General features: G+C 66.7%; 44 protein-coding genes and 3 pseudogenes. 35 read left to right on the plus strand and 12 right to left on the minus strand.

Annotated elements, in window-relative coordinates:
* Positions 1-323: 323 nt before the first annotated feature.
* From FL583_RS21990 to FL583_RS40245, 7 genes and pseudogenes are all read left to right on the plus strand, one after another.
* A complete protein-coding gene (locus FL583_RS21990; RefSeq protein WP_142706608.1) occupies positions 324-1,037 on the plus strand; it encodes a hypothetical protein in 714 nt (237 codons plus the stop codon).
* A gap of 520 nt (positions 1,038-1,557) precedes the next feature.
* Positions 1,558-1,917 (plus strand): annotated as a pseudogene (locus FL583_RS43335) (DUF4192 family protein); the annotation flags it as partial.
* Positions 1,918-1,946: 29 nt separating this feature from the next.
* Positions 1,947-2,726 (plus strand): DUF4192 domain-containing protein, encoded by a 780-nt coding sequence (locus FL583_RS41815; protein ID WP_142706610.1) that lies wholly within the window; start codon positions 1,947-1,949, stop codon positions 2,724-2,726.
* 184 nt (positions 2,727-2,910) lie between these two features.
* Entirely contained in the window at positions 2,911-4,026 is a 1,116-nt protein-coding gene (locus FL583_RS22005; protein WP_142706611.1) for a hypothetical protein, read from the plus strand.
* The gene (locus tag FL583_RS22010) at positions 3,998-4,852 is read left to right on the plus strand and encodes a hypothetical protein (protein WP_142706612.1); all 855 of its coding nucleotides are present in this window, start codon (positions 3,998-4,000) and stop codon (positions 4,850-4,852) included. The genes FL583_RS22005 and FL583_RS22010 overlap by 29 nt, the downstream gene beginning before the upstream one ends.
* Positions 4,852-5,835, plus strand: a complete 984-nt coding sequence (locus FL583_RS22015) for a hypothetical protein (protein WP_142706613.1) — start codon at positions 4,852-4,854, stop codon at positions 5,833-5,835. The genes FL583_RS22010 and FL583_RS22015 overlap by 1 nt, the downstream gene beginning before the upstream one ends.
* 142 nt (positions 5,836-5,977) lie before the next feature.
* Positions 5,978-7,168, plus strand: coding sequence for a hypothetical protein (locus FL583_RS40245; protein WP_170323797.1), 1,191 nt, complete (start codon positions 5,978-5,980; stop codon positions 7,166-7,168).
* 569 nt (positions 7,169-7,737) lie between these two features.
* Here FL583_RS40245 and FL583_RS22025 read toward each other — a convergent pair.
* The 3 genes from FL583_RS22025 to FL583_RS22035 form a co-directional block, all read right to left on the minus strand.
* Positions 7,738-10,953 carry an NACHT and WD40 repeat domain-containing protein gene (locus FL583_RS22025; RefSeq protein ID WP_170323798.1) on the minus strand — a complete coding sequence of 1,072 codons (3,216 nt, stop codon included), beginning with the start codon at positions 10,951-10,953 and terminating at the stop codon, positions 7,738-7,740.
* A gap of 675 nt (positions 10,954-11,628) precedes the next feature.
* Positions 11,629-11,907, minus strand: coding sequence for a hypothetical protein (locus FL583_RS22030; protein ID WP_420843180.1), 279 nt, complete (start codon positions 11,905-11,907; stop codon positions 11,629-11,631).
* A gap of 221 nt (positions 11,908-12,128) precedes the next feature.
* Positions 12,129-12,776 carry a flavoprotein gene (locus FL583_RS22035; RefSeq protein ID WP_142706617.1) on the minus strand — a complete coding sequence of 216 codons (648 nt, stop codon included), beginning with the start codon at positions 12,774-12,776 and terminating at the stop codon, positions 12,129-12,131.
* Between the two features lie 3 nt (positions 12,777-12,779).
* Here FL583_RS22035 and FL583_RS22040 point away from each other — a divergent pair, with 3 nt between their 5' ends.
* From FL583_RS22040 to FL583_RS22075, 8 genes are all read left to right on the plus strand, one after another.
* The gene (locus tag FL583_RS22040) at positions 12,780-13,982 is read left to right on the plus strand and encodes a helix-turn-helix domain-containing protein (protein WP_142706618.1); all 1,203 of its coding nucleotides are present in this window, start codon (positions 12,780-12,782) and stop codon (positions 13,980-13,982) included.
* Between the two features lie 344 nt (positions 13,983-14,326).
* The gene (locus tag FL583_RS22045; protein ID WP_240746759.1) at positions 14,327-15,166 is read left to right on the plus strand and encodes a GPP34 family phosphoprotein; all 840 of its coding nucleotides are present in this window, start codon (positions 14,327-14,329) and stop codon (positions 15,164-15,166) included.
* A 224-nt stretch (positions 15,167-15,390) separates the two neighbouring features.
* A complete protein-coding gene (locus tag FL583_RS22050) occupies positions 15,391-16,866 on the plus strand; it encodes an APC family permease (RefSeq protein WP_170323800.1) in 1,476 nt (491 codons plus the stop codon).
* Complete coding sequence (locus FL583_RS22055) at positions 16,863-17,708, plus strand: GNAT family N-acetyltransferase (protein WP_142706621.1); 846 nt, start codon at positions 16,863-16,865, stop codon at positions 17,706-17,708. Before FL583_RS22050 ends, FL583_RS22055 begins: the two co-directional genes overlap by 4 nt.
* The gene (locus tag FL583_RS22060; RefSeq protein ID WP_142706622.1) at positions 17,705-18,019 is read left to right on the plus strand and encodes a FadR/GntR family transcriptional regulator; all 315 of its coding nucleotides are present in this window, start codon (positions 17,705-17,707) and stop codon (positions 18,017-18,019) included. The genes FL583_RS22055 and FL583_RS22060 overlap by 4 nt, the downstream gene beginning before the upstream one ends.
* A gap of 236 nt (positions 18,020-18,255) precedes the next feature.
* Positions 18,256-19,590 carry a B12-binding domain-containing radical SAM protein gene (locus tag FL583_RS22065; protein ID WP_170323801.1) on the plus strand — a complete coding sequence of 445 codons (1,335 nt, stop codon included), beginning with the start codon at positions 18,256-18,258 and terminating at the stop codon, positions 19,588-19,590.
* Positions 19,591-19,640: 50 nt separating this feature from the next.
* A complete protein-coding gene (locus FL583_RS22070; RefSeq protein WP_170323802.1) occupies positions 19,641-20,792 on the plus strand; it encodes a DNA glycosylase AlkZ-like family protein in 1,152 nt (383 codons plus the stop codon).
* Between the two features lie 70 nt (positions 20,793-20,862).
* Positions 20,863-21,342: an NUDIX hydrolase gene (locus tag FL583_RS22075; protein WP_142706625.1), complete on the plus strand. Its 480-nt coding sequence runs from the start codon at positions 20,863-20,865 to the stop codon at positions 21,340-21,342.
* A 48-nt stretch (positions 21,343-21,390) separates the two neighbouring features.
* Here the strand turns inward: FL583_RS22075 and FL583_RS22080 are convergent, their stop codons facing one another.
* Positions 21,391-22,245, minus strand: a complete 855-nt coding sequence (locus FL583_RS22080; protein ID WP_170323803.1) for an SUKH-3 domain-containing protein — start codon at positions 22,243-22,245, stop codon at positions 21,391-21,393.
* Positions 22,246-22,570: 325 nt separating this feature from the next.
* Positions 22,571-22,789, minus strand: a complete 219-nt coding sequence (locus FL583_RS22085; protein WP_142706627.1) for a hypothetical protein — start codon at positions 22,787-22,789, stop codon at positions 22,571-22,573.
* Positions 22,790-23,629: 840 nt separating this feature from the next.
* On the opposite strand from FL583_RS22085, the gene FL583_RS22090 reads away from it, so the two are divergent.
* The 14 genes and pseudogenes from FL583_RS22090 to FL583_RS43015 form a co-directional block, all read left to right on the plus strand.
* Entirely contained in the window at positions 23,630-23,995 is a 366-nt protein-coding gene (locus FL583_RS22090; protein ID WP_142706628.1) for a hypothetical protein, read from the plus strand.
* Positions 23,996-24,423: 428 nt separating this feature from the next.
* Positions 24,424-24,741, plus strand: coding sequence for a hypothetical protein (locus FL583_RS22095; RefSeq protein WP_142706629.1), 318 nt, complete (start codon positions 24,424-24,426; stop codon positions 24,739-24,741).
* A gap of 45 nt (positions 24,742-24,786) precedes the next feature.
* Positions 24,787-25,455, plus strand: a complete 669-nt coding sequence (locus FL583_RS22100) for an SAF domain-containing protein (protein WP_142706630.1) — start codon at positions 24,787-24,789, stop codon at positions 25,453-25,455.
* Positions 25,455-26,360: a MinD/ParA family ATP-binding protein gene (locus FL583_RS22105; protein WP_142706631.1), complete on the plus strand. Its 906-nt coding sequence runs from the start codon at positions 25,455-25,457 to the stop codon at positions 26,358-26,360. The genes FL583_RS22100 and FL583_RS22105 overlap by 1 nt, the downstream gene beginning before the upstream one ends.
* A complete protein-coding gene (locus FL583_RS22110; RefSeq protein ID WP_142706632.1) occupies positions 26,357-27,754 on the plus strand; it encodes a TadA family conjugal transfer-associated ATPase in 1,398 nt (465 codons plus the stop codon). The genes FL583_RS22105 and FL583_RS22110 overlap by 4 nt, the downstream gene beginning before the upstream one ends.
* Positions 27,751-28,614 (plus strand): type II secretion system F family protein, encoded by an 864-nt coding sequence (locus tag FL583_RS22115; protein ID WP_142706633.1) that lies wholly within the window; start codon positions 27,751-27,753, stop codon positions 28,612-28,614. The genes FL583_RS22110 and FL583_RS22115 overlap by 4 nt, the downstream gene beginning before the upstream one ends.
* A complete protein-coding gene (locus FL583_RS22120; RefSeq protein WP_142706634.1) occupies positions 28,611-29,504 on the plus strand; it encodes a type II secretion system F family protein in 894 nt (297 codons plus the stop codon). Before FL583_RS22115 ends, FL583_RS22120 begins: the two co-directional genes overlap by 4 nt.
* 58 nt (positions 29,505-29,562) lie before the next feature.
* Complete coding sequence (locus FL583_RS40250; protein WP_170323804.1) at positions 29,563-29,709, plus strand: hypothetical protein; 147 nt, start codon at positions 29,563-29,565, stop codon at positions 29,707-29,709.
* A gap of 6 nt (positions 29,710-29,715) precedes the next feature.
* On the plus strand, positions 29,716-30,129 hold the full coding sequence (locus FL583_RS22125) for a TadE/TadG family type IV pilus assembly protein (RefSeq protein WP_142706635.1): 414 nt from the start codon (positions 29,716-29,718) through the stop codon (positions 30,127-30,129).
* Entirely contained in the window at positions 30,126-30,554 is a 429-nt protein-coding gene (locus FL583_RS22130; RefSeq protein WP_142706636.1) for a TadE/TadG family type IV pilus assembly protein, read from the plus strand. Before FL583_RS22125 ends, FL583_RS22130 begins: the two co-directional genes overlap by 4 nt.
* The gene (locus FL583_RS22135; RefSeq protein WP_142706637.1) at positions 30,551-30,979 is read left to right on the plus strand and encodes a pilus assembly protein TadG-related protein; all 429 of its coding nucleotides are present in this window, start codon (positions 30,551-30,553) and stop codon (positions 30,977-30,979) included. The genes FL583_RS22130 and FL583_RS22135 overlap by 4 nt, the downstream gene beginning before the upstream one ends.
* A gap of 70 nt (positions 30,980-31,049) precedes the next feature.
* Positions 31,050-33,761 carry a BTAD domain-containing putative transcriptional regulator gene (locus FL583_RS22140; RefSeq protein WP_170323805.1) on the plus strand — a complete coding sequence of 904 codons (2,712 nt, stop codon included), beginning with the start codon at positions 31,050-31,052 and terminating at the stop codon, positions 33,759-33,761.
* 89 nt (positions 33,762-33,850) lie between these two features.
* Positions 33,851-34,252: a hypothetical protein gene (locus FL583_RS40255; protein WP_170323795.1), complete on the plus strand. Its 402-nt coding sequence runs from the start codon at positions 33,851-33,853 to the stop codon at positions 34,250-34,252.
* 13 nt (positions 34,253-34,265) lie between these two features.
* Positions 34,266-34,455 (plus strand): annotated as a pseudogene (locus tag FL583_RS43015) (3-oxoacyl-ACP reductase); the annotation flags it as partial.
* A 925-nt stretch (positions 34,456-35,380) separates the two neighbouring features.
* On the opposite strand, the gene FL583_RS22150 reads toward FL583_RS43015, so the two are convergent.
* From FL583_RS22150 to FL583_RS22165, 4 genes and pseudogenes are all read right to left on the minus strand, one after another.
* Positions 35,381-39,283 carry an NACHT domain-containing protein gene (locus FL583_RS22150; protein ID WP_142706639.1) on the minus strand — a complete coding sequence of 1,301 codons (3,903 nt, stop codon included), beginning with the start codon at positions 39,281-39,283 and terminating at the stop codon, positions 35,381-35,383.
* Positions 39,284-39,290: 7 nt separating this feature from the next.
* Positions 39,291-39,702 (minus strand): annotated as a pseudogene (locus FL583_RS22155) (DUF6375 family protein).
* Positions 39,699-40,583, minus strand: coding sequence for a radical SAM protein (locus tag FL583_RS22160; protein ID WP_142706641.1), 885 nt, complete (start codon positions 40,581-40,583; stop codon positions 39,699-39,701). Before FL583_RS22160 ends, FL583_RS22155 begins: the two are co-directional and overlap by 4 nt.
* Positions 40,584-41,241: 658 nt before the next feature.
* Positions 41,242-41,931 carry a hypothetical protein gene (locus FL583_RS22165; RefSeq protein WP_142706642.1) on the minus strand — a complete coding sequence of 230 codons (690 nt, stop codon included), beginning with the start codon at positions 41,929-41,931 and terminating at the stop codon, positions 41,242-41,244.
* Between the two features lie 547 nt (positions 41,932-42,478).
* Here FL583_RS22165 and FL583_RS22170 point away from each other — a divergent pair.
* Positions 42,479-43,369: an IS110 family RNA-guided transposase gene (locus FL583_RS22170; RefSeq protein ID WP_240746769.1), complete on the plus strand. Its 891-nt coding sequence runs from the start codon at positions 42,479-42,481 to the stop codon at positions 43,367-43,369.
* Between the two features lie 259 nt (positions 43,370-43,628).
* Entirely contained in the window at positions 43,629-44,672 is a 1,044-nt protein-coding gene (locus FL583_RS22175) for a hypothetical protein (RefSeq protein ID WP_142706643.1), read from the plus strand.
* A gap of 471 nt (positions 44,673-45,143) precedes the next feature.
* Here FL583_RS22175 and FL583_RS22180 read toward each other — a convergent pair whose 3' ends face one another.
* Positions 45,144-46,040: a toll/interleukin-1 receptor domain-containing protein gene (locus FL583_RS22180; RefSeq protein WP_170323806.1), complete on the minus strand. Its 897-nt coding sequence runs from the start codon at positions 46,038-46,040 to the stop codon at positions 45,144-45,146.
* 479 nt (positions 46,041-46,519) lie between these two features.
* Here FL583_RS22180 and FL583_RS22185 point away from each other — a divergent pair, with 479 nt between their 5' ends.
* The 3 genes from FL583_RS22185 (at position 46,520) to FL583_RS40260 (ending at position 49,884) form a co-directional block, all read left to right on the plus strand.
* Positions 46,520-47,674, plus strand: a complete 1,155-nt coding sequence (locus FL583_RS22185; RefSeq protein ID WP_142706645.1) for an IS110 family RNA-guided transposase — start codon at positions 46,520-46,522, stop codon at positions 47,672-47,674.
* 133 nt (positions 47,675-47,807) lie between these two features.
* Positions 47,808-49,235, plus strand: a complete 1,428-nt coding sequence (locus tag FL583_RS22190; RefSeq protein ID WP_142706646.1) for a tyrosine-type recombinase/integrase — start codon at positions 47,808-47,810, stop codon at positions 49,233-49,235.
* A gap of 502 nt (positions 49,236-49,737) precedes the next feature.
* Entirely contained in the window at positions 49,738-49,884 is a 147-nt protein-coding gene (locus FL583_RS40260) for a hypothetical protein (protein WP_170323807.1), read from the plus strand.
* An 81-nt stretch (positions 49,885-49,965) separates the two neighbouring features.
* On the opposite strand, the gene FL583_RS43020 is transcribed toward FL583_RS40260, so the two are convergent.
* A complete protein-coding gene (locus tag FL583_RS43020; RefSeq protein ID WP_420843170.1) occupies positions 49,966-50,376 on the minus strand; it encodes a DUF6980 family protein in 411 nt (136 codons plus the stop codon).
* A complete protein-coding gene (locus FL583_RS42485; RefSeq protein WP_142706647.1) occupies positions 50,276-56,548 on the minus strand; it encodes an RHS repeat-associated core domain-containing protein in 6,273 nt (2,090 codons plus the stop codon). The genes FL583_RS43020 and FL583_RS42485 overlap by 101 nt, the downstream gene beginning before the upstream one ends.
* A gap of 341 nt (positions 56,549-56,889) precedes the next feature.
* Here FL583_RS42485 and FL583_RS22200 point away from each other — a divergent pair, with 341 nt between their 5' ends.
* Positions 56,890-57,540, plus strand: a complete 651-nt coding sequence (locus FL583_RS22200) for a response regulator transcription factor (protein WP_142706648.1) — start codon at positions 56,890-56,892, stop codon at positions 57,538-57,540.
* Positions 57,541-57,671: the final 131 nt, after the last annotated feature.

Consider the following 57,671-nt stretch of genomic DNA (forward strand, 5'->3'; position numbering starts at 1 on the left):
GGTCGTGCTCACCCGATTTCCCGACGGCGCGACAACCACCCTCGTCGCCCACCAGATCAAAGGTGAATGGATCACCACGGGACCAGAGATCGGCCCATTGACCTCCTGACCTGCCGGACGCCGCTCGAAAACCAACGACGCGGTCCGCCCAGCACCACGGGCGTGAGCCGGCGCCAGACGCCGACCGCGGCCCACGCCGCCGTCGTCAGACCGACGCGAGCACGAAGCGCCTCATCTATCCATCCGGACTGCATCCGTCCGGTCGGCGAGGCGCGACGAGCCTTCGCGCGCCCGCCGGCCGGTCACACCGGCAAGGAGACACCATGTCGGGCTATTCGCCCTGCAATAAGGTCAACGACCTACCGAGCAGCCGCTGCACCGACAGCGGACTTGTCCTGCTCCCCCACACCTGGATCTACGTACCGTGCGGCCCGAGGCCGCGCGTCACCAGCTTCCGAGAAACTGCAACGTCGACTTCCTACGGATACACCGCGGCGATCAGCGTCAACGAACAGGCCGTTGGCCTCATTCACGGACACGGCCGTGACGAAGTCTTCTATTCGAGCGGCAACCCGGGCTTCGGTCAGGAAGAAATGGCGAGGTTCGCGGCTGCCTCCCGCAGCCACAGCGGCGAAGCCCTCACCGCCGAGTGGGTGCTTGGGCAACTGGTCATCTCGCACCTACTCACCAGACTTACGCCTGTTCCGCCGCCGCCCGGCAGCCGGCTCGCCCGGCCGGTGGAGATCGTCTCGTCGATTCCCACCCCTCGTCCGGAACGACCCTCCTTAGACGACGAGCACGACCGGGTGGGCAACATCGTCGCGTTGGCAGGAATGGTGGTCCTCGTCGGAGGCGCCGATGGCACGAAGCCCGCACTGGTCGCAGCGCAACTCGCCTCGTACAGGGCACCTGGCGACCATTTGTGGTGGCAGCTCTGGAACCCCGAAGTCGGAGGCAGCGCGGGCTACTGGCGAGATCTGACGGCCCGCCCCGCGAGTGTGCCCGAAGGCGACCCGGCCGAGGACTACCCGTGGTAGGCCAACGGGCTGCACTCTTCGCAAAGGCAGCAGTCGAGTCACGTCCCATGGTGCAGCGGCTTCGGCGAGGACAGATCGTGCATGTCAACCTCGGCTGCCTCTGGCTCCCAGCCATCATCACGATCCTGAGAGCGGATCGCGTTGACGTGAGGTTTCCGTCCCGTCCAGAACTCGGCTACCGCCGGTCAGGGGGCGTCCGCTCATCGCTGATCCGTTCCGCCGACGGCGTCGACCTCGTCGCTATCCACTGCCTGACGTCGGGAGCAGACGTCCTCACCTTCGACGGAACTCGGCTGCAGGTCGCTGCCTGCCGCCTCCGTCGCGACCGACGGTGGGTCATCGACTTCGCCGACGGTTCCGAATCGACGCTTCCCCCGCACGCGATCCTCCGCGTCGCCGATACGACCCCCCAGGTCACTGTCGGCGGGCGACCGCTGGCCGAGCGGCCTCACGACGGCTCTCAAGCACCTGGCTGGAGCGTCCCGACCACCAGCCTCAAGCCCTGGGAAAGGCACGAACGATGAGCAACGCAGAAGGCTGTCCCAACGACCCCCACAGCGTGGGCCCCACCAAGCCCGACGACGCCCGATCGGCTCCCGCCGGCGACCTGGCCGAGGAGACCTCGGCGCTCCAACGCAACCTGGTCGTCGCCAGCGACGACGACCTCGTCGAATTGGTCCCCTACCTCATCGGCTTCCACCCCACCGACAGCATCGTCACCGTTGGTTACCGGGACGGGAAGGTCGCCGTCACTGTACGGGCCGACCTCCCAGCCGCGGGAGAAAGTACAAATTCATCGCGGTCGCCGGCCTCGCCGGCATACAACGCAAGGGCGATCTCTGACGTGGCGTCACAGGCAACCGTGATCGGCTACGGGTCGCTCGATCGCGTCTTCGAAGCCGCACGGGTATTCGTGGATGCGCTGGCGAAGAGCAGGTCGAGGTGTACACGGTGCTGCGAGTCGACGGTGACCGCTTCTTCTACGTCAGCGAGGACGGCATCGACGTCCCATCCGAGGGGCATGCTTACGACCCGACCCACGGCCGGATAGCGGTCGAAGCTGTCGCCCACGGGATGGTGGCACTTCCCGGACGGGAAGCGCTCCAGGACATCGTCGCACCGGTCACTGGCGACGAACGCATCACGATGTATGAGGCCACCCGCACCGCGGCCGAACGACTTCTCGCGACTCTTCGCCGGTTCGACGAAGAACCCGAGTCGGCCGGTCGCGCCGATTCCTCGCGAACGCCCGACGAGCGGGCCAAGGCGCAGGCCGTCTACTCGAAGAAGGTCGTCGCGTTAGGCGACGAGGCGTTGCAGCGCGCCTATGCCGCATCGGAAGCCGGGCTACGCCTCTCCGACGATCACGCCGGCTGGCTGTGCGCGCTCCTTGTGCTCGCCGACGTTCAAGAGCGTGCTTGGTTGACGTCGCAGGCCACCCCGGCTCAACGGGATCTGTGGGCAGACCTCACCCGCCGCGCCACGCCTGCGTTAGTAGCCGGCCCAGCCACCATGCTCGCCCTGACTGCTTACCTCGGCGATGACGGCGCGATGGCCAACGCAGCCCTCAGCCGAGTGGCCGACGCCGATCCGAACTACCCCATAGCCCGTCTGCTCGCCGCGATGATCCTGGGCGGTGCCACGCCTGACCAGCTGCGTCAGGCGATCGCAGAGGGCCTTCCATGCTGACCCGCACTGACCGTCCGATCCTCGGTGGGTCACTGGCCGACATGGCCCAACCAATAGTCCTCCGACTCTGATGCCGTTCCGCTGACGCGGACGGCGGCCTCACCTCTCGCCTACGGGCAGGCTGGGGCCGCCACGGTCCCAGCCTGTCCGCCGCCGCAAGGCGGGGAACAGGAGAAGCGCACCCATGCCGGACACCAATGGCCCGTCCACCCACGGGGCTCTGCTCGAGAAACTGCAAGCTGACTTCGAGGAACGCCTCACCCGGCTAGCCGCCGAGCCCAAGCGGTGGATCGAGTTCCTCGATCAGGCCGCGATCTTCGGCGCCCACTACAGCGCCCGCAGCCAGCTACTGCTGATCGCGCAGGCCGAAGAACGCGGCATCATCCCACGCTACTTTCTGCCGTTCGGCAACCGCGCCGGCACCAGCGGCTGGAAAGCCCACGGCCGCCGCGTCCAGCACGGACAGACCGCGTTCAAGATCTGGGCACCGATCCGACGCCGACCCACCGAGGAACAAGCCGCCGAGTGGGAAGCCAGCGGACGAGTCGTCGTCCGTGAAGAATCCGGGCGGCCCGCGATCCAGCTCGTCGGATTCAAGCTCGAGAACACCTTCGAGCTGTCCCAAACCACCGGTGACCCGTTCGAGCCGCCGACCGTTCTACGACGCCGCAAAGTCCTCACCCGCGACGGCGACGGTCCGCAACTGCTAACCGGCGAGGACCCGACCGGGGTCTTCGACGACCTGGTCCGGCTCATCACCGCTGACGGCTACACCTACGAGCGCGTTCCCCCACGCACGGGATGGCTGGGCGACGCCAACGGTGTCACCGTCCTCCGGCCGCCGCTGCGCACGGTCCAGGTTCGCGACGACGTCGCTCCGGCGCAAACCACCAAGACCACCGCGCACGAACTCGCGCACATCCGCGGCGGCCACCTGGAGCCAGCCCACCAGGCGACCAGTCCACACCGCGGCCGCTACGAGACCGAAGCCGAGAGCGTCGCGCACATCGTCCTGGCCGCGCCCGGCCTGGATACTTCCGCCTACAGCGACGCTTACGCCTTCGACTGGGCCAGTGGCGACCTGGACCTGATCCGCGGCTGCGCCGACGCGGTCCTCCGGACCGCCCGCGGAATACTGCGCGACCTCACCCCTGGGCCGACTGATTCCGAGGCCGAGGCACGCGCCCTCGACGACCCGGGCGCTGACGACTCGACGCGCTCGCAGGCGGCCGAGAACGAGCCGCGACGCCCGATGAACGCGTCAGCAGCCCGTGCTGGTGCAGCGCGGACCGCTGCGTGAACAGCAGCCGCCACCCCTCGCAAGTCCCACACGAGGAGATGCCCCCGTGGCCAAAAACCCCAACCACCGCGCGCAGTTCCAACCGAACTCCATGTGCTTTCCCGGCGGCCTTACCCCGGTCGAGGTCCAATCAGCCACGGACGAGCAGCTGTACCAGGATGCCGAAGACCGCGTCGCCGACGGGCGCAGAGACCGCACGTCCCACGCCTACGTTCTCGGCCAGCTCAATGACGACGGCAGCGGCACCGGGACCGGCCTGGTGATCGCCCTCGACGACGAGCACGCCGCTCAGCTGGCGATCCGCCGCGGCGCCGTGCTGCTCAAAGACCCGTGGGCCCGGCGGTACCTGCACCGCGTCGCGGCTGACCAGCTCGGCGACTACGACCCGACGGCAGACTTCGACGCCACTATCGCGGGCCAGCGTCGCGTCGCCATCAGCGAGGAAATCTACGACTACGTCTCCCGGCGTCTCGCGGTCCAGCTTCCGCCCGGCCAGCCGGTTGCGGCCGCGGTGTTCGATGCCGCGGACGGCCCGGACGGTTACTCCTTCAGCGGCGTGAGCACCACGGTCTACTTCACCGACGGAACCCGCATCCGCTACGCCATCTCGCCTGGCCGGACTCCTGCCGAGCGTCGCTACGACGTCGACCTCGACGCGCTGTTCGCTGCCTTCGTCCCCGGTCCGGTCCAGCCGACCGGCGCCATCGCAATCGATCTGATCACCGGAGTGGTCGACGTCGAACCGGTGCACGGCCGCCGGCTGCACTCCCGCTACCGCGCCACCGCGACTGACGATCACCGTCGCCCGGACGAGGCCGGCTGCTGATGCCTACCGTCACTCTGACCGTGGCCGCGCGACTGATGCGACAGCTCATCAGCGCGACCACAGCCCGGCTCCGCGGCATCGACCTCGACCGGGACGCCCGCCAGAACCCCACCGCCGCGATTCCGGCCCCGAACTGGCCGGCCGAGTACAACCAAGCGCTCGCCGCCCGCGTTAACGGCCAAGCCACCGGTAGCTCGCCGTTCTACGTGGTGTTTTCCGACGACTTCCCGGTGTGCTGGCTCAACCACGACGGCCACCTCGTCCACCCCGACGTCGTCCTCGACCGGTTACGGACGAGACACCGTGCGCTGGCGTCAGAGGCCCTCACCGACCTGGCCCGACCGGCTCTGGCCTATGTCGCTGACCTGCGCGACGTGCGCGACGGGAGACCGCAGGACGTCGAGGACCGCACTCATCGGCCCGGGCTCGCTCGCGTCGCCCACCCGGACCTACCGGCTCGAGCATGGTGGATTTCGGTCGGGCACGACATCACCGGCGCCCGTGAACGGTCCCGAGCGGTGGCAGGTACCGAAGATCCGCTCATCATCTCGGCACACGGTTTCGGGCGCTACGGGCGCCAGACACATCGACTAGACCTCGGCCGTCTGTGCGCCATCAATGCCACCGCCACCAAGCACGGCGCCGGCTTATCCACGCTCGCCAGAGGTCACGACGGCGAGCGCTCCCCGGAGATCGACGCCAACGTCGTCGGGAGTTGGCTGGCCGAGGAGTACAAGCTCGATGCGGCGCCGGATGCCGAGCTGATCGAGCCGCTTTTCACCGCCGCGCTGATCGGATCCTTCAGCAGCGACTACGCATATGCCGACTACCGGCTCAAACAGACGGGTTGGGAGACGACGCTGCGACAGATGAACGCACAGGAATTCTTCGACATGCGGCACTACGTCTACTGCCTCTTCCGGCGCGACGTCCGTGCGATCTCGGCCCCCGGCGGCATCGTCGTGCTCCGTCGGCACCACTAATCCGCGCCAGCCGTACTTGACCATCCGCCTCTCTCGTCAGCCGCCGGTCGGTGCGGCGGTGACGGCTGGGACGCCACGCCCTCAGGGCCCAGCGTCCCGAGCGTGGGACGCTGGGCTCTGGGCCCATCCGCAGGAGAACCCAATGCTCCGCCGATCCCTCCACGCCCAGACCGTTCTCGACAACGAATCGGACACCTACGTCCCCGGCCGCCCAGCCGAACCCGAGTCGCCAACCGGTCGGGCAGCGCAGGAGGCCGCGTGGATCTTCTACGCCATCGCCGCGCTCGGCTCCGCCGTCGGACAGGTCTGGGTCGGCATCGAAGCCGCGCCGTGGCCGACCGGTCTCCCCTGGTGGTGGCGCGCCCTGCTGGTAGCCCCATTCGCCGGTGTCATCGACCTGGGCGGCGTCGTCGCCTCCGCCTTCGCCGACTTCCGTCAGCGCCTTGGTGAAGCCGCCTACGGTTGGCGCGCACTCTCCGCCGTCTCCGTGACCGCCGCGGTCGCCATCAACGTCATCGGGCATCGCGACGTCCTCTACCTCTCCGTCGTCTTCGGCGGCCTCGGGGCATTCGCCTACACCGTCTGGCTGCTGCACGCCGCCGCCCGCCGCCGCGACTCGCAGCGCGCGGCCGGCAATCGATCCGGCATCGCACCCGCGTATGGACTGCGCCAATGGTTGCGGGAGCCGCTCGTCACCCACCGGGCCCGCGTTCTCGCCACCGACCACGGCTACACCCGACAGAAATCACTGGATCTCGCCCGCCAGCAGCTGCGAGACGAACAGCGCCGCCGAGCACTCACCACCTACATCAAGACGCTCATCCACGCCGAGAACCCCGACCCGCTCAGGGCCGACATCACCATCACCACCCTCGACATCGACGCCGTCGCCGTTGCACTGATCGCCAGGGCCGACATCGAAGGCTGGGCTGATCTCATCGGCGCCGCCACCCTCCCGCCACCCGACATCGCCGGCCGCCGTGACGACGCTGCGCAGGCGCGCGAAGTCGTGTCGCCTGGTCGCGGGCCGCGACCACCTGCAGACGTCTTGCGTCGGGTGCCCCAAGACCCCGCCGGCTATGAACGGTGGCGTCGACTCTGGGCGGAGCTGAGCACGGACCTCGCCGTCACCAACGCGGAGTTCGCCGAACGTCACGGCATGTCCATCCGCCAAGTGCAGTGGATCCGCGCCGTCGGCCGCAGTGGCTTCCTGGAGTCCCCCATCCCCCTCATCGACCGCATCGCCGAACTCGGCGCGCGCCCACCAGCGAACGGACTCTCGGCTTCGCCGCCAGCGGATCCCGAGCCGACTGACCGGTCCGTCGCGCGCTGATTCGCGCCCCAATCGTGGCCCGCCGGCGATCCGCCTCGCCAGCGGGCCGCTTCTCGCTGAGACGATCGCCATGCCGCCCCGCTCGCGGCAGAATGCCCCGAATTTCCTGTGACCAGCTGCGTATCCGTCCTCGTCGCCGCCACAGCCGGCGCGGCCCCCCCTTTTTGTTGCGTTGCGGGATCTCCGTCGTCACGGGTACGCACATCGTCTGCTGCAACCCAAATGCGAGCCTGCCCACCTGCGATGCGGCCTGCGACGCTGTGCAACGCCGGGAGCATCGTGGCCGGGCAACCGCGCCCAAGCGGGGTCGGGTCGGAACGTTCAGGAACTCGTCCGGGCAGGACCTGGACTTCGAGACCCCGGGTCGACGGCGAGGCTCTCGACTCGATCCCGTCCATAACTGCCCAGGGCGCCTCGCTTGAGACGGGAGGTGATGCACGCTCATGCCGAATTGAGTATGTTTGGTAGTTCTCCCAAACAGGGAGCGCCCGAGCAGATACCCTCGCTTCTTCCTCGGTCCGGGGAACGAGGTCGAGAAATTTCGGTGCGGAGAGTAAAGGTCGAGCCATTTAAAGTCCCGTCGTGGGCCAAATCTGCACCTCGTGGTCGTTGCCGACGGCAATGCTTCGGCCGTCCGGGCTGAAGGCAAGCGTGCGGAATGTATCGATACGGGGTACGGGGCTAGTCATTTCGTGGCCGTCCTTGACATTCCAGAGGTGGACATCACCCGCGAGTGCGTGACCAGTATTATCGGCAGTACTACGAATCTCGGCGAGGACCGTGCCGTCCGGGCTCAGCGCAAGCGCACTTATGTAATCCCAGGAAGGCTGCCCGAGTGCAACTAATGGCTGCGTGCTGCCAGGATGCCATACTGTGACTCGATTGGACTCGGCCAGCGCGATCACCGGCGAACCTTTGGAGGGGAAGGCAGCGACCGGCCTGAGTGAGACGTCATTTTTGAATGAAAACTTTTTACTGGGTTCTAGTTTACCGGCGGCATTTTGCGACCACACGACTGCCTCGTGGTTCGACGACGGCATCGCCGCTATTAATAGGCGGCCGTCGCCGCTCAGACCGACACCTCGAATTCCGTCGACGCCACGTAGGGCGGGCGATGGCATCGAAATATTCTCGCCTGTCGATGTCCGCCACCGCAGGATCGTTCCGTTCCCCTTTGCCGCGATCAGCGTGTCTCCGTCCGCCGAAAAGGCTAGTGCGATGGGAAAGTCCTGCCAAGGGGGTATGGCCTCGGGAGAGTCCATCGGAAAGGTTAGTGGGTCGGGAGCGTCCGCCGCCGCGAAACGGGCGTAGACAATGCGGCCGGTGTCGAGGTTCCGGATAGCAATCCTGCGGTGGTCATCGGCAGATATGGTCGCGAGTTCGTGGCCGCCTGGTCCTAACGCCATGAACCAGACAGATCCGGTGCCATCTATAATGCGGAATCTGTGTTCGGTATGGAGGTAAACGAGGGATACCATGCTGGTCAGCGCGGCCAGCGACAAGATGAACGCACTTGCCAGGAGCCGGACACTTCGCCGGGACGGCTGCGCCCGCGCCGGCTGGAAATGGGCGACTGTGTCGACGAGGTGAAGCGGCTCGTGTCCCGCTAGTTGGTCCTGCAGCAAAGCATGAGTGAACTGATAGGCAGGGCCGATCTGGCGCAGCACCCTCCGCTCGCGTGCGTCAAACAAGAATGATGTTAAACGCCACGGCAATTTGCCCCGCACCGCCAGCCACCCACGCGCTATCGAATAGGTCAGCCATGCGCTGCCCGAACCGAACAGCACAAAGATTCCGCTGATCGCGCCGAGGCCCGGTAGCAGAACAGCCATAGGGGCGGCGGTCACCGCGGTAGAGATCAGCAGCGTGCGCCGGTCACCTGCCAGCACAGACTTTGGCTCATTGCTTGCCTGTGCGTCGATGGGCGCGGCCAGCCAGCTACCGAGCCCGACGGTGACACCGAACAACACGGCGATGTAAACGCTGGACGCGAGCCAGGTCTCGGCACCGGCCACCTTGCCCTGGTGCCCGACGATACCAAAGGTGATCGCGGGTGACGTCACCACGATGCCGGCCGCCAGACCGATACCCAGACTGCGAAAGAGTCGCCCGATCCGGGGAAGGCCACGACGCGGCGTGCCGCCATACCGCGCCGCCAACAGACTGGGGATGGCGATCGCGGTGATTAACAGGTCGGCGGGCAATAAGAGATGCGAGATGTAATTGGAGCCGTCCGGCATCTGACGGATCCAGTCCACTATGTAGTAGCTGAGCTCGATCGCGACCGAGCGGTCGACTAGGTACACTGTTGCCAGCAGGGCCGCGCCGCCGAGAGATACGGCGCCGACCACCGCAATCAGATCGCCGGCGACGCCGCGCACCACCGACCGTGGACGGTCCGCTGTCTGTCCGGCACGCCGACCGAGCACGGTCGCGACGGCGATTCCCACGGCTCCGACAGACGCGAATGCGGGTGGACTGTCGCGGACGTAGAGCATCGCTATCGTCGCAACGATCAGGATCGGAGCCGCGACCGTGACGCTGATCAGCCAGCGTGGAACGGCCTCGGCGATCCGCCACCACTCCAGTTCCCGCACGCCGCGACGATGCAGACTTCTTGCGAGAAAGGACAGCCAGCGTCGCGCTTGTTCAGCCTGGTATCGGCCGCGTGGCGACCGGCGGTAGGCGGCCGTCACGAAGGCCCCGAGCAGGTGCTGCTCGATCGCGGTGTGATCAGCGAACCGCTCACCATCGAGCATCTCGGCTGGGTTAGATTTCCGATCGGCGTAGACCGCGATCATCAGATCGATCATCAGTGGCGTCGTGAGCGCCTCGGCAAGCTGACCATCCGGATTCGACTGCAGGTAAGTGCCGAGCTGCCGCCAGCGTGGGTCATCAGGCAGGTACCGGAGGATGTCGACCTTAGCGGGCGGTTCGACTTCCACGACCGCCGCGTACGACAGCGGCACGGGTCCACCAGTGACCGCGCCCTCGTACTCCTGGCTGCGGCAGGTCAGCACCACCGGACGAACACCCAGCTTAGCGCCGAGCGCGTCCAGAGCGGTGCGCTGCCAGGTTTTTTGCATTTCATCGAGACCGTCGAGAACGGGGATTACTCGTTTGGTCTTCAGCAGCTCACATGGTGCCTCCTCGCCGTACTTGGAACTGTCTTCGAGTCCTGGGTAACTGTCGGCCAGTTGCGCGGCCATCCATTCGTAAGGCTTGTCGCGGTTTGGATTCCATGTCGACATCGCGAACAGGACCGGTACAGGATCTCCAGGCTGGCGATTGTGGAGAAGATCGAGCAGTAGTCGGGTGGCGAGCACGGTCTTGCCGGCGCCGGGCGCCCCCAGGATTACCAATTGATGTCTAGGTAGCTGACGGTACGTGGCCGCGATATCTTTGAATTCGCCGTGCAGGTGCAGCCTCACCGCACGACCTGAAATCGCCTGTCCTACAACGGCGCTCGGTGCAGCGGCGACGGGCCGGACGGTACTCGACCAACGGACTCTCAGCGGTTCGCTGGCGTTTTCTTCCCTGCGCCGATCTTCCTCAGTCCACTGGCGGCCCACAAGGTCGGCAAGCAGGGCAGCGGCATCATCAAGTTGCTTGGCATGCTTTTCGCCGGGATATGCTTGGATGATCGAGGCGTCCGAGGCTGATGCGATCGCGCGATAACCTTCAAGCGCCGCATAGACAAAGCCAATTAGGACTAACGACGCGATGGCCGCTTTCGACGGGTTATCCGCGACAGAATTGGTAAGCAGCGCAGCGAGCAGAGTCACGATGGTGCAAGCTGCAGCAATAGCGCCATGTTTCCTCTGGCGGGAGGATCTCACCTTCGACACCCACTCGGTTAGTGGCGAGCACAACGCGACTGGCTCATGCTATCCAACACATCCAACGGACAACTTTCAGGGCCCCGGTTTCCGATCAGCCGATAACTCCTGGGGGCACCCCGCAATCCATGGTCGCTCGTGGACTTTCTTACCTTTGTTCGGCTTGGTCTGGTGGAGGGCGACCAACCAGGCTGATGGGGCAATCCTGGTCACCTGTATGTGGAATGCCGTTTTCGGTGCTCCAGACTATTTCGAGCCCAATCTGTAGGGAAGTGGAGAGGAATGGTCGGCGATTTCGGCCGTGCGGGACCGGGTCTAGACGTGGGGACACGACGGTCGCCGTCCGCGTTTGTTGAGCATGCACTGGTGAAACTGCGGGATCCGGGCCCGTAGAGGTGGCACTTTCGTCAGAGCCATGGCTTGTGGTCCGGGAATCGTCGGCACCAGATCAGCTCAATACGCCTATCATCCGAGACTGGCGCCGACCGGCGCGCTCTTCTGCCGCCGATGGTGAGTTGCTCGCCCACCCTGTGCGGCTCCGCCGCAGGTGTCCGGCGCTCGCGTGGCCGCCGGTGTCACGTTCTAACAAGTGGTTAGGATCACGCCACAACGACGGCAGTACTACGCGACGCCCTGCGCGACGAGCTGACCGTCAACGAAGGCATAGACCGGTTGAGGTCGGAATCCGGCGAAGGCCAGCTCGCGGTGCTTTTCGATCCTGACCTGGTGCTGCTCGTGCTGCCCGACAACGAAGTCCCAGTGCCTTACCAAACCCACCGAGGCGAAGCTGACGGTCTTTACGATCGAGACACCGTCGACCTTGATCGACAGTCCACCCCAGAACCTGTTGAACGAAAACGTCACCTGATGACGTTCGGTCTGGCCTACCTCGAAAGTCATCCGCACGCTGGCAGCGTACGGCCCGTCGACGTGGCGATATCCCAGAAGCGCCGAGCCGACATGAGGCAGCGCCCGAGGGCCGTCGACGTCTCGATTCAGCGACTGGGAAACGCTGTTCCGCAGCCCATCACGCTGACCACCGGACCGTGCGCACCATCGAACTCCTCGCCGAGCTCGGTCGTAAGGCGGACGAGCGCTGCGCGTTCGAACGCGCCGTGACCTCAGGCGTGGGGCGTTGTCTTGCTGTCCAACATCGCGTTCATCGCTTTGAGCGGCAGAGACCAGTCGTAGTGGCGAGACGCCCCGGTGCCGGGAGCCCCGGGTTCCCAGACTCCGGGCCCGTACAAGACGTTGACGCCCACCGACCGGAGGACCTCGAGGCTCTTATCGAAGGCCGGATGAGCTGCTTGTGCGCTGTTCAGCATGGGAGCCGCAACCAGCGGGAGCCCTAGTCCAATGGCCTCGGTGAGCAGGCTCAGAGCCAACGTGTCGGCGATGCCGCTAGCCCATTTGTTGATCGTATTGAACGTCGCCGGGCAGACAATCATCGCTTCAGCCGGCGGCAGCGCGTCCACGTCGCCAGGTTGCTTGTACTCGTGTCGAACCGGGTGTCCGGTCAGCTCTTCGAGCAGTGAGGCATCCAGGTACTTGTATCCCTGAGGAGTCGCGAGGACACATACGACCCAATTCTGGTCTTGCGCCTGGGCAATGAGCTCAGGCAGGCGGCGCGCTTCCGGGGTGCCGCATGCGACCAGGTAGAGAACGCGCTTCTGCTGAGCCACCGCTGACGTCACACCCGTCACGGTACGACGAAGCCGCGGACGCCATGGCGAGGCCCGGGTGGGATGCGAGCTCAGCGGTAGTCTCATTTCATGGACGAGGAGGCGCGGCGGATCGGGCAGCGGGCCCGGCGAATCCGGCGCGCACAGGGTAAGTCGCTAGACGTGATCGCCGGATTGGCGAGCATCTCCGCCCCCTATCTCTCGATGCTCGAGCGGGGGGAGCGCCGGTGGGACAGCCGGACGTTGACCGACAAGATCGCGCACGCGCTCGGCGTGAAGTCCACAGACTTGATCGGTCCGCCTGACGCGGAAGACTCCAAGAGTCGCGACCGCAAGCACGCAGAGCTCAGCCCGCTCTACCGAGCGCTGATCGAGAGCTCGCTGGATCTGCCGGAACGGAAGGGCGGCACTCGCCCGCTGCCGGCCTTGCAGGCACTGACCGCGACGCTCATCAGCGCTTGGCAGGCCCACCAACATCAGCAAGCGATCGACGTTGCGATTCCCCTGCTCAAAGAGACCGCTACGGCAGCGCGGACCGGGACGATGGCGGACCGGACCGAGTTGCTGTGGCTTCATCAGCAGGCCCTGCGGATCACCTCATCGATCATGCGAACCTTCGGCGAGTTGCCACTCGCACTGGTGGCCGCGGAACGGTGTTACCAGGTTGCGCAGCTCAACGGGGACCCGGCGGCACTGGCATACAGCGCGTTTCCGCGGATCCATGCGCTCACGCCGGATGGCTTGTACGGACCGGCTTACGAATTGGGCGACCAGGCGTTGGCGTTGGTGGAGACACCCGCCGATGACCGGACGCTGGCGGTGCGTGGTGCGGTGCTTCTGGCGACGGCATTTGCTGCGGCCCTGGCCGGCCAACCGGCAGACGCATCAGCGTTGCTGTCCGAGGCCGATGAAATCGCCGCTCGAACCGGCGACCTGACCATCGAGTTCGGCGCCTTCGGCCCAACGAACTCCACTGTCCACCGAATGTCGATCGCGGTCGAGTCCGGCGACCATGACGAAACGATCCGGCTCGGTGAGAGGCTCGATCCTCGGCGTATTACCGACGCCAACCGACGCGCCACCTTCCTGGCCGACCTCGGCCGCGCAAAGGCGGCCGTCGGCGCCGAGGACGAAGCCGTTCAGCTCTTCCAACGCTCCGAGCGCGCCTCCGCCCTGGTAATCAGACGGAATCCGTACGTCAAAGATGTCCTGGCCGACATCCTCCACTCTCGTCGGCGGCTCGCGACTGGACCAGCTCTGACCGGACTTGCCGGCCGCCTAGGCATCATCTGACTCTCGCGAATTTCACCAGCTTCACAAGCAGTGAAGTTGTGGTGACAGGCGAGTCCTACGTTCTGCGACATGGCTCGAACCAACTGCAGAACGTCGAGCCGGCAAGCCGCTGATCAACTCGTCGGCGTCTTCGTCGGCTGCGGTCGACCGCCGATCTCCGACTTGGGAGCCGCGACTCAAGGCAGTGCAACGTCATGGGTCCACCCTCCTGGCGGCCTGAAGTCGGACTTTCCCGTCCCATGAAGTGCTGTCGAACGATCTCGCGCATTGCGTCCATTGCCGAGCCCGCACCTTCACATCTCCGGGATGTGCTGCGGCCCGATTCGACCGGGAGTACGTCGCACATGCAATCCGCTGGGGCCTCCCATCAGCCGAGGCATGCAGAGTCCAACCGTTGGGCGAGGGGGCTCGGCGAGGACGTCGGCCGATTCACCGATCCCGTTGCTGCGGATCGACCTATTGGGGTAGCGCAGCCGGATCGAGGCAGCTGGCGTCGCAGTGCGGGCCCGAGGCCGGATCCCACCTTGACGGGGGCGGCTGACTGGCGGCTGGCTGATCACCTGTACCTAGCCGCTCACGACGGTCTTACTGGACAGGCACGACTGGGTGAGCGTGCGACGGGGATGCTACTGGCGGGTGGTTTGCTGGGTGAGTTGCTCCTCGACGGTGTGATCGGCGTGCACTCCGGATGGCTTTCGCGCCGACCACAGCAGCAGCCGCGGGACGCGGTGGCGCACACAATCCAGGCAGAGCTCCTCGCAGACTCGGACGTTCATCTGGTCTCGCAGTGGCTGGAGTTCCTCGGAACCGCTGCACCGACTACGGCTACCAGCCGGGTGGCTGAGCGGCTCATCCGCGACGGGGTGCTGCAGGAGGTGTCCGAGCGCCGGTGGATTTTCAAGACTGAGTCGCGGTTGCAGGCGGTCAGCTCCTCTCGAGCAGCGTGGCCAACCGCTCGCTTGGACGGGATCGCGCTCCGCCGGGCACAGATGACGGTCGCTGACGCCGTACTCACCGGGATGCTGGATGCCGCCGACCTGTTATCGACCGCGATACTCAGCGGGAATTCCCAAGCGGTGGCATATATGCGTTCACGCATCCGGGTCTTACCGCCCGCCGCGGCGGATCTCGTGGCACAGGTGCGCGCAGCCCTCGGCGCTGCCATCCTGACCGGCCGCACCTAGCCGTCCGCGACGGCGAGCGCGCCACTACCAGTAGCGCAAAACCGTACTAGCTCGTTCGGTCGACAGACAGGCGAGAGCCACGACTCACCGCCTCCGCTGCGCGGGCTCGCGGCGGACTACATCCATCAACTTCGACAGGAGTTTTGTTCGTCATGCCTTCTTCAGGTTCCGGCGTCCCAACCGGACGGGTCGCTGCAGCACTAGCCGCCGACCGGCTCGGTGTCTTGGCGATCGTGGCGGTGACATTGGGCGCGGCAGCTCCTCTCACTACGGTCGCGGGGGCTGTCCCTTCAGCCTTCGCGGTCACCGGGTTGGTGCCACTGTCCGCCGCGTTCATCGTCGTCGGCGCAGTCTTGGCGCTCTTCGCCACTGGCTACGTACGTATGGCCCGCTTGATTCGCAACCCCGGTGCGTTCTACGCCTATGTCCGGCACGGTCTGGGCGTCCCGATGGGCCTCGCCACAGCGCTGATCGCAGTACTCGGCTACGGGGCGTTCGTCAGCGCCGCGTTCGGGGGCCTGGGCGCCGCAGCCGAAGGCTTCGTCGCGGCCGAGTGGGGGTCTTCTCCTCCCTGGTGGGCCTGGTCGCTGGCCGGGTGGATCCTGGTCACAGTTCTAGGCGTGCTCAGGGTCGATCTGTCCGGCTGGGTGCTGATGGCTTTGCTGGCCGCGGAGACTGCCGTCGTCCTGTTGTTCCTCGTTGTGAATGTGTCTCATCCCGCCAGCAGCGGCTCTCTGCCGGTGGCGGTGTCCTGGTCTCCGCGAGCACTCCTGGTGGGCGGTGCTGCGGTACTGATGGTGCTCGCGGTCACGGCGTTCACCGGATTCGAAGCTACTGCGGTGTTCACCGAGGAAGCGAGGAATCCGGCCAGCACCGTGCCGCGCGCGACATGGCTGACCCTTGGTCTGATGACCGCCGTCTACGCCCTCTCGGCCTGGGCGATCACGGTTGCAGCCGGTCCGCGCGGCGTTGTGACCTACGCACAGCATCACGCTGGCGATACCGTCTTCGCGCTTGCAGCCCAGGCCGTGCCGTCGATGATCGTCACGGTTGCGCGCGGACTATTCGTCACAAGTGTGTTCGCCGCGCTGCTCTCGTTTCATATGTTCGTCAGCCGATACCTGTTCGCCCTCGGTCGCGAAGGAGTCCTGCCACCGGCTCTGGGCCGAGCCGGACTACGCAGCGGTGTACCGAGGAACGCGTCTCTAACTGTCAGCGCAGTGGGGCTGATCGTGGTCGCAATCTACGCGGTCGGCGGGTGGGACCCGCTTCTCTCCCTCTTCTACTGCGGCGGGGCCCTCGGTGGTTTCGCCGTGCTGCTGCTGATCACCATCACGGCATGCGCCGTGGTCGTATTTCTCGCTCGCCGGCCGGAGATTCGCCCACGGCGGGGTGCCATGATCGCGAGCGCAATCTCTGCGGTGACGCTGGGCGCCGTCGTTGTGCTTGCGGTGTTGCACTTCGACGTATTACTCGGCGTTGCTCCGACTGATCCGCTGCGCTGGGTGCTGCCGGGCGCCTACGGCGTGGTCGCCATGGTCGGCATCGCCTGGGCTGCTTACCTTCGGAAAACTCGGCCGGAGATCTACGCCCAGCTGGGCTTTGGCGTCCACGCCCCGCCACGCAACGTCGCCCGGGTAACCGCTGCCGGCCACCCGCAGAGCGCCTCCGCCCGGGCCTCGGCAGGCGAGGCCCGATGAGCCTGACTACCGACTCCACTCTCATCCGGGGCGCGAGTGCTGCTGAGCACGAGGCGGTTACCGCTGTGATTGTCGATGCGTTTGCCGATCTCGAGGTCTGCCACTGGCTCGTGCCCGATCCCCACGTCCGGTCGGGGCTACTCACCATCTACTTCGGGTCGCTGGTCAGCCACGCCCTGAGCCACGGCACAGTCCAAGTCGTCGATGAGGCGAACGGCGTGCCGGCAGCCTCTGTCTGGGCGGCCAGCTCACCTGGCTGGGGCCGCCTTGGAGAGGTTGCCCACGCTCGGCCGGTCGCCGTCGCTGCCTGGCTGCCGCCAAGCGCTCCGCCGCTGCCCGCTGACCACGCCGAGAACCTCACCGCGTCCGCCTACGGTCGAGGAGGCCGACGGTGGATAGAACGGTTCCTCATGCTGGATGACTGTCTCGCACAGCAGCACGCTGAGGGCAATCACCATCTGATGATCCTGGCCGTTCGGGCCAACCGACGAGGCACAGGACTCGGCTCCGCCCTACTGACCCATCACCACCGCCGCCTCGACGCAGGAGGCGAGTCGGCTGCGCTGGATGCCGCCGCAGAGCGATCCCTGCCTCTCTATCACCGCCATGGATACTCGCTGAGCGGCGATCCGGTGTCCTTGCCTCGCGGCGGACCTCGCACGATGTGGCCGATGCGTCGGCCACCGCAGAGCCCTGTGGCGACTATGGCGCCGACCCTCGCCAAGACGCGCGCCGACAGCAAGCGTGGCCGCCACTCCCCCGCCAGGCGCAACGCCGGATTGAAGCGCGCCGATTGGCCACCCGAGTCGCCCAACGACTACGTCGGTGAGGAGCGAAAGTGACGACGCAAGAGCAGGGCACCCGGAACGGCCAACCGACGAAGTACCAATACGTCATTGAACAGATTCGGTCGCGTCTGACAGCAGGCGAGTGGAACCCAGGCGAGCGACTGCCCAGCGAGACCAACCTGATCGAGGATTTCAAGGTGAGCCGCAACACGGTGCGCCGCGCTTATCAGGAGCTGCAGTTCGCCGGTCTCGTTTCGATCAGACAGGGCGCTGGAGTCTTCGCCTCCCCACCGAGGCAGCCCGGCGAACGGTGCCCGCTCTGCGGACAGCCAGAGCCGACCGGCGGGTCCACGCACCGGGCTTAGACCACCTGCCGCCGGCACCCGGCACCGGCGGCAGGTGCCCTCGTCCCGCCGTCGCTCACCCGGTCTGCGGCGGCGGGACCCTCTACTGGGCAGCATCACTGCGCCCGCCCTCCGTCTGTCCGGGGCGACACCCCAGCCCCGGGCAGGCGACCCGGCACCCGATCGGACTTCCGATCGGCTCCCGGCCCGCTGATTCATCCGCCATGACCGGCCACGAGCCGGCACAGGGAGGCATCATGCGTGTCGCGCTGATCTACCCCGAGGTTCTGGACCTCGCTCGCTTCAAAGAGAAGCGAAAGGAGTTTCCCCCCTTCGGGGTCCTCTACCTCGGCTCGGTCGCCGAACAGGCGGGCCACGACGTCACCATCTTCAAGGTCACCGAGGACAACTGGAGGCTGGATCTAGCCGAGTTCGACGCCGTCGGGTTCAGCATTCCGTCGTCTGCGACCTACGGCATCATCAAGCGCGCCCGTTTCGACAGCGTCCTCGCGGCCGACGCCCTGATCATGGTCGGCGGGGTGCATCCAAACTTCTATCCCGAGCGCACCCTTACCGACCTACAGCCGGACGTGGTGGCATTCGGCGAAGGCGAAGACACCTTCCTCGAGCTTCTCGCTCTGGCGAACTCGCGGCGATTCGACGGGATCGCGGGCGTCTGCTTCCTCGGGAAGGACGGTCCGGTCCGGACGAAGCCCCGGGTGCCGATGCGCGACATCGACGTCCTTCCCCTCCCGGCCCGGCACCTCCTCGACCCAGACGATCTGGTGATGTCCGACCGGCTGTCCAGCACCGACCTTCGAATGGCACACGTCATGTTCAGCCGCGGCTGCCCATTTCCGTGTCGCTTCTGCGCGGCCGCCCAGACCCGCATCCAATACCGCTCGGGCGCGAGCGCCCGTCGCGAGTTGGAATCGATGATCGACGCTTACGCCATCGACGGATTCGCGATCGTCGACGACAACTTCATCGTCAACAAGGGGAAGGTCCGCGACATCTGCACCTCCATCGCCGACCTCGGTCTGCGTTGGTCGGCGCTCTCCCGCGTCGACACCGTCGATCAGGCGTTGCTCGACGACATGGCGGCAGCGGGGTGCATCGAAGTGAAGTTCGGCATGGAGGCCGGCGACGAAGGCCTGCTGCGGGCGATGCGGAAGAACACCACGCAGGCAAAGATCCGCGCCGCCGTGCACATGGCGCGGACATCTGGGATCAAGGTCAAGCTGTTCTTGATCCACGGCTACCCCGGCGAGAACCTGACCACGACCCGCACGACGATGCGGCTGCTCGAGGAGCTAGCGCCCGAGGTAGAGCGGGTGTCGCTCTTCCGGTTCGTGCCACTGCCCGGTACGTATGTCTACGAGAACCCCGCTGAGTTCGGGCTGCGCGGCACCGATCAGGATCCCGACTGGGACGGCGACTGGTCGCGATACCACATCCACCACAACCACCTGCATTGGTGGGGTAGCAACGAAGACTTCGACGAGATGCAGCACGGCTACGACGAGCTCGCAGGGATGGTTGCTCGACTCTGGCCCGAACGGTGGACCGCGTCGGACGCTAGCTCGTCCTAGGCCTCGATAACCTGCTCGAAGATCTCCGACCCGTGAGGACACCTGCGCTCGTGCCTGCAGAAACCGCCGCGCTGACGGTGAACGCTGCTCGCGAGCGCGGGTACCTCGCAGGCCGGCAAGGCCTGCATCCCGCCGCCGCGCCGGCCACGCTGGCCGAGCTCGCGAGCGCGCATGCCGGGCTCCACGCCGCCCGACTGCCCACCCCCTATGTCACGCTGCGCAGCCGTCTTCCGGATTTCGACCCGAAGGAACTCCGCAACGCATTGAGCCCAGGCGGCGGCCTCGTGAAGATCAGGACCGTTCGCCGCACTCTGCACATCTATCCCGTCGCCGAGGCCGCGGCCGCTCACACCGCGACCCTGCGCCTCCGTCTGGCCGCGACCGCAGCGACGGTCCGGCGGCTCGGACGGCAACCGCAGGTGCTCGCCCGGATCGCTCCGGCAGTCCGGGCCGCGCTCGCGGACGGTCCACTCGGACATCGCCAGCTCGAACAGCGCGTCCTCGAGCAGCCACTACCAATCCGTGCCCGCCGCGACCAGCACCTCCAGCTAGCACGGCTGGCGATCAAGTGGCTCTGGGAATCCGGCGAGCTGGCCTACCGCAATACCGCCGACTCGCTGCACCGCGAACGCCGCGAATTCGCCTTGACTTCCCTCGCGCACCCTGACCTCCGGCTCGACGACGTTGATGAGGCCGGCGCCGTGGCGCTGCTACTGCGGCGATACCTCTCCGCGTTCGGGCCTGCCAGCATCGTCGACTTCCGATGGTGGTCCGGACTCACGCAAACCGCCATCACCCGGGCTGTTGAGCTCCTACGACCTGACCTCGTTAACGTCCGCGTCGATGGCATTCCTGACTCGTTGCTGCTGTTGGCAGAGGATGAACGGGGCCTGCGCACCGCCGAGCCGCTGCCGGCCGACCACGTTGCCCTGCTGGCTTACGAAGACCCGGCTCTGAAGGGCTACTTCGGCACCCGCAGCCGCTACGTCGACGACCGATACCGCACCGCCTTGTTCAACACCATCGGCGAAGCCAGAGCGAACATCACCGCCGCCGCCCGATGCGTAGGAGTTTGGCGATTCGATCGCCACTCGCGCACCACCTTCGTCGACACGTTCGCACCACTTCCCCCCGCTCAGCAGCGCGCACTCGTCGAGCAGGTCGACCGAATGACGGAATTTCTTCGTTCCGAACCCAGCTGAACAGCCGCTTCTCGCAACATCAGGCGCATCCTGCCCCCATCGCCACAGCAGGCACCGATAGTCTCCGGCGGTGCCCCACAGAACGATCGTGGACGTCCACGTCCTGCTCGTCCGAGACGGCGAGGTGCTGCTCTCCCAGCGCCGCGGTGGATACGCCGCCGGACAGTGGCATATGCCCTCCGGAAAGCTCGAGCCCGGCGAATCGATCGAGCACGCGGCGATCCGCGAGGCGCGCGAAGAAGTCGGCGTCGACCTCGACCCCGCCGCGCTTCGATGCGTCCACGCCTCGCACGTGCTACCGCCCGGCGAGGATCCTCGGGTGGGGTTCTTCTTCGAAGCGACTGCTTGGACCGGCGAGCCCGCGAACCGGGAGCCGGAGAAATGCTCCGCCATCGGCTGGTTCGATCTGGATCACCTCCCGGACGGCATGGTGCCGTACCCGGCCGCCGGCCTCATGGCCTACCGCGACGGTGTCCCGTTCGCGGTCGACGGATGGAGCGAATCGGACGATCGGCCTGCCGACGCGACCCGCTACAGCGTGCTCACCTGAGCGGAGCCAGCAATCTGAGGGCTGCGATCGATACCAGTACTGGCGCTTTCAGGTCAGTCTCTTAGGCGAGCGCCGCGACGATGATGGCCTCGGCTCGGCCTGCTTCAGCTCCACCTGCCGCTGATCCCATCGCTCAATCCACGCTGCGTTCCGCTCACGGACTACTGGCCACACGTCAGCCATCGGCAAGGAACGACCCGCGAGCCCTTCGTGCTCCTCGAGGAAAACGGCGTCGTCGGCGAGCACCCAGCAGGGACCGACATGGGTCGTTAGGCGCACGATCATCGGCAGCGCGTCGTCGAAGCTCGCGGCCAGGTACTCAGCGCCGCCGAATTCGAGATAGACCTCGCTGACCAGCACGGTGCCGTCGGCGGCGACGAGGACCTCGTAGTTCGACTGGTGGTCCCGCGCAACCGGCGACGCGAGCTGGCCCAGGTTGTCTTGGACGTCCCAGTACATTTCGGTGTCCGCGTAGTCGAGCGGCGGAAAGAACTCGGCGGAGTACACGCGGTCAGGGATGTGCACAGGTTCGCCCCGGCCGCTGCGCCAGGTCGAGCCCGGAACCTTGAGGTTCACGATCAGGCCACCGAACTCGCGTAGGACGTCGCGGGCCGCGTCGACCAGTTCCCAATGGATGGGCTCATCGCCACCGAGACAGATCTCCTCGACCTCCAGGCGACGCAGATAAGCGTCGTAGGCGTCCAGCACCTCATCGGGGAGACGCCGACCCGGGAACCAGCCAGCACCTAGCAACGCCTCGGCGGTGAACGGGTCCCAGCGTTGAACGGCAGCATCGCGGTGGGCTACTGGGATGCCTCGTGCGATCACAGCAGGGTTGGGTATCAGCGTATTGGGGCCACGGGGCGCGCAGCCAAGTCCGGCCTCGCTAGCCTGCGAAATCACGTTCTCTTCGTCATCTGCTATGCAGCAAGTCTCCCTCGGCCAGCGTCCTCACACACCCGAATTTCTAGCACCGCCGGCTAGCGGATGCGGATCAGTCGTCGAACAGGCTAGGAGGTTCCGGGTGGGCACTGTCCCGTTCGGGGTCCTCGGGCGGTCGCCTCGAAGCAGCCGCAGTATGCGTGTCTTGTGTGGGCAGGAGGAGTGTGTCGTCGGCGAGTGATGCAAGGAACGCCATGGCGGCCAGCAGCCCTAGGTGTCTGCCTCAGCAGAGCGCGCTCGGAGGCGGCGGGGGGTGGTGGCACCCTGGTCGTCGGCCATGCCGGCATCATCCCGCGGCAGCTGCTCCGCTGTCGTCGACGAGCTGGAGGTCAGCCCACGGGAGTCCGGCCAGCTCAGCCAGCCGTTGAGCCTTCACCAAATCATCGCCGCGGTACACGACGAAGCCGCGGTCCTTGACTTGCACCATCTGCCGGCGTTGGGAAGAGGAGGTGTCCTGCTGGAAGAACACCTCGACCGTCCAACCGCCCGTACGCATCGTCACCATGCTGGCTCCCGGAAACTCAGTGCCCCAGAGTTGCTCACGGCGACGGCAGGTACGCGGAACTGCAGCACTGTAATTCGGCGACGCCTATCACTGTCGGAGCCCGGCTAGGGCGTCAAGATCGGCTTGGCCAGCCGCTGCAGGACGGCAAGATCTCGGTCTCAGCCGCCCGCCGGATTGAGGACTCCATGCCAGCGACAGCCGCTGGGTCTAGACCCACGACTGCGCCGCGTTGCGCCGTTCGTACACCCCCTCCGTCGGTCGCCGTCACCAGCGACCGCCGAGGGGGCGCCCGAAACGCCATGATCTTGTGCCCGGCGGACCAGACGCATCGCCTCATGCATAACGGGGCACATAATTGACACTCGGCACCAATAAGAAATTAAAGAAGTCGGAGAACTTTCCCAAACGACACGAGCCAATCCTTCAGATACCGCCCGGCGCGAATTTCATTCGCCGTCATTAGAACCATTTCTGTTCCGGGTGCGTGTACCTCACGCCGACGTCGTCACGCGACGTGCAACGGCGACAGCGGAATGTCGATCTCCCGCCGCATCGACTTGCCCGCTGTGATGGAGCGGCTGCGCCGGGCACCGCTCTCGGTCACTGAGGGGCGAGGAAGTGCGCAATCACAGCGATCCACCTGGCAGGCGGCCACACGCGAAAGAACCAGTCCAAGGGCGCCGACGACGGTCGGCTGCGCTGCTCGGTGCAATAGCGCTGATCAGCGCTGGAGGATGCACGACAGCTCACGGTCCGAAGCCCCAAGAATCGGCTACGCCGAGCGCTTCTGCGGACCCCGCTCCGGCCGCGCGCACCGCTGCGTTGCTCGCCTACGCAGGTATGTGGGACGCGTGGGCGCAAGCCGGCGAGACGTCCAACTACCAGTCGCCCGCCCTCGCGCGGTATGCGACCGGCTCGGCACTGACGACACTCGTCGACGCGCTGAAGACCAACAGTCAGAAGCAGCGCTACTTCCGAGGCCGCCCCACGCTGCACGCCGCGGTGACCGAACTGAGCTTGCAGTCCGATCCGGCAACTGCGTCGATCCGCGACTGTGCCGAGAGCGGAAACTGGCGAACCGTCGACGCCAACGGCAGGACCGTCAGTGAGAACGCGGGACGCCGCAAGATCCTCGCGACGGTCGCCGTAACCGCCGGTGTCTGGAAGGTCTCGACGTTCAACGTGCAGCCCGGTGGCTCATGCTGACACCTCGATACCTCGCGGCCGGCACGATTCTGACCTCGATCTGCGTCGTGCAATGGCTCAGCGCCACACCGGCGCGCGCCGACGACCCCGATCCGTTCGGCACCGTCGGCTGTCAAACGCCGAGCAATACCGCCGAGTGCGAAGTCAGGGCACGAGATCCCGGCTCGAGCGAAGGCAGCGCGCCGCCGATCCGGCGCACCGAGCGTCCGCCGCCCGATGCCGGCGCACGAGGAGAAGCCGACGGCGCACCGCAGCCGGCGACGCCCGAGCAAGCCGGCGCGTTGGCGGTGTCGAGGCTGAGCCTTCCGGCCCCGCCGGTGGCGTCGAACCCCTCGCCGCAAGCGACACAGCTGGTCGGAGTGCCCACGTGGCTGTGGGTTCCCGCCGGCTGGTGGATTCCGCGCTCGGCCACCGCCGCAGTCCCCGGCTTGACCGTCACCGCGACCGCCGTCCCCGAACGGATCGTGTGGGATCCCGGCGACGGCGGCCGGGTGGTGTGCCGGGGCCCGGGCACACCGTGGCGACCCGGCACCGATCCCTCGAAGCCTTCGCCGGACTGCGGCTACACCTTCGCCTCGCCGTCGACCGCCGAGCCGGACGGCGTCTTCCGCCTGGTCGCCTCAGTGCAGTGGCGGGTCACCTGGGCCGGCGGTGGCCAGTCCGGCGTCGTACCGGCCCTCGGGACGTCGACCACCACGACGCTGCGGGTCGGGGAATCGCAAGCCCTCGTCACCCCGACGCGCTGAACAGCAACTACCAGCAGCAAGGCGAAGTAGAGAGTGGAGCTCTCCATGGGAACGACAGCGCTGGGGCATCCGGAGCCGCGCGCTACTCAGCGACCACAAATAGGCGCCGGCCGGGCCGCACGGCGACGACCGACGTGGGTGATCGGCGGCGCGATCCTCGTGCTCGTGTCGGCGCTCGGATCCGCGTTCTGGTGGTCTCAGACATCCGACCGGGTGGCCGCGCTGGCCATCGCGACCGACGTCCCTCTTGGCCAGATCGTCACCGTCAGAGACCTGCAGACAGTTCAAATCGCCGCCGATTCGAGCGTTCGCTACGTCCCCGCGAGCGAGAGAGACACGGTTGTCGGGCAGACCGCGGCGGTGCCGCTCACCGCAGGATCACTGCTGAGCCCCTCGATGCTGGGGTCGCCGGAGACGCCGAACGCGGGCCAGGCAGTGGTGGCGGTGTCGGTCGACGCCGGGCACTACCCGCCGTCGTTGACACCTGGGACGACGGTGACCGCGGTGGCGATCACGAGCAGCTCACCGTCGGCGCCTACAGCGGGCCCCGCGAGTTCAGGTCCGCGCTGGCCCGGCCTCGTAGTGGCAGTTGCTCCGTCCGCGGACGGACGCGGCGGAGCCGTCGTGACGCTCCGGATGGCCGCCGTCGATGCGACCGATGTGGCCGCTGCCGGGCCTATTGCGCTGGTCGAACGTCACCCGGGAGAAAGCTGATGCCGTTGATCGTCTGGGCGTCAGCGAAGGGTTCGCCCGGCGTCACGACGGCGGTCGTCGCGGTCGCCGATGCGTGGCCCAGTCCGGATCGGCTGCAGCCGGGCGACAGTACGCCGCTGGTGGTTGAGGCCGACCCGCACGGCGGAGACCTCGCCGCCCGCTATCGCCTGCCCGAAGAGCCAGGCCTGGCGGGGCTCGCGGCCGCCGTGCGCTCGCCGCGGGACCCTGACCAGACGGTGTCCGTGGCTCGGTCATTTGCCCGCGCGCTGGGCTGTGCCCAAGCGGTCACTGCTCCAGCAGGGGCAGGTCAGACGCGCGCCGCGTTGAGCATCCTCGCGGCCGCCGGTGGGCCACTGGCGGTAGCGGGTCTGTCCGCAGTGCCACTGCTCGTGGACGTGGGGCGGCTGTCCCGTCCCACGCCGGTCGCTCCGCTGTTGGTCGCCGCGGACCTCATCGTCCTCGTGAGCAGGACCGGCCTGGCCGATCTCGCCCACGCCCAGGAGCTGGCGGGTGGTCTGGCCGGGCTCAATCCGCACCGGCAGATCGTGCTCCGGGGGGCGAGTTCCTACTCATCGCTCGAGATCTCCGCGCAGCTCGACGTCCCTGTTCTTGGTCGTCTTCCCGATGATCGGCGGGTAGCCGCCTCTATTCGGCCGCGGGCGGGCAGTCGATGGGCACGGGCGATCGCGACCGTCGCCCGACAGCTGGCGGAGCACGTAGATGATGCGCAGTCCACGGCCACGCCGACCCGGTCCGTCCGGCCGGCTCCGGTCGAACCTCGTTGGCCAACTCATGAGCACCACCGGCGAGGAGCGCAGCCTCACCTCGGCGTCGTCGGCCAGCCTTCGCCGTCCGACGAGGTAGAGGAAGCGACGCGGGGCGCAGCGTCTGAGGGGTCGTCATGAACGCGAGCCAGCCGACCAACCCTCGGCGTTCGACGTGGGTGCAGGGTAAGACCACTCCGACCACGGCCAAACTTCCGCCCGCACTGCCTTCGGACGAGATCAACGCTCTCCGGGAGCGGGTCGCCGAACAGCTGACCCGGCGGGCACGCGCATCCGAAGCCGCCGGAGAGCCGCCGTGGACGCCGGAGCGGCGGCGGCAGGAAGCGCAATCGCTTCTCGCCGGGGTGCTCCAAGACGAGGCCACTGCCGCGATCACCGCCGGTCGCGCGCCGAGGGACCCGCATGCTGATCGGACCCTGACCGCCCGCGTGCTGGACGCGCTGTTCGGGATGGGCGGCCTACAGCCGCTGCTAGACGATCCGACGATCGAAAACATCAACGTCAACGGCTGCGACGTCGTCCACGTGCGCTACGCCGATGGCCGCCGTGCCCGCGTCGCGCCGGTCGCAGCCAGCGACGGGGAGTTGGTCGAGATGGTCCGGGCGGTCGCGGCCCGGGCCGGCGTCGAGGAACGTCGCTTCGACCGCGGGGCGCCCCAGCTGTCGGTGCAGCTGCCGGACGGATCCCGGCTCTTCGCGATCATGGCAGTCACCGCCCGCCCGTCCGTATCGATCCGCCGCCACCGGCATCCCACCGCGACGCTGCGAGACCTGCTCCGGCTGGGCACGATCGATCCCGGCTTGGAAGCGTTCCTGACCGCGGCAGTGAGGGCCCGACGCAACATCGTCGTCTCCGGTGGCATGGCCGCCGGCAAGACCACCGTGCTGCGGGCGTTGGCGAGCGCCATCGCCCCGTCCGAGCGGCTAGTAACAGTCGAGGACGCCATCGAACTCGGCTTGGACGCAGACCCCCGCGCCCATCCGGACGTCGTGGCTCTACAGGCTCGCGAGGCCAACATCGAGGGCGAAGGCCAGATCACCACCGCCGACCTGGTGCGATCCGCGCTGCGGATGTCCGCTGACCGAGTCATCGTCGGCGAGGTCCGCGGCTCGGAAGTGATTTCGATGTGCCTGGCGATGTCGCAGGGCAACGACGGGTCGATGGCCACCGTCCACGCATCCTCGAGCGCGCAGGTCTTCCTCAAACTCGCCGCGTACGCGGTGCAAGCGGCCGAGCGGCTGCCGTTGGACGCGACCGGTCTGCTCGTCGCCTCCGCGGTACACCTCGTCGTGCACCTAGAGAGCACGCCGGACGGACGCCGGGTCGTCGCCAGTATTCGGGAGGTCGTCGGCGCCGACGGCGCTCAAGTGATTTCCAACGAGCTGTTCCGGCCGGGAGGCGACAAGCGCGGGCGGCCGCACGTGCCGCCGAGCGAAGACCTGCTGACCGCGTTGACCGCCGCGGGCTTCGACCCGCAGTGGCTGCACAGCCCGGAGCGGTGGTGGCCACGATGAGCTCGTCGCCCGCGCTGGCCGGGCTTCTCGGCGCCGTTGCCGGTCTCGGGTTGGTGCTCATCGCCGTGGGCCTGACGCCCACGGCCCCGCCAGAACGCCCGATCCGTTTCCCAAGGTGGCGACGGGGATCGGACTTCGCCCGGCGCATTGCTCTGGTCCTCACCGCATCGCTGCTCGCGGTTCTGCTCACGCGCTGGCCGATCGCCGGCCTGTTGGTGGGTGCTGCGGTCTGGTTCACCCCGGCTGTTCTCGGGCCAGATCGGGCCACCGCGGCCGCCGTTGCCCGAGCGGAGGCGATAGCGACCTGGGCCGAGATGCTTCGGGACACACTGCACGCCGCGGCCGGGCTGGAACAGGCGTTGCTGGCCACCGCGCCCGCGGTCCCGCTGCCTATCCGCCCACCGGTGCAGGCGCTGGCCGCGCGGATCCGTAATGGGCAGCGGCTGCCCGAGGCACTCCGCGCGGCCGCCGACGACATGAATGATTCGGCCGCCGACCTCGTCCTCGCCGCGCTTTTGCTCGCGGCCGAGCACCAGGCTCGGCAGCTCGGCCCGCTGCTCTCCGATCTGGCCGACGCCGCCCGGCAACAGGCGACCGTCGGGCTGCGGCAAGCGGCGGAGCGCGCGCGCACGCGGACGTCCGTGCGAGTCATCACCGCGACCACTCTGGCCATGGCCGTTGGGCTGGTCGTCCTCAACCGCGAATACCTGCAGCCCTACGACACCGTCCTCGGGCAGGTCATTCTCGCCGCGGTCGGCTCCCTGTTCGCCGCCGGGTTCTGGTGGCTCACCCGGCTCGCGCGCCCGCAGAATCCCACCCGGCACCTCGGCTTCCGCCAGACGGCAGGTGAGTCCGGGTGATCGTGGCACTGCTACTCGGCGGCAGTATGGCCGCCGGCCTGCTGCTGATCGCAGCCGGCCTCCGGCCGCCGAGGCCGTCGCTCGCCGAGGAACTCGCCGCGTTGCACTCTCCCGCATCGCCGGAGTTCGACAATCCGACGAGCGGTGGCTGGGCGGCGCGGCTGGGTGCTCCGGTCACGCCGCTCCTAGCCGCGCTCGGCCTACCGCGCCGTTCCGTCCGGGCGGACCTCGCTGTCCTAGGACGCCCGCGCCAGCTGCATCTGGCCGAGCAGGCCGTCACCGCGCTGGCCGGTTTGTTCCTCCCTCCGCTGGTCACCGGACTGTTTGCTGTGGCGGGCCTGGGCTGGAACTGGATGCTTCCGCTCTGGACCGCTCTCGCCCTATCGATCGGGGGTTTCCTTCTTCCGGACCTGGCGATCCACGCCGAAGCCGACCGCCGCCGAGCGGAGTTCCGGCACGCGCTCTCGTCCTACCTGGACCTGGTCGTCATCTCGCTGGCCGGCGGCGCCGGTGTCCAAGCCGCTCTGCACACCAGCGCGCAGATCGGCACCGGCTGGGCAGCCGGTCGGATCCGCGACGCGCTGCAGGAAGCGGCCCTCACCCCGCAGCTCACTCCCTGGCAATCCCTCGGCCGGCTCGGCGCCGAACTCGGTATCTCCGACCTGACCGAACTGGCCGCCACTGTCTCCCTCGCCGGCACCGAAGGCGCCAAGATCCGCACCTCGCTGCGCGCTCGCGCGACCGCGCTCCGCGGGCATCTGCTCGCCGACCTGGATGCCGCCGGAGCGTCAGCGACCGAACGCATGAGCATCGGCGTCGTCGCACTATTCGCCGCGTTCCTGCTCTTCCTCGCCTACCCCGCCGTCAGTCACGTCCTCACCGGTCTCTGATCCCCCGAAGGAATGATCGATCGTGCTACAGCTGTCGGCCGCATGGCTGTCTGAACGTATGCGGCAACGCCTTCCCCGCGGCGACGCCGGGTACAGCACCGAGGTGGTGCTGGTCACCGCTCTGCTGGTGGCGCTCGTGATCGTGGTGGTGGGCATCATCGCCGCCAAGGTGCTGGCCAAGGCCAACTCCATCGACCTCGGGTAGACGCGCATGTCCACCCCCTGGCTGAGCACGGTGCGGCGCTGCCGGTCGGACCGCGGCGCAGTGTCGGCCGAGCTGGCGCTCGCGACGCCGCTCCTGCTCCTGCTGCTGATGCTCGTCGTCCAAGCCGCTCTGGGCTGGCACGCTGTCCACGTCGCGGACGCGACCGTCACCCGCGCCGCCGACGCTGCCCGTCTGGCCGGCGCCACCGACGCTGACGGCCAGGCGGCTGCCGAGGAGGTCCTCCGGCAACTCGGCCCCGGGCTACTGACCGACGCCACGGTGAGCGTCACCCACACCGGCGGAGAGGTCACCGTCAAACTGACCGCCCACTCCCCCACCGTCGTGCCTGGCTTGACCTGGACCGTCCGCCGGCACGCGACCGCACCGATCGAACGCCCGACCGTCGCGAGCCCGTCATGAGGCGCCGACTACGGTCCGAAGACTCGGATGCCGGCTCGATCAGCGTCGAGCTCACCCTCTTAACGCCGTTACTCGTTCTCCTGGTGTTGTTCGTCGTCGCCGCCGGCCGTCTGGCCGATGCCCAAGCCCGCGTCGATCAAGCCACCTACAGCGCCGCCCGCGCCGCCTCGCTGAGTCGCGACCCGGCGATCGCGGCCCGCGCCGCCCGGTCCACGGCGACCGGCGCCCTCGACCGGCCGGCCGCGTGCGCCTCTCTCAACGTCGATGTCGACGCCACCGCCTTCGTTCCGGGCGGGACCGTCACTGTGCAGGTCACCTGTGTGGTGAGCCTGGCTGACCTCACCGGTCTCGGACTCCCTGGCAACCGGACGCTGTCCAGCACGTCGACCTCGCCTCTCGACCGCTTCCGCGCGGTGACCCGATGAACCGCCGCCGCGTCCCTCGACCCCTCGACGGCGATGCCGGGCAGGCCACCGCTTTCGTCGTCGTTCTGCTCACCGGCTTACTGCTTCTCGCCGGGCTCGTGCTCGACGGTGGCAACGCCCTCTCCGCCCGCACCCGCGCTCTCGACGTTGCGCAGTCCGCTGCTCGCGCCGGGGCCCAACAGCTCGACCTATCGCTCTACCGCACCACCAGCCAGGTCCGCATCGACCCCGAGCAGGCGATCCGCGCCGCGCAGGCCTTCCTCGCCGCAGCCCGCGTCTCCGGCGAGGTCACCGCCACCACCGTCTCCGTCACGGTCATCACCCACACGGCCACCCGGACGCAACTGCTCCAGCTCGTCGGCGTCCGGACCCTGCACGCATCGGCCACTGCCACGGCCGCACCCACCCCCGGGAGTCAGCCATGACCATCCTGACCTCACCACTGCAGCGGACGGCAACTCGATGCGTGCCGTAGGCGGAAACCTGGTCCGGGCTGTGGGCGCCCTGCTGACGCTGATCGGCTCGGTCGTCGCAGTGCCCTGGTTTCTAATCGCCGCCATCGGGTGGCCACTTCCTCGCCAGATTCCCTCGCCGGGCGACATCAGCGACTGGCTGACCTCGCCCATGGACGACCAGGCGATCTTCCGCATCATCGCCTGCGTCATCTGGGCCCTCTGGCTCATCTGGGTCAGCTCGCTCATCGTCGCCGGCTACGACCTCGCCCGGAACGCCGGATCGGCCCGGCCCGCTCCGACTGGCATCCAGGCACTCGCCGCGGCACTGCTGACCGCCGTTACTCTGAACGTCCTGGGGGCAGCCTCCTACGCCCAGCCGCCACCGACGCCTCAGGTCGTGGCCACCACGATGCAGCTACCAGGCCTGGCTGAGCCCGTGGCCCATACCGAACAGCCCTTATCGAGTGAACGGTCCCTCGACGAGCCGGAAGCCTTGGCCGTCCTCCTCGAACGCGACGTCGACCCCTCCGCCGGCCGTCGCGGGGAAGGCACGTCGATCCGGCGTCTGACCGTCCAGAAGTACGACAACCTTTGGGACCTCGCCGACACCTACCTCGGATCCGGGGACCGGTGGAAGGAGATCTACGTCGCCAACCATGGCCTCGTCCAGGCTGATGGACAGGCACTTACCGACCCACGCATCCTGCAGCCCGGCTGGGTCCTCATCCTCCCTGCCGAGCCCCCGACCAGCGAGGCGCCACCTCCCTCCGCGAATCCGCCGGCCTCACCAGCACCGGATCACGAATCGCCCAGGCCCGAGCCGTCGGCATCGTCGCCGGCGAGCCGTCGCCCGACGCTTCCACCTCCGGCCGCGGGACACGCCCCCACCAGGCCCGTGCCGGCCGAATCGACGGTGTCGCCCTCCGCTCAGGCAGGCTCCGGATCGCCCACCCACCGGCCCACGGCCGCGCCGGCCCACTCGGCCGGCGTTGAGCTCCCCGGTGGGTGGGTCACCGCAGCACTCGCAGCCGCGCTCACGCTGATCGGCGGACTGGTCTGGCGCCAACGACGACGGCGCTACCGCGTCGAACCACTCCCCGGCCCCGACCCCGCCGCCTCCGACCTGCGCCCCCTGCCTGCACAGATCGGCATCCTGCGTGCCGGCGTCCAGGCCATCGATGGAGAGCTGCTGCAGCCCCGCGATCCAGGTCCCACCGTTACCGAAGCCGCCCGAACCGTCGACGTGACACTACCGCCGCCTGGTCCGGACGGCGCGGGGCTGGCTGGCCTGCCCGAGCCCATCACCCCCAGCGGGCTCGGCCTCACCGGCGACGGCGCATCCGCCGCTATCCGCGCGCTCCTCGTCGCCACCCTCACCGCTGGCGGTCCCGACGACCCCGACGCGGCCGGCACCGTGCTCATCGCGGCCGGGACACTCGCAGAACTCCTCGGCGCCGCTGCCGTCGATCTGCCTAACCAGCCGCGGCTCCAGATCACTACCGACCTCCCCGCCGCGCTCACCGCCCTGGAGGATCTACTGATCGCACGGCGCCGGGAACTCGACGAACAGGGCATGGACGACCTCGGCGGCCCCGATGCCATCGACCCCTACCGGCCGCCGATGCCCCTCGTGCTCCTCATCGCCGAAGCACCAGCTCCCGCCCAGCACGCACGCGTCAGCGCCGCGCTCCAACTCGGTGCTCCCCTTCGCTTCGCCGGCGTGTTCCTCGGAGATTGGCCATCCGGCGACACTCTGGAGGTCTACGCAGACGGCGCCACCGGTCAAGGCCCAGCCGACCCGGACAACATTCAACGAGACCGGCTATCGGTCCTCGACGTCGCGACCACACTGACGTTCTTGGACGTCGTCCGAGAAGCACACACCGGCGCGGCAGCGTCCGCGTCCGCGTCCGAAACCGTGATCCCCGCAGCTGCCCTGATACCGGCATCGGAGGACCTACCGCCGGCGGAACCCGACGAAGGCGTTCGTACGCCATCCACGCCGACTCGGCCCTTCATTCGCACACTTGGCGGACGACCCGCCATCTTGGGAGCCGACCGCGAACCCGTTATAGGCGTTCGCGCCGCGTCCCTCGAGCTGCTGGGCCTCCTGGTCGCCCACCGCAAGGGACTCGATTTGCCCGACATCATGGAGATCTTCTATCCCGACGCCACCGTGCGCCGAGCCTCCGAACGGCTCTCCACCAACGTCTCCCAACTGCGCCAACGCATTCGCACCGCGGCCGGACAACCCGACAACCGCAAACTCAACCCCGTTCTCAACACCGGTAGCCACTACCAACTCGACCCCGCCATCGTGAGCGTCGACTGGTGGGACATGCAGGACGCCATGGCCGAAGCCCGAGCCGCCGAAGGACCCGCGCGGCAGGAGGCCCTCGAACGGGCAATCGCCACCTGGACCGGCCCCCTCCTCGACGGCTGCGATTACCACTGGGCCGAAACTCACCGGGAGTACTCCCGGCGCCAGGCCATCACCGCCCACACCGAACTCGCCGCGCTGCCCGCCGCAGCCGACCCGGACCGCGCTGCCGCCCTGCTCGAGGCGGCCGGCAACATCGACCCGCTCAACGAGGAAGTCGCTCGCCTCGCCATCAGCGCCCACGCACAACGAGGCAACCTCAAAGCCGCTCGCGAGCGCTTTCGGCAACTGAGCGCTGCGCTCCAAGACATCGACGCAGAACCGGACGCGGCGACCATCGGCCTGATTGATGAGTTCGATCACCTCCCCTGAGATGCCGGGACTTTGCCGCCGGCAGCCGTCGCCTCGCGACCGTCGGCCAGCAGGCGACGGGCATTGAACCATCCCCCTCGTGAGAAACCATGGATGACACAAACCCGCAGACGGATGACCATCGCTCCGATGGACTTCGGGCACACCTGGCGGCACTCAGCAACGACGATCTCGCCGACCTCGTCCGAACGAGGAGCGCCGAACGGTATGCGGCTGTGTTCGAGCTTGGCAACCGCGCCAAGACCGATCGCCAAGCAATCGACCTACTCGCGGGCCTCTTCGACGTACCGGCCGTTCAAGAAGACCAGATCCTCCACCGCGGTGTGCCACGCAGAGAGTCGCTCCGCTGGTTCGTCATCCTCGAACTCCTCAACACTGACCAGCCTGACGCTAGCCAACTCGGCTGCGCGGCTTTCGGCCGCCTCACCTCGAAGGAACAGGCCGAACTCTTGGATCGCCTCGGCGTGCACCGAATCGAGGACTACGAGTGAGCAGAAGGTCGTCATCATCCCGGCGCCTCCCAGGGCATCGGACCTGGCCTCGTCGACGCGTACCGCAAGATCGGATACGCCGTCGTGGCCAACTCGCGCTCCATCAAGCCGAGCATGACGAGAGCGTCGTGACCGTGGCCGGTGACATTGCCGACCCGGCAACCGCCGAGAACCTCGTCGCCACCGCGCTGCAGCGGTTGGGCGCATCGATGCACCGCCACCGCGCCGACATGGCACCCTCCACCCTCACCGCCGGATTCGTGCTGGCCACAGCGAGTGGCGTCATCCTCGACCTGGACGGCGACCAGCCCGACGAACCCTGGACCGAACTCACCGACCTCGTCCGGACAGCGTTCGCCGAGGGACTCGGCGCCGACGCACTGAGCAGCGCACCGTCGCCACCCCACCTGACCCTCGGCTACGCCACCGGCACCGACGACTCCGGCATCATGCAACCCCGCCTCCGACGCCAGGTCCGCCCCAGCCACGCCCCGCTCACCATCCACGCCGTCGACCTCGTCGACGTCACGCAGGACGACAAGAACAGCGAATACCGATGGGGGACTATCTGCCGCGTGTTCCTCGGCTCTGATGAATCCCGAGCTCGGCGGCCAGACTAGGCCCGTCAGCGAGCTGCCGACGGGTCGCTCTAAGGCCCAAGCGACCTACGAGTCGCCTCGCTGCCACGGTTGTCGTCTTCTGGTCACCAGGCAGACGAGTGCGCGAGGCCCGGTTGTCCATGCTGCCGTTCCTACGTTGTCAACGACGGCACCGACAATTTCAGTCTTACCGACGTGCGCGTCGGTGAGCGTACCAGCAGTTGGGCCAGGAGACCTATGTGCCGTCGAGCAGGGGAATCCTCAAGGCGAAGCATGTGGCCCGACCGACAGGGCCGTACGTGTCCGTACGTTAATCGCACTCATGAAGGCGGTTGATCATGTACGTCCTGCTCGGCCGAACGGCCTGGTGAATCCTCTTGCGGCTGGGCCGGATCGCGGTCGTGACCATATGTCAGGACTCTGATGTCACGCCAGATGTGCTGATAGGACTGGTTAGTTCGCGGACGCCAGCGGGCAGGGAGTTCCAGTCGAAGGAGACCTGGCGTTCTCCCCAGGCCACCTGCACAACTCAGCGGGTTCCGGTGAACTCCATGACAAGGTCACGGCGGATGTAGAGCAGGTGGCCACGCCAGGGTTCGTCGACGCGAAATGCCGCCGACGCACGGACGCCGTCGAGTCCGACGAGGTCAAGGGTTCCCGGTAGCTGGCGAAGCCCGAAGTGAGCGGCGAATTCGTACGAGGGTACGTCGTAGCTCCCCTTTAGCCCTGCGGGTGAGTCGCTGTGGTCGGCCCCGAACGAGACGGCGACCTGGCCGATCTTGACTCCTTCTTCTCGCCAGTCACCGCGTAGTGCACGAGGGGGATATTCGTCGTACTCGTTCGATTGAGTGTCGCTGCCGTAGCGCACCTCGAAGTTTGGGCTCCACGGCGCTTCGCCGGCGAACGCACCCCACACCTCGGGAAGGCCAGGGAGGAAGTCGTTGCCGGGATACTCAACGCCCTTGATGGTGCCGACCGCACTGTCGAGCTCATCCGGTTCGAACAGAAGTGTGCGGAAGAACCCAAAGACCGTCCGGCCGCGCGACTTATGCGCCAAGTAGCCTTCGACGAGGAGCCACTGATCTGTGCTGCCATAGAGTTCGCCGGGCTCCCACAGGGCTACGGGTATGTTCACCGTTCCGTCGCGGAGCCATGATTCTTCGTCGCTTGTCGTACTGGTAGGTATCCAACCTGGCAACTGGACGGGTGCTGCTGGCGGTTCGATGGGAAAGGTAGGGTCGATATCAGCGGCGACGTTGCGTCCGGCAGCGATCCACCGATCACGGATAAGGCCGTCGTCAGCCTGCCGGCCGATCCACTCGTAGTAGGCGATCCATCCGTACTTCTTGCCGTAACGCTCGACGGGCGCGCGAGTCGCGCTGTGCCTGCGATCGGATCGAGCGATGGCCTCATCCACAGTACCGAACAACGCTGCGCGCCACCCCAGTGCCCACACCCGGCCCATCACCTCGCTGCGGGCACGTTGGAAATCTGGATGGTCGAAATCGTAGTTTTCCCTGCCCTCGATCACCGAGCCGATCGTGTAATTCTCGAAGTCCATGCCGATCGTGCGGCCGCATTCTGCGGCGTTCGGATCGGTCGCCGTCATCGACGGAGGCCGCGGCACGGCCGCGAAGGTCACGGCAGCAGGATTCACCCCGTCGGGAACGCAACTCGGATGAAGTTTTCCGGCTAGCTGATAGGTGACCCGGATGTAACTGCGCAGCAGCTCATGAGAGGTAGGCGTAGTCCCGCCGTCCAGGAAGCGGTCACGAAGTTCGGTCAGCCACCGACCGAACGCCTCTTCGAACTGCCCGCCAGGGTCAGGCAACTGACGTGCGGTGGACGCGCCGCAGGCGGCGCCGACGACCCGCTCGACGACATAGGGATCGTCGACGTCGAGCATCTTCGTCGCGAGTTCGAAGAGGCGTTCCGGTTCCGGGCGGCCGTAACGCTGCAGCGCTTTAGTCGCGAAGTCCCGCACCCGCCGGTTCGTGGACGTCAGAAGCCACGCCGTGGCGAGCGCATCCAAGTCGTCGCTGTCGCTGCGTTCAACGGTCGCAGTCCACTGCTCGATTGCTCGTCCGAGGTCCTTCAGGATCAGGTCGCTCGCGTTGCGACGAACCCACTCGGTCCATTTGCGATCCCTGTCGGGAAGCCGCAAGAGCCTCAGAGCCCGGTCGAGGAAGGCGGCGTTCAACCGGTGCGTGGGTGATCGACGGAGTTCCCAGAGCCGATCGAATGGGTGGGCGCCGGCCCGTTGACGCGGCTCGGCATCGCCCGGGATCGGGGTGGCCAGCAGCAGAGCGAGCTCATTTACGGTGTCGTCGTCGAGATACTGCGACTCGGTGGTGAGTTCTTGACTCAGCACCCAGGATTGATGCTGCGCGGGGGCATGCGGCCACACGTGCCGATTGGTGAACCGGCGGGGGACGAGCCCAACGAGGCTGAACGCGACGTCCTCGCCCAACGGATGAGCCTCGCTCCCGAGAAGCGTCTCCCACAGGGGTGTCTCCGCGAGTCGCTCTCCCACCTCAGCGGGGGACATCTGTGCCAGGAGCGCGTCGGCGATTAGGTAGCCGGCGAAGCGATCGAAGAGGAACTCGGTTTGAGTGTTGGTGCTACCGGGAGTTTCTTCGCGGAAGATGATTCCCTCATCTTCCAGACGCCGATAGAGACTTTCCTCCCAGTTCGTCTCACCGGCGTCGATGATCCGCCGCGCGTCATCGAATGGAAGCCCTCTGACGCCGCGTTTCCACATCTCGTGGGCGACCTCGGCCAAGCGCCGGCGGATCTGGTCGGGCGGTATCGAGACGCGGACGGCGTCGTGTGCGAGGCGGTCGACCACTCCCTGCAGATAGAGCTCGAACACCCCGATCAGGGAGGTCGGGAGCGCCTCGACGCCGACGGGTTCCCGGCGATCGTGGTTCGCGGCTTCGCAATACATGCGCAGGAGCAGCGGATTGTCGAACATCCCGGTCGGCAGCCAGGCGTCGGTGGCGTCGATCAGATAGTGGTTGAAGTAGCTGCGAACAAGGTCATCGACCTCCCTGCGACCCCAGTCGAGCCGAAGAGTGATGGCTCCGTCCGGTACAGCGTGCCGGGCGAGAACCTCGCGGAGGGTGACGACGATTACGACGAAGGGGTAGTCGGCGAGGGCGGGGACCAGTTCGTCGAGCAGCCCGCGCCACTGTGCCGGTTTCTCGGCTTCGTTGAGACCGTCGATGAAAAGCGGCACCCGGGTGCCGGCACGTCCGCCAGCAGCGTTGAGGGCCTCAAGGAGGTCTTCGAAGCGGTCGACTCGAAGGCCTTGAATCTGTCGCGCCAGGTCGTCAAGGCTGGCGCCAGACGAGAGGCGGGATCCCCGGATGAACACCCCTGCTGCCGGCTGTTCCGTCGGGTCGGTCATCTGCGCAGATAGGTGGGTCTTTCCCTGTCCTGCGGCGCCGACGATCGCGATCAGCGAGGCGTCAGCGTCCAAGCGCGCATTCTGCAGCCACGTGACTGCGTCCCGGATTTCTGCGGCGAGGCCGGTGGCGGCGAGCGCGGCCGGGAGGCGACGTTTCCTCAGCGCGAGAACGTAGCGGCGAAGGGCTCGTGGCGAGGTCGTCGGCGGCTGGATGTCTGAGAGGCGTTCACGGACCTCCGCCGGCCGGAGACTCTGAGCCGCGTCGACGATCGCCATGACATCGCCGAGGAACCGTTTAAGATCGTCTGCGATTTCGGCGCCGGCGGCACGCACCGCGGCGTCGCCAATGTCGGACAGGCCGGCTCGGAGTTCGCCGACTCGTTCGGCAATTTCGTCTCGGTGCCCGTTCAGACGCGCGAATGACTCCGGCCGCAGGAGCACTTGGTCGATTCGGAGCTCCACATGATTGGCGGTGTGTAGCGGAGCAACCCACCGCGCGGCTACCGGCGCGACTGAACGCGCGTGGACCTTCGCGAGCGTGTCCGGAGTCAGGACAAGTTCCCCGAAAAAGGTGGACCGGAGTTCGTCGAGTCCAGCGAGCTGGGCCTCGTAGTTCTCCGTCGTCCAGATCTCCACCGACACGCCGTTCGCTGGACCAAGCTCGGCGATCCACTTCTCGTCCTTCGCAGTCGGCCGCTCGGGAAGACAGAGAACGAAGTCGGTCAACCCCTCGACGTACTTGACGGCCTTCTCGACTGATTCCTTGATCAGCGAGCGTTGCCCGGCGCTGAGTTCGTTCCTGGAGTTGAGACTGAACCACTTGCAAGACCAGCCCCAGACCCGACCGGGATCACCGAGCGCGCCTGCATGGTCGACCTGCAGGTAGAACTCGACACCTGGCTGGTTGCGGCGTTCCCGGAGCGTCCCGAGCGCGCCAAAGCGGCGGGTGACGATCGCGCGCGTTAGTGCCTCGAAGTTCCGGTCTTCCGGGCCGGGAAGGCGCCCTAGTTCGGTCAGCTTCATCGGCACGTCACTCGCCCGCAGTCGTCTTCGCGGTGCCGTCATCGTTCCAGTTGTGTCTGGAGAGCACCTCGACCTTCCCGCCGTGGTGAAGGAGAAGCTTGATGAAGCCTTGAATCTCGGACTCTTCGGTCCTAATGCGTACGGTCGATTCTCTTCGGTCGACGTCATGAGTGAACGCGTAGTTGTCGAGGTCGTTTCGGCCCATGTCATAGAGGCCAAGAGTTGCCAGCTTGTCGATGATTTCACGCGGCATGCGTTCGTCCTGCTGCTGCCAGTCGTCGCTGGACCAGACGCCGTCCGCGAGACGGCGCAGGGTCTCCATCTGCTCGATGGCCGTTTCCGCGGGCGACTGTCTCGAATGTGCCGATCAGCAGAAGGTCCATCGAGTGCTCCGAGCCGTAGCTTTGCCAGATCCTCATGCTGCCTCCTTGAACGCCTGCACGGCGCTCATGATCGACTCACCAACCGGTACTCCCACCTCCGCATAGGAATTACGGCGGAGAACACCCGTTGCATCGACGTGCAAGTAGGCGTCGAGAGGCTGCTCACCGGGTACGACTTCAACAGCCGGGACGGACTCCTCCAGGCCTGAGCGTGAGATCGCGAGCCGCAGCGGAAGTCTGCTAGCTCGAATCCATTGGGCCAAACGTCCCGCGTCAGCGTCGGAGATGCCCGCGACGGCCGCTGTCGGCTGTTCCGGCAAAAGCAGGAGCTCGGAGGCGCCGGCATCGACGGCGAAGGCCGCGAGATCGTCGAGTTCCTCGATCGTGTCAGAGTTCACGACCGTGTTGATTCCGAGCGGCGCGATCGACCGGAGCCGGGCGGCAGCTGTCGTCACTGCTGCAAACGGCCGCCCCCGCAGCCGTTCATAGGTCTCGCCGACGCCATCCACGGACAAGCGCGCGAAGTGCACCGATCCGCGCAACTCGTCGGCAAGGCCCGGGGTGATCCGATGGCCGTGCGTGGTGAACGTAACCGCCAAGGACGTCGTCCCGGCGACTCGGGCGCACAGATCAGCGAACCGCCGGTACGCGGTCGGCTCCCCACCCCCGAAGCCCACCCCGAGGCACCCAGCGCCGTCGAGTTCGACGGCCCACGACACGACGCGGTCCAGATCCAGCGCCGCAGCCTGCTTAGGCGCATAGCAATACCCGCAGACATTGGTCAGTGCGATCGAGACGTACCGCGGAGCGCGCGCGAATTGCTCCATGGGTACGTCCACCTCATCGAGAAGAATGTTCATGCCCGTCGCTCGATCGAACAGGTGCACGCCTGCTTCGGAAAGCCTGATCTTCCACATCGGTACCAGGATGGCAGCGACGTGGACGAGATGCGCAAGGCCTTACCACGTGTCGGCCCGCCGGGATCACCACCGACGCCTTCATCAGGCAGCACCACCAGCTTCGGCGGCCGGTCGCCGAAGCATCCGCCGCACCCGGGCAAGGCACTCGACTCACCGCTGCGGCGTCGCTGGACACGGACGAGGGCAACAGACGCCTGCAACGTCGGACCGCGCCGCTAACGACGCCCCAGCAGGTCAACCCAGCTCTTGATCGCCCACCGGAGACGGAGCCGCCACGGAGCCGCAAGCGAGTCCAAAGCAGCGCTTTACCCTAGTCACATACTACAACTAAGCAGGTCAGCGGGGTGGGCCGCCTGGGGATCAAACCCAGAACCCGCAGATTAAAAGTCCGAAATGGAGGCTTATCAAGTCGTCTAGTCTATTTGTACCACCACGACTCGCCCCGCGCTACCACGAACTACCTGCCGATACCGGCTACGAAGCCCCAGCCCGCGACCCGAAGCAACCGATCCATAGCCGTCACGCCACCGCGCACCACCCCGGCGCACCACGCTGCATTACATCCGAGCAACCAGCGATCAACCGGCTGATCCGGCAGGGCGCGCGTTATCGGCGGCATGTGCGTGCATTGCGCTGGGGATGCGACTGCGGGGCTTCACGAACGCCAGAGCGTGGCGTTGGCCTCCATGCGGAAGTTGTCTCCCGCCTGCACATCGGTGACGACGAGCGCCGCCACTGCGCCGGCCTCGGTCGTGAGGCAGATGGTGATGCCGACGCGCGGCACGATGCCTTGGGCCTCCGGGGCGCGCTGGAGTTGCTCGGCGCAGGCGCCAACCGTGGGCGGCCGCCCATCGAGGATCGCGATGCGGCTATCGTTGTTGGGGCGCAAGACCTGACCATTGAGACTTCCGCAATTGCTCAGCGACAGGTCGGCCGTTCCGGCTCCGTTGATCGGATTCGTCGCCGGTGACACCTCAGGCCCGGTGCCCGACGGCGGATCGAGGTCGATCTGCGTCTGTGCGCCGCAGTTGCCACCAGGCAGGCCGACGCCCACGTCCGAATAGACCGGTGAGCCTGCCGGTTCGGTGGTGGCCGTCTCGACCGGGGACGTAGACGGCGGAGGCGACGCGGTGGGGTTGCCGGACGTTGGATTTGGAGAGGCCGGCGTCGAGTCGCCGTCATCGACGAACGCACTGGTCATAGCCAGGATCAATGCAAGCACCAATAGCGCTACCGCGCCGGCGATGAAGGCTGATCGGTGTGGAGCGCTGGAGGAGACTGCGGGGATTGCGATGATTACGGCCGCGATGGCTGCCGCGAGTGCGGCCCAGTCGCCAATGCTCACTGTTGATCCTGATGGCGTCGAGGTGTCAGACGTAGACACTGAACCCTGACGGACTTGGAAGCCATCGCACGTTCGTCCAGCTGCGGATGGGGCCCGCGGGGCCGAGTAGATAGTTAGATGCGCGATGGACCCGCGCGACCTGATCAATCGCCTGCTATGACAGGCACTTGCGGACAGCGGCTACTTATTCAATGGGCGGTAGGACGGTGCCCGGCGGGGTAGCGTCCAGGCGCCCGGTTCGTCGTTCCCTTTGCGGCTGCCCACGCCGGTCGTGTGGCTCTCATTTGGCCTGCGCGGACCGGGCGTCGCTTTCCGATCGGAGTGGCTCAAGAGGGGAATGCCCCGGCTCGAAGTAGCGGTGCCCTCCCGATCGTTTCCCGTTGATTCCCGGGGGCGCCGGAGGATCGTCGAGGCAGATGAGCAGCGTTGAGACCAGCCCGGACCGTGTGGTGATCGGGATGGACCCGCATAAGCGGTCAGTCACGATCGAGGTGATGGCCGGCGACGAGACCGCAACCGGGTCTGGGCGATCGAGGGCTGCGCCGGAATCGGTAAGCACGTCGCCGAGCGCTTGACCGCTGCCGGTGAGCAGGTCGTCGATGTTCCACCGAAGCTGACAGCCCGAGCGCGTGTGTTCGCGACCGGGCAGGGCCGCAAGACCGACGCGACTGACGCGCATTCAGTGGCGCTGGTCGGCACCCGGATGGCCGGACTGCGCCCGTTCGTCGACGATGAGCAGCTGGCGGTGCTGCAGACGCTGGTCGACCGCCGCCGGTCGCTGGGCGATGACCACATCCGCATGATCTCCCAGCTCCACCAGGTATTGCTGCTGCTCATTCCCGGAGGAGCCAAAAGGTTCCTTTCCGCAGCCCAAGCCAAATCGCTGCTGGCCACGGTCCGCCCGCGGGATGCCGCCGGCAAAGCGAGACGCCGGGTCGCCGCTGAACTCATCGCCGATCTGGAACGGGTCTATCGGCGCAGCAAAGCCGCCGACAAAGAACTCGAGGCGCTCGTCCGCGAGACCGGCACCAGCCTGATGGACCTGAAAGGGATCGGACCGTCCGGCGCCGCCCGGCTGCTCGTCGAAGTCGGCGACATCACTCGCTTCCCCAGCAAGGCGCACTTCGGGTCCTGGACCGGCACCGCGCCGATCGACGCGTCCTCCGGCGACCACGTCCGGCACCGGCTTTCCCGCGGCGGGAACCGGCAGATCAACCGGGTCCTGCACACCATGGCCGTCGTCCAGCTGCGCCGGCCGACCCCAGGACGCGTCTACTGCGACCGCCGCAAGTCCGAGGCAAAGACCTCGATGGAAGCAATGCGAGCCCTCAAACGACGCCTGTCCGACGTCGTCTACCGCACCATGCTCCACGACGCGATCAAAGGCGTCGGTACTTGGCCAGACGGGCCCGGGAGGACACCCGGGGACGACTACTGACTCCAGCGCGACCGACTCACACCCCAACATCGGCACTTCAGAAAAGTCACTTCCCGGACCCGCCGCCAACTACCCTACGGCCCACCGCCGAGCGGCGTCTTGACATAGAGGGGAGCCAAGAGAGTGCGTCGCCCTCGACAACCTCGCGCAATTAGAGGGCGTCTGACCTGCGCTGCATATACGGTTCGCTTGAACTGCCCACTTCCTCGGTAAGCTCTTTCTTCACGGACTGAGGCACAGATGAGACGGAGCGGCGGGAGTGCACGACGACCTTGAACGCTTGGTGGTCCATTTGGACGAGGCGGTACGTCTCGCGCTAATCGACAACGAGGCACACCTACGCTTAAGCCTTATCTTGTTCGATGGCGCCTTTGAGCTGATGATGCATCGGGAGATCACGCCATGGATGCCTCTATGGCGAAACATATACGAGGCTGTGGTGGAAAACGAAGCTGCCGTCCGAACCGCAGGAGCGGAGCTTCCCCCCGAGGAGATCGCCACGCGAGTAGAATTCCGAGCCAAAGGGCTCTCAAAGAGCCAGGCGACCCGCATAGAACGGGACTTTGCAGCAAAAATTGACCGTCTCGTCGCGGAGTCTAAGCTCACCGAACGCGACGGACGCCTCGCCAAGCGCCTTCACGATTATCGAAACGAGACGTATCACCGCGACCACGTTAGGAAGGACAGCATACGCCTAGCCGTAGCCGCCTATGGAGACATTGCCTGCCGCTTCCTCCGCGATACCAGGCCATTACTGGGGATACCTTGGTCGTCCCACCCGAAGCCCGTTCCACTGGGCCTCCGTCCATACTTTTCATCCGAGCGGGAGATGGCTGGGCTTCACGCGTGGGCAGTAGCCGGTCAGACGTTGTTAGAACGGTTGGGTCCCCTCGACCCCGTTCTTCCGGCCAAACTCTCTCTTAACCTGGTTGAGCGGATCCGACAGGCCAGAGCCTCCCTCCTCGACTTCCTCGGTCTCTCAAATGAGACCGACTCTAAAACCTCGAAGGCACTTGACCGGCTGCTCTTCGCGTTCGAGCGCGACCTTTCAGACACCGCTGCGATCGTCGACCTTCTCAAGCAGTTCGAGTCGGGTCGACGAGGGAAGGTAACGACGCGCACCATCGACGGATGGATGGAGCGCGCCGAGCATCTCGCCGCTATCCAAGACCCACTGGACGCATTCGTAGGCTTCATCGACATCGAGCTCGAGTTCGAGCCGTTGGAGAACAACGCGAAGGGTGCCGTCATCGCCTTGGACAGGATGATCGAGGATGAGATCGACCGGCGCCGCCTGAAGTAGGCCGTGCAGGGCTAGTCGCCACGCACCCGGGTCGAATGGGTCGGCTGCGCAGTTGCTGCACGGCGCTCCTCCTCTGAGGGTGCGCGGCCTAAACTCGACGTCCGCGAAGCCGTCGAGGGCGATTCGATTTATGCCGTCCACTAGGAACGGGCCGTTAAGTGTGGTCTCCAACTTACGTAAAACGCGATCACATAGAGCGTGATGTCGGGCAACCCCACAGACCGCAGCTGGCGACATCGTCGCGCGCCCGGCGGCATAAGGGCCACTCGACTGACAGGCGCAGCAGCAATGCAAGACCGCTTGGTGAATGTTTGCACACATTCACTTGTTGCCGAGTCAGGTGCGAGAAAGAGCGGCTACCTACACTTCAGGAGGCGCTGCAATCGGTCTGCAAAGTGTCCGAAGTCATCAGAGGGAGCACTCCCGCTCTTTGCACCCACTGGTTGCACGCGAGCGGCACTCGGGCCAGCTCTAATCGAAGTCGAGACGGTCGAGCACATTCTGCACGCTTGAACGATGGTCACGCGACTCCTGCTCACGTCTCTCAGTGGCCGCGCGAGCGTGTGATTTCATGGCTACATAGGTTTTATTGGTCTCGTCAACCGCGAGCTTGAGTGTCGTGAGGTGATACCTCTCAACTTCATCCATGGTTGTCCCGTCCAAGATTATGCGCGCGCCGCTGACCCGCGCTATTCCGGGCCGGTGCATGGTCGTCCACTTTGGTGGTCGATCCCAGTTGCCAACCAGCATGCGCGACCAATCGGCGTCTGGAGTCCGAGAGAGCGTGAAAGGGACCGAATAGAGTGCGCTCCCGCGCGTACCGTCATTGCTCGGTTCGGTGATTCCGCTACTGTCGATTCCAGTCAATTTGATGGGCTCTTGCGGTGCCGTGTCCACAATTGGGACGGAGAGCGTCGGCCCGTTTGCGCGACGTCGAGGCGGAAGAGCAGGAGCCGGATTGATGTAGCGCCTTATGTCGTGCATCAGCGTGTCGACCGCTACCGTGATGTCGCTCTGGTCGATCGAGAGGTACAGCTTATCCTTGAGCGACTCTGGCATTTTTGTCTCGTCAATTCTGAGTGGCAAGACAGTTACACCCTCTTTGTTGACCTCACCAGTCATTGCGAGGGCGATCTCTTTTTGACACCACTCGCTACTAACGCTTGCTTCGCTGATTAGCGCAACGACAAAGTCCACCTGATCGAGCGCCTCACCAATTCGCCGAATGAGACTGTCCCCAATCTTCAGTTCCCCCTCATCGATCCACACTCGGCATCCATGCTTAGATAGACCGTCTCGCAAAGCTATGGCTAGACCTTTGTCGGCATGTGAATAGCTTAGAAAGACACTCGCGATGTAGTCAGTCACGATTTCATCCGTTCGTCTAACGAGACCGAATCAAGTGGTCCCGAAACGATACCAGTTGTTGGGAACGCGCCACCGCTGAGGCGCCCATAGCGACGGCAACGCGCCCCAGACGCTTTCGTCGGCTTTTAGTTCCCCTGCGCGCTTTCTCATCGGACCGAACCGGCACGTCGAATACTCTGACCCAGAACATCCGACCATCGGCTACTTGTTCACTGGGTCGTAGGACGTTGCCCGGCGGGGTAGCGTCCAGGCGCCCGGTCTGTCGCTCTCACATCGGCTGCCCACGCTGGTCGTGTGGCTCTCTTTTGGCCTGCGCGGGCCGGGCGTCGTTTTACGGGTCGGTGTGGCTCGAGAGGGGATTGTCCGGCTCGAAGTAGCGGTGCCCTCCGACCCGGTTCCCAGCCGTCTCGGGGGCGCATCGAGGTCGGTGAACGTTGAGCAATGTCCCCCGCGGTGTCGAACACCGCGTTGTGATCGGGATGGATCCGCATAAGCGCACGGTGACGATCGAGGTCATGGCCAGCGACGAGACGGTCCTGGGTGGCGGTCGGTTCGAGACCACCATCGAGGGCTACGCGGCGATGCGGGAGTATGTCGATCGGTGGCCCGATCGGGTCTGGGCGATCGAGGGCTGCGCCGGCATCGGCAAACACATCGCGGCCCGGCTGCTTGGCGACGAGGAACAGATCGTTGACGTTCCGCCGAAGCTTTCCGCGCGGGCACGAGTGTTCTCCACCGGTCAGGGCCGCAAGACCGATGCCACCGACGCGCACTCGGTCGCGCTGGTCGGCACCCGCATGGCCGGGCTGCACCCGGTCGTCGACGACCAGCAACTGGCGGTGCTACGCACACTGGTCGACCGCCGCCGGTCGCTCGGCGAAGACCACTCCCGCATGATCTCCCAGCTGCATCAACTGTTGCTGCTCCTGATTCCGGGTGGGGCGAAGAAGTTCTTGTCCGCCGCGCAGGCGAAGGTTCTGCTGGCCGGAGTCCGCCCGCGGGACGCGGCCGGCAAGGCCCGCCGCCGCGTGGCCGCCGAGCTCATCGCTGATCTCGAGCGGGTCTATCGGCGCAGCAAAGCCGCCGACAAGGAACTTGAGGCGTTGGTGCGCGCCACTGGGACCAGCCTCATGGATCTACGCGGCATCGGCCCGTCCGGGGCAGCCCGTCTGCTGGTCGAGGTCGGTGACATCACCCGCTTCCCGAACAAGGCGCACTTCGGATCCTGGACCGGAACCGCGCCCATCGACGCCTCCTCCGGCGACCAGGTCCGACACCGGCTCTCCCGCGGCGGAAACCGCCAGATCAACCGCGTGCTCCACATCATGGCCACCGTCCAACTACGCAACGCCACCATCGGGCGGGCCTACTACGACCGCCGCAAAAACGACGGCAAGACCTCGATGGAAGCCATGCGAGCCCTCAAACGACGACTCTCCGACGTCGTCTATCGCACGATGCTCAACGACGCGATCAAGGGCGTCGGCGCGGCAGGGACGGGCCCGGGAGGACAACCAGGGACGACTACTGACTCCAGCGCGGCCGACTCCAACCCCGACATCGACGCTTCGGAAAAGTCACTCCCCGGACCCGCCGACACCCAGCCTAGAACGACCAACGCTGCCGCGGGTTGACACAGAGGGGAGCCAGAGTAGTGCGTTTGCGCGCCCCTTCCCTCGAAGTGGTCGGTCTTCCCTATCCGTCGGCGAATCGGTCGGGCCGTTTCATCCGGCGCACTCTGATCTCACCGAGCGTGGGAGGTGCGTGATGGCCTGTCAGGGTGTGGTGTTCAAGGCGTGCGCCTGCAGTGACGGCACGCGGCAGGTGCGGCGCAACCGGACGTGCAGCCGGTTGTCCGAGCGTGGGCACGGGAGCTGGCACCTCGACTGCCGCGTTCCCGACCTGGCCGGCGGTACCCGGCAGGTCCGCCGCGGAGGGTTCCGCTCCGCGGTCGCGGCGCGTGCCGCCCGTGCGGAGCTGCTTGGCCAGTCGCCGCAGCGCCACGCCGCTGCAACGTGGACGCTGGCGCAGTGGTTGCGGTACTGGCTGACGACCCGGACCTCGATTCGCCCGACCACCCGCCGTAGCTACACCGAGCACTGCGAGCAATACCTGATCCCCGAACTCGGACAGGTCCGGCTCGACCGGCTCGCCCTCGACCAGCTGCGCGCCGCCTTCACCCAGCTCGGGACCCGCACCAACCGCTACGGCAACCCGATCGCCGCCGCGACGCTGCACCGCATCCGCGCCACGCTGCGCGCCTCCTTGAATGCCGCGGTCCGCGAGGGCCTGCTCACCGACAACCCCGCCCGCCGCCTCGAGCTCCCTCCGGCCCGCCGGCCGCACGCCGTGGTGTGGACCGCACCCCAGGTCCAGGCCTGGGAACGCGACGGCACCCGGGAACCGGTCGCGGTCTGGACCGTCGAGCAACTCGTCGTCTTCCTCGCCCGGGCCGAACGCGACCGGCTGCACGCGCTCTGGCACCTGACCGCCCTGCGAGGCCTCCGCCGAGGCGAGGCCGCCGGGCTGCGCTGGTGCGACCTCGACCTGACCGGCCGGGTCCTGCACATCGCCCAGCAGCGCACCGAGGTCCCCGGGCAGGTGCTCGTCGGCCCGCCCAAGAGCCGGGCCAGCCGCCGCACTGTTGCCCTCGACCGGCACACCGTCCGGGTCCTGCGGGCGCACGCCGACCGGCAGCGCTTCGAACGCCGCGCCGCCGGCGCCGAGTGGACCGACACCGGCTATGTCTTCACCCGCCGCGACGGTCAGCCGCTCTCGCCCTCGTATTTGACCCACCGGTTCGCCCAGCTGGTCGCCGACACCGGCCTGCCCCCGGTCCGCCTCCACGACCTGCGGCACGGCGCCGCCAGCCTCGCGCACGCCGCCGGCGCGGATCTCAAGACCGTGCAGGATCAGCTCGGGCACGCCAGCATCGTGCTCACCGCCGACACCTACACCAGCGTCCTGCCCCCGGCCCAGCATTCGGCCGCCGCCGCGACCGCCGCGCTCGTCCTCGCCGCAGCCCGCCGTGCCCGTGGCGTCATCCAGCACCGCAACCAGCGCCGCCGGATCCGCGAAATGATCCGCACGATCGGCGCGCTGCAGACCACGAATCAGCAGCTCAACCCGCTTGACCCCCATGGAAAGAGCTCAAGCCACCGGCGAGCCACCGGTAAGCCACCACTATCCGCCTAGGACACTGGACGACCGCGTTTACGCAGGTCAGCGGGTGGGCCGCCTGGGGATCGAACCCAGAAACCCGCGGGTTAGAGGTCCGAAATGGAGGATTATCAAGTCGCCTAAGGCATTTGTACCACCAGGATCTACCCCGCGCTACCACGAACTACCTGATGACATCCGCTATGAAGCCTGAGCTCAGGACTCGAAAACGTCGAGAGGTGGCCGCCGCGCCACCACGAACCATCCCGAGCTACGGCGCTCCATGACATCCGAGCAACCACCGATCAACCCTTACCGGCTCTATCCGCTCGCGACCAGCCCCGTAGCCCGTAGGTAGCGGGCTCCGCCGCGCGGCAGGGATGGAAGGGTTGCGGGCATAGTGGGTGGGTGTTTGTCGTCCATGCCACGAAGGAGCTCCTCGATCGGATGGGTCCGTCGACCCTGTAGCAGGGCGAGGAGTCCACGACGGCGCTGGGCGCGTGGTACGCCACCGTGTTGTTCTGGCGACCGCAGGTCGTTGTGGCTCAACGAGCAGACGCTGCTGCCGGAATTGAGCTCCGGCATCGTCGAAGGCAACGTCGATCGGATCAAACGCATCAAACGAGACGGTTACGGCTGCGCCGGCTTCGACCTCCTCTGCCGACAAATCCGCCTCAGCAACTGAGCGTCACAACATCACAGGATTTAGATCAGAGCCAACCTGAACTACCGTTGACAGACCTCACAGCTCCATCAATGCGCTAACTCAAAGGCCTCGAGCGCGCCACCAGTCCTCTGAGCGAAATTCAGCGGGCAGAGTCGCACTCTCCGGCTGAAATCCCATGCCGAGGATTTCCTCGATCCAGACTTCTCGAAGCGAGATCGGCAACGAGACTCCGCACCAAGGGCAGTACCGTACTTCGATTCCTGACGTCCCTCCATCGCGGATGGCCAGAGTCACCTCCCGAACGGCGGCGGAGTAGGTTAGCGGTACGTCAGGGTTAAGTACTGCCGGGCCGAGCTGATCGCATGTCGTGTGATCGAAAATCGGAAGCTCCTGGGAGGTGATAGCTCGACTACAGCGTGATTCTTCTTCCGCGTACCGCAGGTTTGTATATCTTTCCCGTCGTCGGTTCCATTGACCCCTTGTGGACTCCGCGGTAATCGTAGACCTCAATGTCTCCGTGCGTGTAGTCCCATTCATAGTATTCCCGAGCGCGGCCATCTTTTCCATTGTATTTCCGATTTCCACGGAAGTTGCGAAAACCTCTCCACTTGGGAGATTGGCTGGGCTGCATTTGGGGCGCGCGGCCGGAGTTCGATGACCCGGTACCTCCGCTAGACTTCCCGCCGGCTTTGCTGGCCCAGTAAGCGGCAGCAGCAGGGTTGAACGCGGCGATCGCGCCGATAAAGATCCAGCGCTTATTGACATAGACCCAGCGCGCACCCTTGTAGATGTAGATAAGGGTTTTGGCCTGGAGGGTGATGTACCGGTCGAGCGCGTGTTGGATCGGCAGGCAGATGCAACGCCCGTCTAGGTCCAGTTGGTTGACCGGGTCGCCGCAGCCGTATTCGTAGTCGTTGCAGGAGCCACCAACCAACGGATCCCTCTGAAGGAAGCGCCCGGTTGCGGGGCTGTAGAGGCGGACGCCCATGAGAGTGATACCGGCTGGGTTATCGGCGGCGCGTTGATGGTCACCGAGGTAGCCGTAGCGGACGTAGCCGATGTCACCGGAGTCTCGGGGGTTGCCGTATTCGTCAGTTTCGAAGGTGGCGAGGATGCCGGGATCGGTGGTGAGATTGCTGGCGGCGATAGCAAGGATGTCGCCGTGAAGGTTAGTGATTTGGATGCGGGTTTTTCCCGTGGCTGAGTCGTAGATGGCGGCCAAGGCGCCGTCCGGGCCTGCGATGTTGCGCCTGTAGGTGGATCCGGCCGCGGTCCAAGACGGTGCGTCGCTGTCGCTGTCGTAGTGATTGGTATTAGTTGTGGACCCGTTGCCCCAGGATCGTGCCCGACTCGGGAGCACGTCTAGGGCGTATGTGGTTGTCGTCCCAGCTTGGGTCAGCGCGCGAACGAGGTCGTTGGTGTAGTAGCTGACGGTCAGATCGCCGGCGCTGTTGGCGGTGTCGGCGGAGGGGACGGTGGAGGTACGGCCGAGGGCGTCATAGGTGTAGCCAGTGGATGTGGTGCGGTCGGCGGTGTCGTAGGTCCACGTTTTGGAGGTAGCGGCGGTGGCGGTCTGGCAGTCGCCGCCGTCGGCGGGGGCGTAGCTGGTGTAGCTGGTGCGGTTTGTGGCGTTGTCGAAGCCGTAGCTGCGGGTAGTGCATCCGGCATATCCGGAGACCGGCTCGGCGTAATCGCGAGTCTTGGTCAGTCGCCCGGCTCTGTCGTAGGCGTACTCCTGACCAGACAGATCGGTGGAGTGAGTAGCCCATTGCCCGTGCGCAGTCTGGGTGACTTGCTCATCGAGGTCGATGCAGTCATTGGTGGGTGTGCAGCCAGGTTCGCTGGTGGATTGCGTGACGGCGTCGCCGGTCTCGTCGTACGCAGTCGTGATCGTTAGCGTGTTTGGCAGGCCTTCGGCGATCATCCTCCCATCGGCGTCATAGCTGGCGGTGAACGTGCCCGCCTGGGAGTCCACGACCTGTGTCAGCAAACCCCGACGTTCCGCGCCGTCGTCGTACGACAGCGTCTGGGTGCCCTTGCCGTCCGACGTCGTCACCGGCCGGGAAAGCAAGTCGTAAGTCGTCGTGGCGGTAGTGCCGTCGGCGTCGATGTAGGAGGTGAGCCGTCCGAGTCCGTCGTAGCCGCGGACGATCTCGGCGGTGACGGTAGTGCCGGACAGCGACTGGGTGCGGATGGCTCGTCCGGTGGAGGCCTCATAGACGGTCTTGGTGGTCGGCAGCGCGGTCCCGGCGCTGGCGGCGACGTCGGTGGTGAGGGGCCTGGCCGCGCTGTCGTAGGCGGTCGTCGTCGTGCGCAGGAGCGTGCCTGACGGAGTCTTCTCGGTGGAGACGCGGGGTTGGTTGAACAGGTCGTAGGTGGTGGTAGTCACCGGGATCGGCTGGCCCGCGGACGGGCTACCCCCTGCTTGAACGCGGCAGGGCAGGTTCGCCCATTCGGCGTGGCTGCCGCATTCGCTGTTAGTGGTATTGGTCCCCGCCGAGTAGTAGACGGTCTGAGTCGTCCGCGGGGTGTTGGTCGTAGTGCCGCCCGCCGGTGCGGTAGTCGACGTGACGAGGCCCGTGGTGGCGTCGTAGGCGGTGCGGGCCGTGAGATTCAGCCCGGCGGGGTCGGTGGTGACCGAGGTGGGCTGGCGGAGGTTCCAGTCGTACCCGGTGGTCGTGGTGCGGGTGTCCGCGTCACTGCCGTCGGCTAGCCGCGCTCCGGTGACCTGGGTGGTGACGAGGTCGTAGGTGTTTCCGGAGGGGGCGCCCTCGTCGTAGGTGTTGACGGTGTGGGTGCGGGCGCGCTGGGTGATCCATCCACCAGATCCGTCCGGGATCGCGGTGTCGTGTTCGGGGCCGAATGTCTCCTTGAGACGCCGGCCGCCAGCTTCAAAGAGATTCCGGGTGGTGTACCGCTCGGCGAGAGCTGCTTCGTCGGTGGCGGTGTCGGTAGTGCTGGCGTTCAGCGCCCGGGCCCGGTTGGTGGCGGTCAGTATCCGGACGGCGTTGTTGGTGGCGTCGTACCAGGTTGCGTCGGTGTAGTTGCCCGGGGCGGTGGTGTTGACGGTACGTCCGGAAGGGTCGAGGTAGCTGATCTGCGCGCGTGTCCAGGACGAGGGCATGGTGCCGGCGGCTGGGTCGCCGTCGGGGACCTGGTCGGGGCTGAAGACCGCCGTGGCCTGGGCGGGCGGTTCGGCCTGTCCCCAGCGGGTGGTCTGGCTGGCCGACAGATCGTACGGGGCGCCTGCGCCTGAGACGGGGACCTTGTAGACGACGGTGGTCTTGGCGGTTCCGGCGGTCAGCGCGGAGCGGGTGACCTGCTTTAGCCGTCCCTTACCGGTGTCACCAGGGACGGTGGTGTAGGAGAGCTGCCAGGGCTGCTCGGCTACCGGGGTGATCGTGGCGAGGATGCCGTCGGCGTCGTACGTGTAGGTGGTCGCGAGGTGGGCGCTGCCGTTGTCCAGGCGGGGGTCCCAGACGCTGGCCAGCCGGCCGTTGCTGTCGTAGGCATACTTGGCGAGGACGACGGTGCGCATCGCTGGGGTGGAGAGATCGGGATCCCAACCAGTGAAGGCGATCTGGGTGACCCGTCCGGTGTAGTCGCCGGGAGTGGTGGCGGTGGCGGTCGTGATGGTGGCGTAGGTGAATGACAGCGCGCGGCAGCCCTTCACCAGTCCGGCGATGCCGGCGCCGCAGGTGACGCCGTTAGGTACCGGCGCGAGGATTCGGGTCGGCCGGGTGACGGTAGTCGAGGCGACGGTCGCGGTTTCCCATGAGGTCGTGGTGGTCTGGGCGGACCCGGGCACGGTGACCGCAGTTGGCTTCCACGCAGTTGAGCCGCTGGGAAGAGTGAAGGTGGTGACGTTTCCGTCGAGGTCGGCCAGCGTGTAGGTGTTCGCATCGGGTTTAGCGAGGGTGAGGTCTTCGTAGCCGAGCTCGGGCAGGTAACCGCCGCCGGACTTGACAGTGAATCCGATCGAGCTGCCGCCAGACGTACCGACCTGCACGACCGTGCCCACGACGGTCAGGCCGGTATAAGTGGAGTCCGCCGCCAGGACCGAGGCGGTGGAGGTCCAGCCCGGGCCGAACATCGCCGTCGGGTCGGTCGTCGTTGCCTTACGGGTGTTGAAAGTTCGCCCGACGGTCAGGTCACTGCCGTAGGAGTCGACGGACACATCGGAATAATTGATCGCGAGGTTGCCGCTGACCAGGTTGACCGACCCTGGCCCGACGCTCGCGGAGGCGGCTCCATCGGCGGCTTGGCTGAGCGTGAACTTCAGTGGCGCCGAATCGCCTGAGGTGCCGGGGAGCAGGACTCGTGCTTGGACGGGGCCGTCTAGCGGGTCGGGTCCGGGTTCGGCGTCGTTGAAGGTCTTGGCGACGTTCCATGTGAGCTTCGGGAAGGCACCCGAAACGCGGGCCTGCGGCCAGGTGACGGCTCCGCCAGCGGCGAGGGTGACGTCAGCGGTGGGGACGTTGACCCAGGTGTCGGTATCGGCGCGACGCCACTGGAGTGTGTAGCCACTCACCGTTGACGGAGCAACGGCCTGCACCGAGGTGAAACCGGTGACCTGCTGACCCTTCACCGGGGTGGTGATGGCCGCTTGACCAACGTTGAACGCGTACGAGGTGAGCGGTCCATAGTTGCCGGCCGCGTCCCGGGGGCGGACGTAGAGGGTGTGCGGGCCGTCAACGTCGGGCGTCAGAGAAATCGTGGCGGCGCCGGAGGTCGCGCGGATCTCCGTGGTAGGTGGGTTCTGGTCGAGCCCGTAGGCGAAGCCGGCGAAGTCGCTGTTGTTGCCGAGCGTGAAGTTGCCGGCTTGGTCGGCGCGTTTGGACCAGGCTCCGGCGGGATAGTCGGTGCTCGAGACGGTGGCGGCGACGGGTGGTGTGGTGTCGATGCTGAAGGTGGCATCGGCGGACCAAGGTGAGTAGTCGACGCCGTCGTAGCCGCGGACCGACACGGTGTAGGACTGCCCGTTGGTCAACGCGGTTGACGGGGTCCAGGCGACCCAGGAGCCGTTGGTGCCGGAGTTCGACAGGCCGGAGGCGATGACGGTGGTGCCTTGCCGGACGCGATATTCGGTCTGAACGCGCTGGCCGGCGTCGCCGTCCTTGACGATGGTGCGGAACTGCGGCTTGGTCGCGGAGATCTTCCGCGGGTCGGTGCAATTGACGTAGCAGTCGGTGATCGTCAGCCCGCGGGGCTGGGTCGGGACCGTGTTGTACGTGACGTCCAGGACCGGTGAGTTGTCGAACTCCTTGTAGTAGGTCGAGTTCGACTCATTCGCCACCGGCGCCCGGATCCCGAGCGAGGTCCCCGACCAGCCGGAGTTCGCGGCGGTCTGAATGTGCGCGGTGATCGGGAAGGACACGTCACCGGCGGGACAGCTGCTGCCGCCGCCGAGGGCGGTGGTCTGGGTGCCGAGCAAGTTCTTCCAGTGCGCGGTGTCGTCGGTGTAGTTGGCCCACGTGGTCGTGGAGTAGATCGCCGAGGTGTCCCACAGCTGGAACGGGGTGGCGGTGCAGCTCCACGAGTCGGTCTCGTGGATCCGGAAGTTCGCGGAGATGATGTGCGTGCCGTTGAGCGGCTTGGTGTCCATGCCGAACAGCGACCGGAACTTCGTGGCGCCGGAGTTGTAGGTGCCTACGACCGCCGGGAGGCTCGAGTTGTAGTAAGGGGTGTTGGGGTCGTCGGACTCCAGCAGCGACCACAGGAAACGGTTGACCGTCACCCCCGGGTCGATGAACACCGGGTACTGCGTGGCCGCACCGGTCAGCAGCGCCGCGTCCGGTCTCACGGTGACCTTGCCGGCCGTGACGCTGGTGGTCAGCTGCTTGCGGCGCTTGGAGGTCCGCGGGCCCTTCGACGAGCCACCCAGCCGCGGCTTACCCGCGCTGTCGGTGGCCGCAGCCGAGGAGTCCCACATCCGCGGCGCCGCGCCGACCAGCACCGGCTTGTCCTTATTCTTCCCGAAGACCTGCAGCGTTCCGGCCTGATCGGTGGTGACCTGGCCACCCGGCACCGAAGTCGGGAACGACAGCTCCTGAAGGGCGGGGTTCGCGGCAGCCTCGGCGGTCTTCACGACGAGGACCTCGGAGTAGCCCTGGCCATCTGCCGTGACCTTCAAGTCCACACCGGGCAGCACGTCCGGGTAGGTGGCGGTGTCCCCCGACAGCGTCGGCGTGGGCAGCTCGCCGAGGACCTTCGGCGGGTCGATGGTCAGCGTCGTGCCGCCGTAGCCGACGGTGACCAGCGGGCCGGTGCCGCCGCCGGAGAACCCCAGGTCGACACTGGTGGCCTTCGGCCGGACCGTGCCGTCGCTGCCAGCCGCCAGGTCGGTGTCGATCGGGTCCCACGAGCCGTCGGCGCGCTTGACCCGCACCGGCCGGGCGTTGGCGGTCATGGTCAGTGAACCGTCGGGGTTGGCGAACACCTGAGTCGTGTCGGTCCGCCGGGACAGCACCTCGACGCGTTTCCCGGTAGCGCGGGCGGTCAGCCGGGCCGCGCCCGGATCCGGTCGGGTCAGCGGCCCGGTCGCGGCCGGCGCGGCCGGCTTGACCGCCGGAACCGGCGCGGCCTTCGCGCGGCGCATCCCAGGTAGCTGCGCGAGCGACACGGCCAGCGCGAACACAAGCGCGAGCAGGAGCGCGGTGTGCAGCCGCCGCCGAAGCGGCACCGGCGGTACGGGGTGCGTAGGGGGCGCCGTGGCCGATAACGGTGGAGAGACCGGCGACGCGAGCCGGGCAGCGAACGAGCGGAACACCACGCACCCCCATGGGCACAGACAACACAGAAAGCTCAGGAGTACCGAGCCGCGTCAGATTGCCGATAAGGAAATGCGGTGCGCCAGGAATTGCGGGTAACCCGCAACAGGTCTGTGGATCGACCGCAATGCGCTTGCGGATTTCCCGCAATTCCTTTGCGGCTTATCCGCAAGGTCGCACTCGTGGACGAAACCGTGCCAGTGATTCGCGTCCGGATAATCTGCGGGCTCGACAGTACGGTTAGAGTGCGGGCATGACCGACCTCGGCGCGCCCGTCTCCGCATCATCCGGGTTGCGGGTGGCCGTCGTCGATGACCACCCGACGACCCGGGCGGGCACCAAGCTGCTGCTCACTGAAGCCGGCTACCGGGTGGTAGCGGAGGCCGGCACGCTCGCCGAGGCGCACGCGATCCTCGCCGCGGATACCGTCCCGGCGGTGCTGGTCCTGGATTTGAATCTGCCGGACGGGCACGCGCTGCGCCATCTGCCAGAGCTACGTCGCCGAGCACCCGGAGTGCCGATTCTGATCCTGTCCGCGCAGGACGACCTGCCGGTCGTGCGGGCGGTCCTCGCCGCAGGCGCGGCCGGGTTCGTGCTGAAGGATGCCCCCGCGGCGGTGCTCGCAGCGGCCGTCGCGGAAGTCGCGGCGGGCGGGACCTATGTGCAGCCTCAATTGGCCGCCCGGCTGGCTCGCGGCCCTCAGCCGGTCGCGGCCGGGTTGAGCGAGCGCGAGCAGGCGGCGATCCGCCTCTGGGCCGACGGACACACGAACGCCCAGGTCGCCCAGACGTTGTCGGTCAGCGTCCGGACGGTGGAATCCATCCGCGCCGACCTACGGACCCGCCTTGGGCTCAACGATCGCGCGCAGATCGCGGCCTATGCCCGCACGCAGCTCCCCCACTGACCCGACCCGACGGGGGTCGGCCGGGAGAGCACGGCACTCGCGCAACGGGCACAGCCCGCCGCTGAGCTCAGCACGCACTCCAGGATGTGAATTTCTCACAGGTCACTCTTACACCGGCCGAGTGTGGTGTT

Origin of the sequence: Cryptosporangium phraense, from assembly GCF_006912135.1 — a bacterium.
Lineage (GTDB): Bacteria > Actinomycetota > Actinomycetes > Mycobacteriales > Cryptosporangiaceae > Cryptosporangium > Cryptosporangium phraense.

Excerpts from the sequence above, each read along its gene's own strand:
- FL583_RS22015 (WP_142706613.1), top strand. The coding sequence starts at position 4,852 with ATGCCTACCGTCACTCTGACCGTGGCCGCGCGACTGATGCGACAGCTC.
- FL583_RS22100 (WP_142706630.1), top strand. The coding sequence starts at position 24,787 with ATGGGAACGACAGCGCTGGGGCATCCGGAGCCGCGCGCTACTCAGCGA.
- FL583_RS22110 (WP_142706632.1), top strand. The coding sequence starts at position 26,357 with ATGAACGCGAGCCAGCCGACCAACCCTCGGCGTTCGACGTGGGTGCAG.
- FL583_RS22065 (WP_170323801.1), top strand. The coding sequence starts at position 18,256 with ATGCGTGTCGCGCTGATCTACCCCGAGGTTCTGGACCTCGCTCGCTTC.
- FL583_RS22085 (WP_142706627.1), bottom strand. The coding sequence starts at position 22,789 with ATGGTGACGATGCGTACGGGCGGTTGGACGGTCGAGGTGTTCTTCCAG.
- FL583_RS22190 (WP_142706646.1), top strand. The coding sequence starts at position 47,808 with ATGGCCTGTCAGGGTGTGGTGTTCAAGGCGTGCGCCTGCAGTGACGGC.
- FL583_RS22130 (WP_142706636.1), top strand. The coding sequence starts at position 30,126 with ATGAGGCGCCGACTACGGTCCGAAGACTCGGATGCCGGCTCGATCAGC.
- FL583_RS22040 (WP_142706618.1), top strand. The coding sequence starts at position 12,780 with ATGGACGAGGAGGCGCGGCGGATCGGGCAGCGGGCCCGGCGAATCCGG.
- FL583_RS21990 (WP_142706608.1), top strand. The coding sequence starts at position 324 with ATGTCGGGCTATTCGCCCTGCAATAAGGTCAACGACCTACCGAGCAGC.
- FL583_RS22055 (WP_142706621.1), top strand. The coding sequence starts at position 16,863 with ATGAGCCTGACTACCGACTCCACTCTCATCCGGGGCGCGAGTGCTGCT.
- FL583_RS22125 (WP_142706635.1), top strand. The coding sequence starts at position 29,716 with ATGTCCACCCCCTGGCTGAGCACGGTGCGGCGCTGCCGGTCGGACCGC.
- FL583_RS22200 (WP_142706648.1), top strand. The coding sequence starts at position 56,890 with ATGACCGACCTCGGCGCGCCCGTCTCCGCATCATCCGGGTTGCGGGTG.
- FL583_RS22045 (WP_240746759.1), top strand. The coding sequence starts at position 14,327 with ATGCAATCCGCTGGGGCCTCCCATCAGCCGAGGCATGCAGAGTCCAAC.
- FL583_RS22005 (WP_142706611.1), top strand. The coding sequence starts at position 2,911 with ATGCCGGACACCAATGGCCCGTCCACCCACGGGGCTCTGCTCGAGAAA.
- FL583_RS22090 (WP_142706628.1), top strand. The coding sequence starts at position 23,630 with ATGTGGGACGCGTGGGCGCAAGCCGGCGAGACGTCCAACTACCAGTCG.
- FL583_RS40245 (WP_170323797.1), top strand. The coding sequence starts at position 5,978 with ATGCTCCGCCGATCCCTCCACGCCCAGACCGTTCTCGACAACGAATCG.
- FL583_RS40255 (WP_170323795.1), top strand. The coding sequence starts at position 33,851 with ATGGATGACACAAACCCGCAGACGGATGACCATCGCTCCGATGGACTT.
- FL583_RS22105 (WP_142706631.1), top strand. The coding sequence starts at position 25,455 with ATGCCGTTGATCGTCTGGGCGTCAGCGAAGGGTTCGCCCGGCGTCACG.
- FL583_RS22030 (WP_420843180.1), bottom strand. The coding sequence starts at position 11,907 with ATGACTTTCGAGGTAGGCCAGACCGAACGTCATCAGGTGACGTTTTCG.
- FL583_RS22160 (WP_142706641.1), bottom strand. The coding sequence starts at position 40,583 with ATGTGGAAGATCAGGCTTTCCGAAGCAGGCGTGCACCTGTTCGATCGA.
- FL583_RS22115 (WP_142706633.1), top strand. The coding sequence starts at position 27,751 with ATGAGCTCGTCGCCCGCGCTGGCCGGGCTTCTCGGCGCCGTTGCCGGT.
- FL583_RS22185 (WP_142706645.1), top strand. The coding sequence starts at position 46,520 with ATGGATCCGCATAAGCGCACGGTGACGATCGAGGTCATGGCCAGCGAC.
- FL583_RS40250 (WP_170323804.1), top strand. The coding sequence starts at position 29,563 with ATGCGGCAACGCCTTCCCCGCGGCGACGCCGGGTACAGCACCGAGGTG.
- FL583_RS22150 (WP_142706639.1), bottom strand. The coding sequence starts at position 39,283 with ATGAAGCTGACCGAACTAGGGCGCCTTCCCGGCCCGGAAGACCGGAAC.
- FL583_RS22035 (WP_142706617.1), bottom strand. The coding sequence starts at position 12,776 with ATGAGACTACCGCTGAGCTCGCATCCCACCCGGGCCTCGCCATGGCGT.
- FL583_RS22135 (WP_142706637.1), top strand. The coding sequence starts at position 30,551 with ATGAACCGCCGCCGCGTCCCTCGACCCCTCGACGGCGATGCCGGGCAG.